At 35.6% G+C, this 57,307-nt stretch carries 57 protein-coding genes, 1 pseudogene and 1 riboswitch (2 of these 59 only partly in view); of the genes and pseudogenes, 29 read left to right on the forward strand and 29 right to left on the reverse strand.

All coding sequences use genetic code 11. The features are described from left to right. The 15 genes from ACYQ3X_RS04970 to ACYQ3X_RS05040 all read right to left on the reverse strand — a co-directional run. On the reverse strand, positions 1-990 hold the 5' portion of the coding sequence (locus ACYQ3X_RS04970; RefSeq protein WP_460180717.1) for an ATP-binding protein. 1,230 nt of this gene lie to the left of the window's left edge; 990 of the gene's 2,220 nt are visible here — the first part of the coding sequence; its start codon is at positions 988-990; its stop codon lies off the left edge, out of view. 39 nt (positions 991-1,029) lie between these two features. Beyond that, positions 1,030-1,956, reverse strand: a complete 927-nt coding sequence (locus ACYQ3X_RS04975; protein WP_460180718.1) for an AEC family transporter — start codon at positions 1,954-1,956, stop codon at positions 1,030-1,032. Positions 1,957-1,995: 39 nt separating this feature from the next. Continuing rightward, positions 1,996-3,345: a protoporphyrinogen oxidase gene (hemG, locus tag ACYQ3X_RS04980; protein ID WP_460180719.1), complete on the reverse strand. Its 1,350-nt coding sequence runs from the start codon at positions 3,343-3,345 to the stop codon at positions 1,996-1,998. Beyond that, positions 3,327-4,895 carry a uroporphyrinogen-III C-methyltransferase gene (gene cobA / locus ACYQ3X_RS04985; RefSeq protein WP_460180720.1) on the reverse strand — a complete coding sequence of 523 codons (1,569 nt, stop codon included), beginning with the start codon at positions 4,893-4,895 and terminating at the stop codon, positions 3,327-3,329. Before cobA ends, hemG begins: the two co-directional genes overlap by 19 nt. Positions 4,896-4,922: 27 nt before the next feature. Continuing rightward, entirely contained in the window at positions 4,923-5,897 is a 975-nt protein-coding gene (hemC, locus tag ACYQ3X_RS04990) for a hydroxymethylbilane synthase (protein ID WP_460181691.1), read from the reverse strand. Further along, the gene (gene hemA / locus ACYQ3X_RS04995) at positions 5,884-7,158 is read right to left on the reverse strand and encodes a glutamyl-tRNA reductase (RefSeq protein ID WP_460180721.1); all 1,275 of its coding nucleotides are present in this window, start codon (positions 7,156-7,158) and stop codon (positions 5,884-5,886) included. Before hemA ends, hemC begins: the two co-directional genes overlap by 14 nt. Beyond that, on the reverse strand, positions 7,155-7,961 hold the full coding sequence (locus ACYQ3X_RS05000; RefSeq protein WP_460180722.1) for a cytochrome C assembly family protein: 807 nt from the start codon (positions 7,959-7,961) through the stop codon (positions 7,155-7,157). The genes hemA and ACYQ3X_RS05000 overlap by 4 nt, the downstream gene beginning before the upstream one ends. Then, positions 7,961-8,701: a hypothetical protein gene (locus ACYQ3X_RS05005; RefSeq protein WP_460180723.1), complete on the reverse strand. Its 741-nt coding sequence runs from the start codon at positions 8,699-8,701 to the stop codon at positions 7,961-7,963. The genes ACYQ3X_RS05000 and ACYQ3X_RS05005 overlap by 1 nt, the downstream gene beginning before the upstream one ends. 125 nt (positions 8,702-8,826) lie before the next feature. Then, complete coding sequence (locus ACYQ3X_RS05010) at positions 8,827-9,249, reverse strand: hypothetical protein (protein WP_460180724.1); 423 nt, start codon at positions 9,247-9,249, stop codon at positions 8,827-8,829. 137 nt (positions 9,250-9,386) lie between these two features. Next, positions 9,387-10,814: a PAS domain-containing sensor histidine kinase gene (locus ACYQ3X_RS05015; protein WP_460180725.1), complete on the reverse strand. Its 1,428-nt coding sequence runs from the start codon at positions 10,812-10,814 to the stop codon at positions 9,387-9,389. A 272-nt stretch (positions 10,815-11,086) separates the two neighbouring features. Further along, the gene (locus tag ACYQ3X_RS05020) at positions 11,087-11,917 is read right to left on the reverse strand and encodes a universal stress protein (RefSeq protein ID WP_460180726.1); all 831 of its coding nucleotides are present in this window, start codon (positions 11,915-11,917) and stop codon (positions 11,087-11,089) included. A gap of 1 nt (position 11,918) precedes the next feature. After that, complete coding sequence (locus tag ACYQ3X_RS05025) at positions 11,919-12,668, reverse strand: hypothetical protein (protein WP_460180727.1); 750 nt, start codon at positions 12,666-12,668, stop codon at positions 11,919-11,921. Position 12,669: 1 nt separating this feature from the next. After that, positions 12,670-13,926, reverse strand: coding sequence for a sulfite exporter TauE/SafE family protein (locus ACYQ3X_RS05030; protein ID WP_460180728.1), 1,257 nt, complete (start codon positions 13,924-13,926; stop codon positions 12,670-12,672). 47 nt (positions 13,927-13,973) lie between these two features. Then, positions 13,974-14,117 (reverse strand): hypothetical protein, encoded by a 144-nt coding sequence (locus ACYQ3X_RS05035; protein ID WP_460180729.1) that lies wholly within the window; start codon positions 14,115-14,117, stop codon positions 13,974-13,976. A 168-nt stretch (positions 14,118-14,285) separates the two neighbouring features. Further along, complete coding sequence (locus ACYQ3X_RS05040; protein WP_460180730.1) at positions 14,286-15,578, reverse strand: sigma-54 interaction domain-containing protein; 1,293 nt, start codon at positions 15,576-15,578, stop codon at positions 14,286-14,288. Positions 15,579-15,630: 52 nt separating this feature from the next. Here ACYQ3X_RS05040 and mutS point away from each other — a divergent pair, with 52 nt between their 5' ends. Genes mutS through ACYQ3X_RS05055 form a run of 3 tightly spaced genes read left to right on the forward strand, consistent with a single transcriptional unit; the run spans position 15,631 to position 19,763 of the window. Beyond that, positions 15,631-18,222 carry a DNA mismatch repair protein MutS gene (mutS, locus tag ACYQ3X_RS05045; protein WP_460180731.1) on the forward strand — a complete coding sequence of 864 codons (2,592 nt, stop codon included), beginning with the start codon at positions 15,631-15,633 and terminating at the stop codon, positions 18,220-18,222. Beyond that, on the forward strand, positions 18,215-18,826 hold the full coding sequence (coaE, locus tag ACYQ3X_RS05050; RefSeq protein WP_460180732.1) for a dephospho-CoA kinase: 612 nt from the start codon (positions 18,215-18,217) through the stop codon (positions 18,824-18,826). The genes mutS and coaE overlap by 8 nt, the downstream gene beginning before the upstream one ends. After that, positions 18,813-19,763 carry a bifunctional riboflavin kinase/FAD synthetase gene (locus tag ACYQ3X_RS05055; RefSeq protein ID WP_460180733.1) on the forward strand — a complete coding sequence of 317 codons (951 nt, stop codon included), beginning with the start codon at positions 18,813-18,815 and terminating at the stop codon, positions 19,761-19,763. Before coaE ends, ACYQ3X_RS05055 begins: the two co-directional genes overlap by 14 nt. On the opposite strand, the gene ACYQ3X_RS05060 is transcribed toward ACYQ3X_RS05055, so the two are convergent. After that, positions 19,752-21,659 (reverse strand): primosomal protein N' family DNA-binding protein, encoded by a 1,908-nt coding sequence (locus ACYQ3X_RS05060; protein ID WP_460180734.1) that lies wholly within the window; start codon positions 21,657-21,659, stop codon positions 19,752-19,754. The genes ACYQ3X_RS05055 and ACYQ3X_RS05060 overlap by 12 nt on opposite strands. Positions 21,660-21,695: 36 nt before the next feature. On the opposite strand from ACYQ3X_RS05060, the gene ACYQ3X_RS05065 reads away from it, so the two are divergent. The 6 genes from ACYQ3X_RS05065 to recG all read left to right on the forward strand — a co-directional run bounded on the left by ACYQ3X_RS05065 (position 21,696) and on the right by recG (position 26,652). Beyond that, positions 21,696-22,145 (forward strand): tetratricopeptide repeat protein, encoded by a 450-nt coding sequence (locus tag ACYQ3X_RS05065; protein ID WP_460180735.1) that lies wholly within the window; start codon positions 21,696-21,698, stop codon positions 22,143-22,145. Positions 22,146-22,155: 10 nt separating this feature from the next. Beyond that, complete coding sequence (locus ACYQ3X_RS05070; protein WP_460180736.1) at positions 22,156-22,527, forward strand: PA2779 family protein; 372 nt, start codon at positions 22,156-22,158, stop codon at positions 22,525-22,527. A 112-nt stretch (positions 22,528-22,639) separates the two neighbouring features. Then, positions 22,640-22,900 (forward strand): hypothetical protein, encoded by a 261-nt coding sequence (locus ACYQ3X_RS05075; protein WP_460180737.1) that lies wholly within the window; start codon positions 22,640-22,642, stop codon positions 22,898-22,900. Positions 22,901-23,028: 128 nt separating this feature from the next. Next, positions 23,029-23,520 carry a ribosome maturation factor RimP gene (locus tag ACYQ3X_RS05080; RefSeq protein ID WP_460180738.1) on the forward strand — a complete coding sequence of 164 codons (492 nt, stop codon included), beginning with the start codon at positions 23,029-23,031 and terminating at the stop codon, positions 23,518-23,520. A 4-nt stretch (positions 23,521-23,524) separates the two neighbouring features. After that, positions 23,525-24,583: a transcription termination factor NusA gene (gene nusA, locus ACYQ3X_RS05085; protein ID WP_460180739.1), complete on the forward strand. Its 1,059-nt coding sequence runs from the start codon at positions 23,525-23,527 to the stop codon at positions 24,581-24,583. A gap of 5 nt (positions 24,584-24,588) precedes the next feature. Continuing rightward, complete coding sequence (recG, locus tag ACYQ3X_RS05090) at positions 24,589-26,652, forward strand: ATP-dependent DNA helicase RecG (RefSeq protein ID WP_460180740.1); 2,064 nt, start codon at positions 24,589-24,591, stop codon at positions 26,650-26,652. On the opposite strand, the gene ACYQ3X_RS05095 is transcribed toward recG, so the two are convergent. Continuing rightward, complete coding sequence (locus tag ACYQ3X_RS05095) at positions 26,639-27,406, reverse strand: GGDEF domain-containing protein (protein ID WP_460180741.1); 768 nt, start codon at positions 27,404-27,406, stop codon at positions 26,639-26,641. The two genes, recG and ACYQ3X_RS05095, sit on opposite strands and share 14 nt — an antisense overlap. Positions 27,407-27,569: 163 nt before the next feature. Between ACYQ3X_RS05095 and ACYQ3X_RS05100 the strand changes: the two genes are divergently transcribed. Together ACYQ3X_RS05100 and nth are read left to right on the forward strand one after the other, a co-directional pair. Continuing rightward, complete coding sequence (locus tag ACYQ3X_RS05100) at positions 27,570-28,598, forward strand: zinc-dependent alcohol dehydrogenase family protein (protein WP_460180742.1); 1,029 nt, start codon at positions 27,570-27,572, stop codon at positions 28,596-28,598. Between the two features lies 1 nt (position 28,599). Continuing rightward, positions 28,600-29,232, forward strand: coding sequence for an endonuclease III (gene nth, locus ACYQ3X_RS05105; protein ID WP_460180743.1), 633 nt, complete (start codon positions 28,600-28,602; stop codon positions 29,230-29,232). Here the strand turns inward: nth and fdhD are convergent. Next, positions 29,229-29,990 (reverse strand): formate dehydrogenase accessory sulfurtransferase FdhD, encoded by a 762-nt coding sequence (gene fdhD / locus ACYQ3X_RS05110; protein ID WP_460180744.1) that lies wholly within the window; start codon positions 29,988-29,990, stop codon positions 29,229-29,231. The two genes, nth and fdhD, sit on opposite strands and share 4 nt — an antisense overlap. An 88-nt stretch (positions 29,991-30,078) precedes the next feature. Between fdhD and ACYQ3X_RS05115 the strand changes: the two genes are divergently transcribed. Genes ACYQ3X_RS05115 through uvrB form a run of 3 tightly spaced genes read left to right on the forward strand, consistent with a single transcriptional unit; the run spans position 30,079 to position 33,399 of the window. Further along, positions 30,079-30,399 carry a HesB/IscA family protein gene (locus tag ACYQ3X_RS05115; RefSeq protein ID WP_460180745.1) on the forward strand — a complete coding sequence of 107 codons (321 nt, stop codon included), beginning with the start codon at positions 30,079-30,081 and terminating at the stop codon, positions 30,397-30,399. A gap of 3 nt (positions 30,400-30,402) precedes the next feature. Further along, a complete protein-coding gene (hemB, locus tag ACYQ3X_RS05120) occupies positions 30,403-31,374 on the forward strand; it encodes a porphobilinogen synthase (RefSeq protein WP_460180746.1) in 972 nt (323 codons plus the stop codon). Between the two features lie 9 nt (positions 31,375-31,383). Next, on the forward strand, positions 31,384-33,399 hold the full coding sequence (gene uvrB / locus ACYQ3X_RS05125) for an excinuclease ABC subunit UvrB (RefSeq protein ID WP_460180747.1): 2,016 nt from the start codon (positions 31,384-31,386) through the stop codon (positions 33,397-33,399). Here uvrB and ACYQ3X_RS05130 read toward each other — a convergent pair. From ACYQ3X_RS05130 to ACYQ3X_RS05170, 9 genes are read right to left on the reverse strand one after another with little or no spacing between them, the layout of a single operon-like run. Next, positions 33,389-34,171, reverse strand: a complete 783-nt coding sequence (locus ACYQ3X_RS05130) for an ABC transporter substrate-binding protein (RefSeq protein ID WP_460180748.1) — start codon at positions 34,169-34,171, stop codon at positions 33,389-33,391. The two genes, uvrB and ACYQ3X_RS05130, sit on opposite strands and share 11 nt — an antisense overlap. Then, positions 34,168-34,677, reverse strand: a complete 510-nt coding sequence (cobU, locus tag ACYQ3X_RS05135; RefSeq protein WP_460180749.1) for a bifunctional adenosylcobinamide kinase/adenosylcobinamide-phosphate guanylyltransferase — start codon at positions 34,675-34,677, stop codon at positions 34,168-34,170. Before cobU ends, ACYQ3X_RS05130 begins: the two co-directional genes overlap by 4 nt. A gap of 1 nt (position 34,678) precedes the next feature. Then, on the reverse strand, positions 34,679-35,713 hold the full coding sequence (gene cobD, locus ACYQ3X_RS05140; protein ID WP_460180750.1) for a threonine-phosphate decarboxylase CobD: 1,035 nt from the start codon (positions 35,711-35,713) through the stop codon (positions 34,679-34,681). Beyond that, positions 35,710-36,702 (reverse strand): adenosylcobinamide-phosphate synthase CbiB, encoded by a 993-nt coding sequence (gene cbiB, locus ACYQ3X_RS05145; RefSeq protein WP_460180751.1) that lies wholly within the window; start codon positions 36,700-36,702, stop codon positions 35,710-35,712. The genes cobD and cbiB overlap by 4 nt, the downstream gene beginning before the upstream one ends. Then, positions 36,681-38,159, reverse strand: coding sequence for a cobyric acid synthase (locus ACYQ3X_RS05150; protein WP_460180752.1), 1,479 nt, complete (start codon positions 38,157-38,159; stop codon positions 36,681-36,683). Before ACYQ3X_RS05150 ends, cbiB begins: the two co-directional genes overlap by 22 nt. Beyond that, positions 38,144-38,920 (reverse strand): adenosylcobinamide-GDP ribazoletransferase, encoded by a 777-nt coding sequence (gene cobS, locus ACYQ3X_RS05155; protein WP_460180753.1) that lies wholly within the window; start codon positions 38,918-38,920, stop codon positions 38,144-38,146. Before cobS ends, ACYQ3X_RS05150 begins: the two co-directional genes overlap by 16 nt. Then, positions 38,910-39,959: a nicotinate-nucleotide--dimethylbenzimidazole phosphoribosyltransferase gene (cobT, locus tag ACYQ3X_RS05160; RefSeq protein WP_460180754.1), complete on the reverse strand. Its 1,050-nt coding sequence runs from the start codon at positions 39,957-39,959 to the stop codon at positions 38,910-38,912. The genes cobS and cobT overlap by 11 nt, the downstream gene beginning before the upstream one ends. Beyond that, on the reverse strand, positions 39,947-40,606 hold the full coding sequence (locus tag ACYQ3X_RS05165) for a Dph6-related ATP pyrophosphatase (RefSeq protein ID WP_460180755.1): 660 nt from the start codon (positions 40,604-40,606) through the stop codon (positions 39,947-39,949). Before ACYQ3X_RS05165 ends, cobT begins: the two co-directional genes overlap by 13 nt. Next, positions 40,594-42,561, reverse strand: coding sequence for a TonB-dependent receptor plug domain-containing protein (locus ACYQ3X_RS05170; protein WP_460180756.1), 1,968 nt, complete (start codon positions 42,559-42,561; stop codon positions 40,594-40,596). The genes ACYQ3X_RS05165 and ACYQ3X_RS05170 overlap by 13 nt, the downstream gene beginning before the upstream one ends. A 31-nt stretch (positions 42,562-42,592) precedes the next feature. Continuing rightward, positions 42,593-42,779: riboswitch (cobalamin riboswitch) on the reverse strand. Between the two features lie 65 nt (positions 42,780-42,844). Between ACYQ3X_RS05170 and ACYQ3X_RS05175 the strand changes: the two genes are divergently transcribed. The 15 genes and pseudogenes from ACYQ3X_RS05175 to purE all read left to right on the forward strand — a co-directional run bounded on the left by ACYQ3X_RS05175 (position 42,845) and on the right by purE (position 55,763). Then, on the forward strand, positions 42,845-43,642 hold the full coding sequence (locus ACYQ3X_RS05175) for an NAD-dependent protein deacylase (protein WP_460180757.1): 798 nt from the start codon (positions 42,845-42,847) through the stop codon (positions 43,640-43,642). 225 nt (positions 43,643-43,867) lie between these two features. Beyond that, positions 43,868-44,263: pseudogene (locus ACYQ3X_RS05180) on the forward strand (hydrogenase iron-sulfur subunit); the annotation flags it as partial. 102 nt (positions 44,264-44,365) lie between these two features. Then, positions 44,366-44,692, forward strand: coding sequence for an NADH-ubiquinone oxidoreductase-F iron-sulfur binding region domain-containing protein (locus ACYQ3X_RS05185; RefSeq protein ID WP_460181692.1), 327 nt, complete (start codon positions 44,366-44,368; stop codon positions 44,690-44,692). Between the two features lie 18 nt (positions 44,693-44,710). Continuing rightward, the gene (locus tag ACYQ3X_RS05190; RefSeq protein ID WP_460180758.1) at positions 44,711-46,480 is read left to right on the forward strand and encodes an NADH-dependent [FeFe] hydrogenase, group A6; all 1,770 of its coding nucleotides are present in this window, start codon (positions 44,711-44,713) and stop codon (positions 46,478-46,480) included. Between the two features lie 19 nt (positions 46,481-46,499). Further along, positions 46,500-47,885 carry a [Fe-Fe] hydrogenase large subunit C-terminal domain-containing protein gene (locus ACYQ3X_RS05195; protein WP_460180759.1) on the forward strand — a complete coding sequence of 462 codons (1,386 nt, stop codon included), beginning with the start codon at positions 46,500-46,502 and terminating at the stop codon, positions 47,883-47,885. Between the two features lie 15 nt (positions 47,886-47,900). Next, positions 47,901-48,224: an iron hydrogenase small subunit gene (locus ACYQ3X_RS05200; RefSeq protein ID WP_460180760.1), complete on the forward strand. Its 324-nt coding sequence runs from the start codon at positions 47,901-47,903 to the stop codon at positions 48,222-48,224. Positions 48,225-48,265: 41 nt separating this feature from the next. Continuing rightward, a complete protein-coding gene (locus ACYQ3X_RS05205) occupies positions 48,266-48,547 on the forward strand; it encodes a hypothetical protein (RefSeq protein ID WP_460180761.1) in 282 nt (93 codons plus the stop codon). A gap of 86 nt (positions 48,548-48,633) precedes the next feature. Continuing rightward, positions 48,634-48,894 (forward strand): TM1266 family iron-only hydrogenase system putative regulator, encoded by a 261-nt coding sequence (locus ACYQ3X_RS05210; protein WP_460180762.1) that lies wholly within the window; start codon positions 48,634-48,636, stop codon positions 48,892-48,894. Continuing rightward, the gene (locus ACYQ3X_RS05215; protein WP_460180763.1) at positions 48,891-50,306 is read left to right on the forward strand and encodes an aspartate ammonia-lyase; all 1,416 of its coding nucleotides are present in this window, start codon (positions 48,891-48,893) and stop codon (positions 50,304-50,306) included. Before ACYQ3X_RS05210 ends, ACYQ3X_RS05215 begins: the two co-directional genes overlap by 4 nt. Then, a complete protein-coding gene (gene hydG / locus ACYQ3X_RS05220; RefSeq protein ID WP_460180764.1) occupies positions 50,303-51,808 on the forward strand; it encodes a [FeFe] hydrogenase H-cluster radical SAM maturase HydG in 1,506 nt (501 codons plus the stop codon). Before ACYQ3X_RS05215 ends, hydG begins: the two co-directional genes overlap by 4 nt. After that, positions 51,783-52,088, forward strand: coding sequence for a hypothetical protein (locus ACYQ3X_RS05225; RefSeq protein ID WP_460180765.1), 306 nt, complete (start codon positions 51,783-51,785; stop codon positions 52,086-52,088). The genes hydG and ACYQ3X_RS05225 overlap by 26 nt, the downstream gene beginning before the upstream one ends. Next, entirely contained in the window at positions 52,085-53,353 is a 1,269-nt protein-coding gene (gene hydF / locus ACYQ3X_RS05230) for a [FeFe] hydrogenase H-cluster maturation GTPase HydF (RefSeq protein WP_460180766.1), read from the forward strand. The genes ACYQ3X_RS05225 and hydF overlap by 4 nt, the downstream gene beginning before the upstream one ends. Then, a complete protein-coding gene (hydE, locus tag ACYQ3X_RS05235) occupies positions 53,346-54,302 on the forward strand; it encodes a [FeFe] hydrogenase H-cluster radical SAM maturase HydE (protein ID WP_460180767.1) in 957 nt (318 codons plus the stop codon). Before hydF ends, hydE begins: the two co-directional genes overlap by 8 nt. Positions 54,303-54,381: 79 nt before the next feature. Then, positions 54,382-55,230 carry a zinc metalloprotease HtpX gene (gene htpX / locus ACYQ3X_RS05240; RefSeq protein ID WP_460180768.1) on the forward strand — a complete coding sequence of 283 codons (849 nt, stop codon included), beginning with the start codon at positions 54,382-54,384 and terminating at the stop codon, positions 55,228-55,230. Continuing rightward, positions 55,230-55,763 carry a 5-(carboxyamino)imidazole ribonucleotide mutase gene (purE, locus tag ACYQ3X_RS05245; protein WP_460180769.1) on the forward strand — a complete coding sequence of 178 codons (534 nt, stop codon included), beginning with the start codon at positions 55,230-55,232 and terminating at the stop codon, positions 55,761-55,763. The genes htpX and purE overlap by 1 nt, the downstream gene beginning before the upstream one ends. Here purE and ACYQ3X_RS05250 read toward each other — a convergent pair whose 3' ends face one another. Beyond that, a complete protein-coding gene (locus ACYQ3X_RS05250) occupies positions 55,764-56,672 on the reverse strand; it encodes a PLP-dependent cysteine synthase family protein (RefSeq protein WP_460180770.1) in 909 nt (302 codons plus the stop codon). It lies immediately after the preceding gene. Between the two features lie 13 nt (positions 56,673-56,685). Beyond that, positions 56,686-57,307, reverse strand: partial view of an FAD-dependent thymidylate synthase gene (gene thyX / locus ACYQ3X_RS05255; protein ID WP_460180771.1) — the 3' portion only. 107 nt of this gene lie beyond the right edge of the window; the window shows 622 of its 729 coding nt (coding positions 108-729); its start codon lies beyond the right edge, outside the window; it ends in the stop codon at positions 56,686-56,688.

Consider the following 57,307-nt stretch of genomic DNA (forward strand, 5'->3'; position numbering starts at 1 on the left):
GGGAGCAACAACTGCAACGGACCACATTATAGAATTATGAGAAGTTTTTAATTTTATGGGTGCAAAGGCAATGAGTTTTTTGATCTCCCCTTCTATACCTCTATGCCATCCTGAAATGTACCAACTTGTTCCTTCTTCTCCCTTTAGCATCTTTTCTCTCTGAATTTCATTAATTCTTGCGAATGATATGGTGGGCTTTTTACCTTTTCTTGCTTCAAAGGCATTCTGTCCTATAAAACCTTGTTCTTCATGATAAAGGAATATACCTCTATTATCTATAACCCATGCATATCCTGTCTTCCCTGACCTTATTTTTTTTGTAACCTTGCTTACAAGATGGGTAACATCAACAGTAAAAACAATAGCACCTGAAAACTTATTGGTTGGAACAGGATGTGATTCATCTATTGATATCTGCCATACAGGAATAACCATTTTCATTATAAGGGTTTTTGAATTTTCCTCATCTGGACAGGCAGTTATTTCACTAAAAAATATTTCACCTTTGTTTTTTTCTTCAGATGCCCACTTTAAAAAATTTTTTTCATCCTGATTAATTGATTCTATCAAACATTTTTCTCCTTCAATAATTCTATATACCTTCTGAGTTTTAGCTTCAATTAATTTAATCTCTCTGACTCCTTCATATTTTACGCTTGCAAAGGTAATATTCATTCTGTTTATCAGTGCTGGCTTTTCTGAATACTGAATTGCTGGGGACAGACTAAGAAGAATTATTTCTCTCTTAAGTAAATCAGTTGAGTTTTCTATCTGGCTTGCTGCATGCTTTGCAAGCATGAGCTGTTGCTGATTAAAATCCTCTTTGACAATTTCTGTAATTTTTTTTGTAGATAGCACCCCAAGAAACAGAACCATTCCAAGAAGAATTATCATAACTATAGTTACGAGCAATTTGAAATATCTAAAGTTAAAGGGGTGATATTTTTCAATAAGAGATAGCAATTTATTTACAATATTCTGTAAAAACATTTTTTCCTATCTGTTAATTATAGAATAAACAGAAAAAAATTAAAACAATCCTACAAAAACACTAACCAGAAACAAACAAAGAAAGGTCGTAAGAAAAATCATCTCAATAGCGGTTCTAATGTCAACTCCGAATGCTGCAGCAAAAATCATGCTTAGCAACATTGAAGGCATGGCTGCCTCAATTATGCATACATTGAGAGGAATACCAGATAACCCTGTAAAACTACCAAAGATAAATGCTAAAACAGGAGACAATAGGATTTTTATTAGTATTGCTGGCATAATAATAAAAATTCTTTCAGGTGCCACAGCTTTTACGGAAATACCTACAATTACAAGCATAAAAGAAGTTACATAAACTGAGATTAATTTAAGAATATTTATCATTTCAAAGGGTAGAATAATGCCAGATTTTCTTAAAATAATTCCTGCTATTAATCCCCAGATAGGTGGAATCTTAAGAATTGTTAAGAAAGAGTCTTTCAGCTTAAAACTTTTTGCTTTTCCATACTTCATGCATACTGCAACAGCAACTGTCCATGTAAGTGGAGTGCTTGCTAAAAAATCATAGGTAAAGGCATAGCTCATACCTTCTGCTCCATAAAGCTTTGTCAAAATTGGCAATCCAATATAAAGAACATTTCCAAAAGAAGAACATATTATCAAAGAACCTATTACTTCAGGCTTTATATCTTTTATGGAAGCTATTTTTTTGTAAATTAGCCATGACAAAGCAACGCAACTTAATATTGTAAGATTTGCAACCAGTGAAATCTTTAAGTGACTTAGACTGAATGGCATTGTGTATGTGGTCTTAAAACAAACAAAGGGAACGATATAGTAAAAAACAAAGTAGTTGATTCTATCCCGCATAGAATCAATCTTTTCAGGAGAAATACCTGAAATTGTAAGCAAAAATCTCAGAAATAGACCTGTCAGAATAAACAAAAAAATATCAAAAAGCATAATATCCTATTAGCAAAAGCTGACTCTCATCTTTTTAAGTTATATACTGATTCTTTCAGAAAGCTTTAAAGAGTTTTCAATGCAGTCATTCACACTAACACCTCTGTAAGCATTACCTGTAAGATAAAGTCCTGGGAATTTTTGCAGCCTTTGCTCAATTTTCATAAGTTTCTCTTCATGTCCCATTTCATACTGGGGGATTGCCTTTTCCCATCGGAATATCTTTACAAAATCAGGCTCTCCTCTGATTTGCAGAATATCCCTTAATTCAGTTAAAGCTGTATCAATGAGCTTTTCATCAGGAAGCATTGCAAGCTCTGGTGCTCTTCTGCCTCCTATCATGCTTCTTAATAAAACATAACCCTCAGGTGCTCTGTTGGAGAAAATGCTTGAGTCAAAAAGTGTACCGAGAATCTTTCTTTTTTCTCTATGAGGAATTAAAAATCCATAAAGGGATGTGCCAAATCCTACTGTTTCTTTTTTAAATCCAAAGGCAACAACGCTTAAGGGTGGATAGGGAATAGTTTTTAAAATAGCTGAAACTTCCCTATCAAGCTCTTTCAATATCTCTGATGCCTCATAAGCAGGACAGGCAAGGATAACCTTTTCTGTGTCAATCTTTCCATCTTCAAAATAAACAGTGTAAAAACCGTTATTTTTAGCTATGTTTATAACCTTTTTACCCTTTATGATTCTTGATGAAAGGTAGCTTTCAAGGCTTTTTATTAAATCTGACATTCCATCTTTAAAGGACATTAAAACAGCTTCAGGCTGTGCCTTTACATCTTTCTTTTCTTTTTTTAAGGCAAGCAAGCCTTTTATGAGTCCGCCATATTTTTTTTCAAGATAGTAAACCTTTAGAAAACAGCTTTTCATGCTCATCCGTGCAGGGTCTCCAGCATATATTCCCGTTGACATAGCATCAATTAGTTTTTCGTAAAACTCTCTTCCCACCCGTCTTGATACAAAGCTTTCAACTGTTTCATCCACTTCTTCTTTAAGTGTAGGGATAAAGTATTCTCCTATCATTCTTAATTTTCCTGAAAAGGAAAGAATCGGAGACAGAAAAAACTTAACAGGATTATCAGGAACTCTCATAAGCCTGCCATTTATCAGAATGTATCTGAGTTTTGATTCCTCGCTTCCCTTTAATGGCTCAATGCCTAATTCCTTTGCAAGAGCAATTGTTGAAGGCTTGTTGCTAAGAAACCCATTAACTCCACCTTCGCACAGGAATCCTGATATATTTTCAGTAACTATTTTTCCACCTGCTCTTTTATCTGCCTCAATAAGTTTTATATCAAGTTCAGGCTTTCTCTTCAGTAAAAAGTATGCAAGGCTTAATCCTGAAATGCCACCACCAACTATAACTACTTCTGCTTTACCCATTTAATGATTGCCTCCACCATCTCTTTTATTGTTGATTTTTCAGGCATTATACTGACTCTGTAGCCAGCATCTTCAATTGCTCTGGCAGTTGTTTTTCCAATTGCTGCAATTGCTACATCTTTAAGCATATCCTTTGCATCATCTTTAAGAATATCAATCAAATTAAGAAAGCTTGAAGGAGATGTAAATGTTGCAATTGTTATTCTGCCTTCTCTTAAAAACTTTACAAGCCTTTTTCCATGTTCCGTTGGTTTTACTGTTCTGTATGTAATTGGTGAATCCACTTTTATTCCAAGAGATTGCATCTCTTCAACAAAGCCTTTAAGAGCAATATTAGAGCGGGGATAGAGAATTCGGAAGGCTGAAGAGGCACCCCAAAAACTCGTAGAGTTTTTGGGGACTCGTGAAGACCAGCTAAGGCTTAAGATTCTCTCCTTAAAAATTTTTGCCAGAGCTTCTGAATTATACTCATCAGGAACTATGTCAGCATTTATTCCATAACTTCTTAAGCTCTTTGCAGTTTCCCTGCCAATTGCACAGATTGAAACTCCCTTTAAATCTCTCATATCCCTGCCAATAGTTAAAAATCTTTCAAAGAAAAATTTAACTGCCCTTGGCGATGGAAACACTATAAAGTTGTAATTCTCTACTGCTTTTATTGCTATGTCAAGCTCTGTAAAATCCTCGGGAGGCAAAAAATCAATGGTAGGAAATACAAAAAGTTCTGCTCCTAAGTCTTCCAGTTTTAAATACTCCTCAGTCAGCTGCCTTGTAATAAGAACTCTATGCCCATGAAGGGGCTTTTTTTCATACCATTTAAGTTTTTCCCTGAGCCTTACAACATCACCAATAACAAGAATTGCAGGAGGTGAAATTTTATGCTCCTTTGCAAGTAATGCAATCTCTGATATTGTTCCAGTAATCACCTTTTGCTCAGGTCTTGTCCCCCAGCGAATAATAGCTGAAGGTGTCTGTGGAGACAATCCTTCATCAATTAATTTATTTGTAATTGTATCAAGATTCTTAACGCACATGAGAAAAATCATGGTTTCAGCTTGATTTGATGCCCTTATGTGTGTAAAAATCCTCTGCTGTTTTGAAAGATCTTCATTACCTGTGATAACTGTAAAGGCTGAAGCCACTCTGCGATGTGTAACAGGAATGCCCGCATAGGCTGGAACTGCAATAACTGAGCTTATTCCAGGGACTATCTCAAAATCAATTCCCTTCTCTACAAGAACTTCTACCTCTTCACCCCCTCTACCAAATACAAAGGGATCACCACCTTTGAGTCTACATACAGTTTTGCCTTCCTTTGCCTTTTCTACTAAAACTGTATTTATCTCATCCTGAGTCATCTCATGGTGTCCTCCTCTTTTTCCAGCATAGATGAATTCAGCATCTTTCCTTGCATAGGTTAAAAGTCTTGGATTTATATGAAAATCATAAACAATGCAATCTGCCTGCTGAATTGCCCTGATACCTTTCAGGGTAATCAATCCAGCATCTCCGGGTCCTGCTCCCACAAGATAAACTTTACCTTTATTCATTTTTTTTCTCCATATAAGTTTTTGAAATTACAACAGAGTCTTCAAAAAATCAAGCCGCTCAACTGAATAAACCTTCTCAACTATCCTGTTTCCGCCTCTTTCAAGTAACTCTCTTGCAAGCTCTGCGCCAAGCCTTTGAGCCTGAGATATGCTTCCTTCACGAAATCCTTTTATTATGGGAATTTTTCCTTCAGGATCACCTATCATGCCTGATATTTTTACCAAACTTGCTCCATTACCATATATAATCTTTGCATGACAGGCAAGAGGAACCTGACATCCTCCACCTACAACAGATAAAAAAGCTCTCTCTGCAAGAACGCAGATTGCTGTCTCTTCATGATTAAGGGGTTTTAAAAGCTCATTCACAAAATCATCATCAATTCTTGTTTCAATGCCAATTGCTCCCTGACCTATAGCAGGAATCATTAAATCCTCTGAAAGAAGTTCTGTAACCATATGCTCAAAGCCCATTCTTTTTAAACCAGCCATTGCAAGGACAATTGCATGAAACTTGCCCTCTTTAAGCTTTCTTAATCTTGTATCCACATTGCCTCTCAGGGAAACTATACTTAAATCGTCTCTCAATGCTTTAAGCTGAACAGTTCTTCTAAGGCTGCTTGTTCCAACAATAGCTCCTCTTTCAAGCTCTCTTAAAGATTTTCCATCAATGCTTATAAAAGCATCTTTTGGGTCTTCTCTTTCACATATGGCTGAAATATGCAATCCCTCAGGAATCTCAGTGGGAACATCCTTCATGCTATGCACTGCAAGATCTACTCTGCCTGAAAGCAATGCCTCCTCTATCTCCTTTACAAACAATCCCTTACCACCAATCTTTGCCAGTGGTGCATCAAGGATTTTGTCTCCTGTTGTTTTAATCTTTTCTATCTCAATCTTTAACTCTGGGTAAAGATTTTCAAGCTTTTCCTTTACCCAATTTGCCTGCCAGAGTGCAAGTTTACTACCCCGACTACCAATGATTAACTTATTCCTCTTCACTGTCAAGTCCAAATAACCTCCTTGCTGCAAAAATAAGAATCTCCTTGTTATCACAGTTGTTTTTCAATGCAACAGTTGGAGAATGCATTATCTTATTTATTATGCTTTGAGTGAGATAATCCACAGAAGCTAAAACATCTGGTGGAAGCTCTTTAAAACGAGATTTAAATTTTTCAAGCTCTTCCTGCCTTACCTGTTCAGCCTTATTTCTGATTGAAACAATAACAGGCACACTTTGAAGTGAATTAAGCCATTGAAAGAACTTCTCTGTTTCTTCCTCTACAATATTTAGAGCTTTCTCTGCTTCCTTTTTTCTTTCAAGAATGTTAGAATCCACCACATCCTGAAGGTCATCTATGTTGTAAAGATAAACATTATCAAGCTCATTGCAGGCAGGGTCAATGTTTCTTGGCACTGATATGTCAATTAAAAAAAGAGGTTTATGCTTCCTTAAATGCATAATTTCTTTAATCATCTGCTCTGTTATAACATAATTGGGAGCACCAGTGGAGCATATGACAATATCAGAGTTTGCAATCTGCCCCTTAAGGTTTTCAAATGGAACTGCGGTGCCGCTGAACTCTTTTGCAAGCTCTTCTGCGCGAGAATATGTTCTGTTTGTAACATAAACATTTTTAATCCCGCATCCAATAAGATGTCTCAATGCAAGCTCTGCCATCTCACCAGCACCAACAAGAAGAATGGATTTTTTTGAAAGATCATCAAAAACCCTTTTAATAAGTCCTACTGCTGCATAGCTTACAGATACTGGATTTTCTCCAATTCTTGTTTCATTCCTTACTCTTTTAGCAGTAAAAAGCGCTCTGTTCATTAAGTGATTGAGTACTAAAGAAGTAGCCCTTTCTGAAAGAGCTATCTCATAGGAATCCTTAACCTGTCCTGTAATCTGGGGCTCTCCAACAATCATTGAGTCAAGGCTTGATGCAACTTTGAAAAGATGACTTACTGCATCTCTCTGAGTGTAAATATAAAGATACTGTTCAAAATCTTTTATTGAAATATTGTGAAATTCTGACAGAATTTGCTTTATTTTTTCTATAATGCTCTCATTTCTTTCGTTAGAGTAAGCATAAACTTCAACTCTATTACATGTTGAAAGAATTATAGCCTCATTAATGCCCTCTGTCTGAATTAATCTCTTTAATCCTTCCCTGATAGTTTCCTCTGTATTAAAGGCAAGCTTTTCTCTTATCTGAACAGGTGCTGTTTTATGATTCAATCCTAAAACTATCAAATTCATAGCCTTCTATGAAAACTTTCTGTTAAAAGATTTATACCAAAAAAGCCGAATATAACAAGAAGAAAACCTATTATAGTAAGATATGCTGCTTTTTTCTTCCTCCAGTCACCTTTTACCCTGAGATAAAAAATTGTAAGATAAACAATCCATATTAAGAAACTCCATATTCCCTTTGGATCAAAATGAAAACCAAGCAAACTGAGATATTTAACCATGCCTAAAATAAGGGCAAAGGTATAAATAGGAAATCCCCAGAATATAAGACGATAGTTTATTCTGTCAAGAATCTCAAGGCTTGGCAAGATTCTGTCAACTCCGCCCAGTTTTTTGGATTTTATAGCCCTTTCCTGAATAAGATAAAGAAAGCTGAAAATAAATGCCATGCTGAATAAAGCTATGCCAAAAACCGCCATCAGAGCATGAATATCAATCAAAATACTTTTTAACTCAGGCTTAATAGATGGAATGTTTCTCGGGAAAAAAGCACTTACAAACATGAAGGCAAAACTCAAGATCACTCCAAAATTCAAAAACCTTGCTTTGTATGAAAATCTGATGCAAAAAGATATCAAAAGAATGCTCCACGCAAAAAATGAGGTTGCCTCATGCATTGAAAAAACAGGTGCCTGCCCTGATTTTATGTATCTAATAGCAAGATAAACTGTATGAAGTATAAAACCAGAAAGGCTTAAAAAAAATACTGCTTTTTCCAGATCATTCTTTTTTCTTATAATTCCAGTAAGACCTAAAAGAAAGCCAGCAAAATAAAGCGTAAGGGCAAGTTCAAAAAATAGTGTTCCCATCAGAAACAGCCAAGCTCACATTTACAAATTTTTATCTTGAGTTCATTTGCTACTCTTCCAACTTCAATGTAAGGCACTCCTATTTCTTCAGCAATCTTTCTTGCTTCTGCACATGTAATTTTTCCGCTATTGCTTCTTTCTTTAAGAAGCTTTTCAATGAGTTTTTTCTGTTCAAATTTTTCAATCTCTTCCATAACTTCCTCCATAGAGTATTCTCCTTCAATAACTATATCAGCTATCTCTAAAATAGCTTTACCCGAAGGCTTAATCTGCTTATCATTTTGACCTTTAAAGAATATTATAACATCAGGTTGCATAATTCTTACCAGAGAATTACCTTCAATAATGATAATATCTTTCTTCATTCTATTGCAAAAGCACGATGTAGTAGAAGCAGTCTGTGAGATTCCTTCAACCTCTGACAGAGGCTTGGAATGAAGAAATAACTCCTTCTTTAGTTTTTCAGCAATCTCTGGCAAATCATTTTCCGTAGCCTTTACCCAGTAAACATGGTCTGCTCCAGCTTTTTTTATCCTTGATGTATCTTTTCCTTCCTCTTCAATAATTGACAGCTCTGTTATGATTGATGAGTAAAGAGAAGTTTTTGTATATTTTACTGCAATGATATTTATTTGAGCGGAAGATTGTTTTTTAATGTTCTTTATAAAATTTTCTATAAAAAAAGTCTTTCCAATTCCGCTTTTACTTCCACCCACTCCTATACTTAGAGATAAAAACATTTTTACGAACTCTTTAACATAACCTCTTCTAATCTGGTTTCATGTTCTTTAAGCTTGCTTGATATAGATGTTGTAAATCGTCAATTATAAGGGAAAAACTCATTTTAATTATCAAAAAATGAGATTTACTTAAAAAACAATGCAAGAATTGCTATAAGAGCACCTATCTGACCTGCCCAGAATATGAACATCCATCTTATAAGATCTGCTCTAACTCTTTCTATTTTTACCTCTAATTCTGAACGAAGATCAGATATCTCTTGTTTTGTTTCTGAGCGAAGTTCAGATATTTCTTGCTTCATTTCCAAACGAAGCTCGGCTATATCCTGCTTCGTTGCTAATCTACTTTGCTCTATCTTTATTTCTAAATCAGAACGAAGCTCTGATATGTCCTGCTTCGTTGCAAGAACATCTTTTTTTCTTTCAAATTCTTTTTCTACTCTTAAATCAATAAATTCAAGAAGAGTTTTTGCAGAACTCTCTCCAATTTTGTCTTTCAGTGCTTCGTAAATTTCAATCTCTGTAACTGGCATAAAAAAGTGTAACATAAAATTCTAAAAAATTTCATCAACTTTTCGCCTAAAATTACCTTTAAACTTTGAATTTTTAACATGGTTACAATTCTTAACAAAGCTGTGATTTCTTTTAAAGAATATGTAAATTATGCTTAAATTATCAAATATTTTCATTGTTTTAAAGGAATGTAAATTTCAAATCTTGTTCCCATGCCTGGCTCAGATTCAACAAAGATAAATCCATTCAGCATCTGAACAATATGATATACAGTTGTCAATCCAAGTCCTGAGCCTTTCTCTCCTTTTGTTGTGAAAAAGGGTTCAAATATTTTCTCTCTTGTCTCTTCATCCATTCCTGTTCCTTGATCTTCTACAGACAAACATATGTATTCTTTTGCAAGTTTTTTTCTGCCAATCAGGCTTATAAATTTATCCGGTATCTGTTTTAATTTAGCCTGTATCCTGATTTCACCTCCTTCAGGCATTGCATCCTGTGCATTTAAAACGAGATTTGTAATTATTTTTTCTATGTCTGTTTTGTCTGCAAATACTGTGAGAGGTCTTTCTTCAAAATCTAAAATTAAATTAATGTTTTCTCTTAATGAAGCTCTGAGAAATATAGATAGATTTTTTATCACATCTTTTAATTCTATAATCTCAGGATTTTTTCCCATTTCTCTACCAAATCCAAGTATCTCTTTTATATTCATTGAAACAGAGTCAACTATTGAAAGAAGTTTTTCTATGTATGATTTTGCCTGCTCAATGTTTTCTGTTTGTAAAGCAAGCTGGGCAAAACCTCTTACTCCTGTAAGCATATTCTTTATCTCATGAGCATAAGTTGATGTAAGCCTTCTTACAGACTCCATCTTGTGTGAAATTATAATCTGTTCTTCATATTTTCTCAGTTCTGTGATATCTGTTAGAAAAATTGCATATCCATTTTCCTCCTCAATTCTTATTCCTCTTAAGCGGAAAATTTTTCCACCAGATTTTATTTCTTTTAAATAGCTGTTATGAATCTCATAAACAGAGAGCTGTGGAAATATCTCAAAGATGTTTTTCTTTACTGCTGTTTTAAGCTGAGTATATTTCAGAAATGACTCATTACAGTAAGTGATTTCCCCTGAAAATTTAAGGACAGCAACTCCTACAGGAGAACGCTCAATGATATTAAATAGTTTTCTAAGCTCTATCTCAGCAGTTTTCCTGGCTGTGATGTCTCTTACAATCTGAACAGCTCCAATTATGTCACAGGCTTCATCCAGCAAAGGATGAGCAGACATTCTTATCCATGCACCTTTACCATCATAAAGCTTTGGAACAAATGTTTCTATCTCAACAGTTTCTTCTTTTATGATTAAGTCTTCTGGATAGCTGATTTCAGGATTTAAAACATAATCAACTGGCATTGGTCTTCTGCAACCGTAAAAGGGCAATGAATACTCAAAATTGCCCTTGCCAATTATCTCATTTTCCTTAACTCCTGTAATTTCCTCCATTACTCTGTTCCACAACAAAACCCTTCCATATAAATCAATGACAAAAACTCCATCTGGCAATAGCCTTATTACCCTTTTTAATATGCTTTCTTTCACACTTTCACTCCTTTTATAAGCTCTGTAAGCTTTTTAATTATCATTTACAATATTATCCCTCCGTTAAGATTTTAATTTTGAATTTTTCCGAAACTATTGAATTTATTTGATTTTTGATGGGGGGGGGGGGGGGGTAAATGTATAATTACTGCGCTTTTCTGAAAAAAGCTGGAAAAAATTTAATTGAATATGGTAAAAGACAAACATGGTAAGAATCCTTTTAAAGAGATTCTTCGGAATCTCAATGACTCCGAAGAATCTCTCTAACCACCTTACTTCTTTCTTACAACCATTACAGGTCTTGCTGAGGTTCCAATAACTCTTTCTGTTACGCTTCCCATGAAGAACTTTTCAATTCCTGTCCTTCCATATGTACCCATTACTATCAAGCCAACAGTATTTTTATTTGCCATATCAACAATCTGCTCAAAAGGCTCTCCCTTTGCAACCAAAGTCTGAATCTTAACTCCTTCACGCTCAGCTGCTTCTTTTACCATCTTTACAGATTCCTCTGCATATGGTATGTTATCATCCTTTTTAGCAACAGAAACAGCAATCAGCTCACTGTTAAATCTCTTTGCTATTCCTATTGCTTCTGATGCTGCAATCTGACTGTATACTGAGCCATCTGTTGCTATGAGAATCTTATCAAAGTTCAAAGTAGCACCCACTGGAACAACTAAAACCTTGCATGGAGCATTACCTATTACTTTTTTACCTACTGCACCAAGCATTACTCCTTTTTTGCCAAGTATTATCAGGTCAACGCTGTTTTTTATTGCCTCATCAATTATATATTTGTAAGGCTCTGGTCCTGTATAGGTTATTGTTTCACATTTTACACCTGCTTTGTCTGCAATTGTTTTAACTTCATCAAGTGAGGCTTTTGCCCTTTTTTCAAGGGCATCTATCAGCTGAGGCAGTGTCTCTACAAACTCTGCTGCAAATATTGGAACTTCAGCAACGCATATTGCATATACTGTGCTTCCACAGGGTTTTGCAAGTTCAACTGCTGCCTGTGCTGCAAACTTTGATGCCTCTGAGCCATCTGTTGCTATAAGTATTTTATCTACTTTTGTTAATGGACATGCACCAATTGCCATCTTAGACCTCCTTCTTAACTTTTGCTTTCTTTGCTGAAAGCCCTAAGCCTTCAAACAGATAGAGAACTCCAAAACCATACCATACAGTATACAGGACATAAAAAGCTAAGAGAGCTGTTGCTAAACCTGCTTTCTCTGAAATCTTAACAGCCTGAATTCCGTAAAAGTTATAGGCAGGCTCAATTGCTGCTGTCATAACCTTTTTAACAAAATTGGCATCCTCAGCCTTTTTCTGAAGCATAAGTCTTTTTTGTATAATACTAAAAGCATTGTGCCACTGTCTGAACATCTGTTTCATTTTTTCATCATCAGTGACTTCATATTTTTTCTTGATATAATCACCATTATTATAATACATCTGGTCTGCATCTTCAATGGCTGCAGCCATGATTGCTCCAAAATCTCCTGTTATGTGAACTTTTGAGCCCTGAATCTCTGCCTTTGCTCCATTCACTGTGAAGACTTTTGCAACTCTCTCAGCTCTCTTTTCAGCATCACCTGGTTTATCATCGGGCTTTTTTACATCAATTACCACATCCAAAGGTTTTCCTCTGTATTTTTCCACATCTTTTTTCAATTTAGGAATCTGATAGCATGAACCTTTTGCAAGCTTGTTAAAAAGGTCATCAGTGTATTCAAGTCCATTCATTCCTCCAGGATATATCGGTAAAAATATCAGTATCAGTACTCCTACAAAACTCACAAGTAAGATCAATCCCCATACTAAATGTTTCTTCTGTGCATTAGCCATATTAAACCTCCTCTCTAAAGGCTTTTAAATTCTTAAAGAAACTACCTAAAACCCATATTGCAAATGCACCAATTGCTGCCCAGAATACTATATTTCCAATGAGAATAATTATCTCACATACATCTTTAGATATTGACCAGAGCTCAAGGCTTCTCAGTTTGTCAGGAACAACACTTGCTCTGTTTGCAAATCCTGCTAAGATTGTCAATACCCAGAAACCTCTTATTACCATCCCTGGAACAACCTTTGTTGTAAGTGCTCCAATCTGAATTCCAATAAGTGAACCAAGAAGAAGTCCCATTGCAAGTGTATAGAAAACATATCCATAAATAGCATACTGAGTTATTGATGAATAACCAGCTGTGAATATTATTTGGAATATATCAGTTCCAACTGTTGTTGGAGTTGATACACCAAGAACATAAACAAAAAGAGGAAATGTTATAAAACCACCACCAACTCCCATGACTGCTGCAAGAATTCCTACAAGGAAACCACACATTGTAACAAAAAGCCATGAAATTCTTCTTCCACCAAAGTCTTCGTCAAAGAAAATCATCGGAGGAATTTTAATTTTCTGAAGATTAACTGCAAGCTGTGTTGTTGTGAGAGGTCCACCATGTGCTTCACCAGAAACTGTAACACCTTTTTTTCTTGCTTTACTGAGTTTTATGTAGTCTCTAAGTCCATAAAAACCGAGGAAACCAAGTATTATGGCATAAACAATGCTTATAAAGGCTTCACTTGCTACTGGATCCCAATTGTAAATACTTCTCTGTATATAACCACCTGTAGTAGCACCAAGAACGGAACCTATAACAAAGGCAATTGCAAGACCTACACAGACATTGCCAAGCTTTTTATGAACCACTGTTCCCATAATTGCCTTTGCAAAGATGTGAAACTGGTCTGTTCCTACTGCCAGAATTCCTTTAACACCTGCTGCCATAAGTGCCGGAGCAATGATAAATCCTCCACCAGCACCTATACATCCTGTAATTAATCCTGCTGCCATTCCAACTGCAGTTGCTGCAATGAAAACGATTGTTGTGTAATGTGATGGTGCATAGGCAGACTTACCACCAAGAAAATCTGCTGCACCAAGAAAAGATACAAGAACTATCGGAGCTATAAGAGCAATCAAAATTAACAGCCTCTTTTTGTTCTTCAGAATGTTATCAGACATCTGCTTTTCCCACCGGGCTTGATATATTGCCCCGGCCATCATTAATTCATAAACTTTCCTTAACTTACTCATTCCACAGCCTCCTCCTTTTTAATTTTTTTGGTTTTTAAAATCATTTCCTACACAAGACATTTTAGAGTTTTTCTTTTTTCACCTCCCTTCTTTTTTTGTTTTTCTTTTTCACAAAGCCTGTCAAACTCTTTTGGCTTTGAAAAAGTTATTGATACAAGCAAATCCTTTACCTTTTTCCAGACCTTTTTCATTAATAGTTATTAATACAATAAATATGCCAGATAGAAAATAAAGAATAGCAACACTTTCAAATGGATAAAAAAATCATATTGCAACATATTGTTGCATTCTCTTATCTTTTGAAAATTTTTTAATTTAAGATTAAGATGTCTATTGCAACAAAATATTGCAGTGAAAAATTATGTAGCAATTTTAAATTGTTTCAACTTTCTCTGAAGCTGTTGACGGTGGATTCCAAGAAGTTCTGCTGCCTTTGAAATATTGCCTCTGCTTTTCTGTAAAGCAGACCATATGAGCTCCTTTTCAAAGTTATCAACAGCTTCTCTCAAGCTTCCAGGGGAGATTTTCTTAGAGTGGGAAGGTTTCATTAAGTAGGAAGGCAGATCCTTAACTGTTATTTCAGGTGAGTTTGTAAAAGCAATTGCTCTTTCTATAATATTTTCAAGTTCTCGGACATTTCCGGGAAAAGAATAATTTATTAATATATCAAGAGCTTCCTCTGTAATTCCTTTAATATAAATATCCTTTCTCTTTGAAGCATGTTTTTTAATTAAAAACTCTACCAGAGATGGTATATCCTCTTTTCTGCTTCTTAATGGAGGAAGTTCTATGTGAATTACATTCAGTCTGTAAAAAAGGTCTTCTCTGAAAGAGCCTTCTTTACATGCTTTTTTTAAGTCTTTGTTGGTAGCTGCAATGAATCTTACATCAACTTTTATTGGATGAGTTCCACCAATTTTTATAAATTCTCCTTCCTGAATAACCCTTAATATTTTCGTCTGAAAAAGAGGAGAAACATCACCAATTTCATCAAAAAACAATGTGCCTTCATGAGCCCATTCAATAAGTCCCTTTTTTGTATAGTTTGCTCCTGTAAAAGCACCTTTTTCAAAGCCAAAAAGTTCAGACTCAAGCAGTGTATCAGGAATTGCTGAACAGTTTATCACAATAAATGGATTGTATTTTCTTTCGCTGAGATTGTGAATTGCTCGTGCTACAAGCTCTTTACCTGTGCCAGACTCCCCAGTAATAAGGACATTGCTATCTGTAAAGGCTGCCCTTCTAATACCACAATAAATTTCTTCCATTTTTCTGCTTATTCCAATTAATCCTGGTATTTCAACCTGAGGTTTATCTTTAAATTTCTGAAATACTTCAAAAACTTCTTCATTTTTCAGAGGCTTCTGTAAAAAATCAATTGCTCCAAGCTTCATTGCTTCAACAGCTCTTTTAATATCTGGTTTACCAAAGGCAATTACAGGCATGTATTGTTTAAGTTCAATCATTCTTTTTTGCCATCCCTCTGAATCAATGTCAAGGAAGGCAATGTCATAAACGGAAAAATTGGTTGATGTAGAAGTTTTTGTTTTAATGGATTTTCTTAATGTGATCCCTATTGAATCAAAAATCCTGTAAAGTTTTTCTGCTTCTTCAGAAATAACAAGAATACTGAAGGACCTTAAAAAAACCATGAACTAAAATAGAATATTTAATGCAGGGTTGTCAATACTGTATAATAATTAAATGAACTCCTTGGAAATCTTACAGGAACATTTCACTCCTCTTATGAAACAATACTTCAGAATAAAACAGCAGTATAAAGATGCTATAGTTTTTTTCAGGCTTGGGGATTTTTATGAAATGTTTGGAGAAGATGCCAAAATTGCATCAAATATATTAGGATTAACACTTACATCAAGAGATAAATCAAAAGAAAATTCTATTCCAATGTGTGGAATTCCTTATTTTGCCGCTGATTCATACATTGAAAAACTAATTCGTGAGGGATATAAAGTAGCTATTTGCGAACAAATTGGAGATCCAAAAACAACAAAAGGCATAGTGGAAAGAGAAGTTGTAAAAGTTCTAACTCCTGGAACATATCTTCCAGAAGGAACTAAGGAGAATGTTTACATAATGGCAGTATATCCTAAAAAAATAACATTGGAAAAGAAAAAAACAGGAATTGCTGTGGCAGATACTACCACAGCTGAATTCATTGTCTATGAAACTGAAAAAAATCTTTTTGATGAAATTGAAAGATTTGAACCAAAGGAAATAATAGTTCCAAAGTCTCTTGAAGATCTTTTTAAATTTGAAAACTTAATCAATCAAAAAATGTTTACTTTTATAGAAGACTGGAAATTTGACTACATGCTCGCTTATAAAAGCCTCGTTGAACACTTCAGAATAGCCTCTCTAAAGAGTTTTGGAATAGAGGATTTTCAACCTTCAGTGCAGGCAGCAGGAGCACTTCTGAAATATCTTGAGGAAAATAAACAGCAGGTGCAGTTTAAGCAATTAAAGGTTTTGAATCTTTCAGAGTTTATGCTTCTTGATTGTTCAACTAAAAAAAATCTTGAGATTTTATCATCTCTTGATGGAAATAAAGAAGGCTCACTTTTATGGATTTTAGATGAAACAAATACTCCAATGGGAACCCGTCTATTAAGAAATGCTCTGTCCTGTCCGCTTTTAAACAAAGCCGAAATAGAAAAGAGACTTGATGGAGTAGAAATATTTTTTAAAGATTACGCTTTAAGAGAAAACATTGACAGAATCTTAAAAGAGTTTCCAGACATTGAAAGAATTGGGTTGAAGATTAAAAAGCAAAACATAAATCCAAGAGAACTTAAAGCATTGAAAGAAGCATTGCAGAGGATTCCAGAGCTTAAAAAAATACTTCAGAGAAATGATTCACCAATTATTCAGGATTTATTAAACAGTCTTTACGAACTCAGGGAGATCGCCTCATTGATAGAGAATGCTCTTGTTGATAATCCTCCAAATACAGTAAATGAAGGAGGAATTTTCAAAGATGGCTATAACTCAGTTATAGATGAGCTGAGAGCCTTAAAAAATCAAAGTAAAAACTATATTTTAAATATGGAAGCTAATGAAAGAATGAAAACTGGAATCAATTCTCTTAAAATTGGCTACAACAGAGTTTTTGGTTATTATATTGAGGTAACAAAACCGAATTTAAAGCTCGTTCCTTCACACTATATCAGAAAACAAACTCTTGCAAATGCTGAAAGATTTGAAACAAGAGAGCTTAAGGAACTTGAAGAAAAAATGCTTAGTGCAGAGGAAAGACTTAAAACTCTTGAAGAAGAATTATTTAGAGAGTTAGTTAAAAAAGTTTCTTCTTATACAGAGCAGATATTTAAAAATGCTGAAGTCATCGGATATATTGATTTTCTTTGCTGTCTGGCAAAAATTGCATCAAAATACAGATACACAAGACCTGAAATAACAGAAGAAGAAATAATAGAAATTGTTGAAGGTAGACATCCTGTAATTGAAAGGCTCATTCAGCTCGGTAAATTATCGGAGCAGAGATTTATTCCGAATGACTTATCCATTGGATCAGAAGACCAGAGAATTATCATTCTTACAGGACCAAATATGGCTGGAAAATCAACATACATGAGGCAGAATGCTTTGATTGTTCTTATGGCGCAGATTGGCTCTTTTGTTCCTGCAAAACAGGCAAAAATCGGAATTGTTGACAGAATTTTTACCCGCATAGGTGCTTCTGACTATCTTGGAAAAGGGCAAAGCACATTCATGGTTGAAATGATAGAGGTAGCTAATATTCTTAATAATGCCACAGAAAAAAGTTTTATTATACTTGATGAGGTTGGAAGAGGAACAAGCACTTTTGATGGAATAAGCATTGCCTGGGCAGTTGTTGAGTATATTGCAGAGAAAATCAAGGCAAGAACTCTTTTTGCAACTCATTATCATGAGCTAACAGACCTTGCCTTTAGCTTTGATTGCATAAAAAATTATACAGTAGTGGTTAAGGAGTGGGGTGATGAAATAATATTTTTGAGAAAAATACAGAAAGGTGGCGCTGACAAAAGCTATGGAATTCAGGTTGCCCGTCTTGCAGGACTTCCAGAGGAGATTCTGTTGAGAGCAAAGGATATATTAAAAAAACTTGAGAAAAAAGAATTCCAGACCTTTCAATCAAAGGCAAAGCAACTTGACTTATTCTTTCAGGGAGATCCTATTGTAGCAGAGATTGCAAAAATTGATATAGAAAATATCACACCGCAGAAAGCATTAAAAAAACTTAAAGAACTCAAGGAGATGCTGAAAAATGATTAAAGTAGGACTTACAGGAAACTTTGGAATGGGTAAAAGCACAGTGGCTGAAATCTTTCGTAGTCTTGGTGCTTATGTAATAAATACTGATAAAATCGTTGAGGAGCTTTTAAACGAAACTTCAGTAATAAACGAAATTAAGAGGCTTTTTGGACAAGAAATTGTTTCAGAAGGCAAACTTAACAAAAAATACATAGCTCAGATAGTTTTTGACAATCCACTTATGAGGATATATCTTGAAAATATTCTTCATCCAAAAGTATTTGAAAAGATTGATGAAATAATAAAAAACATTCCTGAAAAAGGAGAGCCAAAAATTGTAGTCATTGAAGCACCTGTTATTTTTGAAAGGGGTTATCAGAACAGATTTGATATAATTATTACTGTTTATACTCCTGAGGAAATAGCAATAAAGCGGCTTCAGAAAAAAGGAATTTTAAAAGATGAAGCAATTAAAAGACTCAGGGCACAGTTTCCCATTGAGATGAAAAAATCAAAGGCAGATTATATAATAGATAATTCAGGGAGTTTGGAAAAAACAAAGGCACAGGTGGAAGAAATATTTCAGAAATTAACAGCACTGGAGCACAGATATGCAGGTAATTAGAAACATTGAAAAAATTGATTATCCAAATCCTGTTATAACAATAGGAAATTTTGATGGAGTTCATATTGGGCATCAGAAAATTTTTGATTTTGTAAAAAGAAAGGCAACTGAGATTAAAGGCACCTCAGTGGTCATAACTTTTAGTCCCCATCCAATTAAACTGCTTTATAAAGAGCATCCTCTTAAACTGATTACAACCAATGAAGACAAAATAAAACTGATTGAAAAATGCGGAATAGATTTAACAATTTCTATACCTTTTACTCATGAGTTTGCTCAGACAGAGGCAGAAGATTTTGTAAAAGATATTCTTGTTGAAAAATTCAATGCAAAATGGATTGTTGTCGGATATGATTACAGATTTGGTAGAGGAAGAAAAGGAGATAAAGAACTTTTGAAAAAACTTGGGAAAATTTATGGATTTAAGGTTACTGTGCTTAAAGCCTATAAAAAAGGTGGGAAAATATTAAGCAGCACAGCTGTGAGAAATGCTCTTTTTGAAGGCAACATCAAAGAAGCAAATCATTTTCTTGGAAGAGCCTATCATGTAGATGGTGAAGTAATAAAAGGTATGGCAAGAGGCTCATCAATCCTTGGATATCCTACTGCAAACTTTGTTCCCAAGCAAGAGATTATTCCAAAACAGGGAGTATATGCAGTTAAGGTTACAATACCTAATTTAAACACCTATAATGGAGTGGCAAACATTGGTAAAAATCCAACTTTTGGTAATATAAATATGAGTTACGAGGTTCACATTCTTGATTTTAAAGAAAATCTGCTTGGTAAAACCATAAGAGTTCACTTTATTGAAAGAATTCGGGATGAAAAGAAATTTAATTCACCTGAAGAACTCAGGGAAAATATTGCCCAGGATATTGAAAAAGCAAAAAATATCTTCAAAAGAGACAGAACCATGTTATTTTTAGATTTTTAAATTCATAGGGTCAACTTCAACTTTAAAAGAAATGCCTTTAAAAGATTTTAATTTTTGGACAGCATTATTGAAGTCATCAATAAGCCTTTTTTTATCTTTTCCTCTCAGAATAAAAACAAATTCATTATTTTCATTTTTTAGAGGTCCTATAACTTCTCCAGTTACATGAATTTTTAGAAAATCCTTAAGGGTTCCCAAAAACTCAGTAGAGTTTTTGGAGTGCCCCTTAATTTCATCCAATACAGATTCGGAAGCTGTTTTTTTTATTTTTATAATCAACTTAATAAGCCTTGAAAATGGAGGAAAACCAGTTTCCTGCCTGTGTTTTAGCTCATAAAGATAAAAATCTTTAAAATTGTATGAGCGAATAAATTTAAAAAATTCATGTGAAGGGTTTCGTGTCTGAATGAATAAGTCTCCATCTTCTTTAACCAGCTGGCTTAAAGATAAAACTCTTGCAAAAGCTCTTTCAAGAGTTCTGTAATCAGGAATAAAAAGAAAAAAATCAAAATCCAAAACAATAACTCCCTTAAAAACAGGAAGATGTCCTTTTTTAACTTTTCCTGTTTTAGCTACCCAGATTCCATGAGATTCTTCAGCCTCAAGTTCTATTTCTTTAATCTCAATCTGTTTTTCTGAAAAAATATTTTTAAGCTCCTCTTTAATTCTTTCAATGCCAAATCCCACTGAATGTATATCAACTCCTGAACAATAAGGACATTGTTCAGCAGCTTTCATAACAATCCCACATCTAAAACATTCAACTGTTTTGGAGGATTTATGAAAAATCATGCTGAGCCCGCATTTTTCACATTTAATAACTTCTCCACATTCTGAACAACGAAGAAGACTGTAGCCACTTCTTGGAGAGCTGACAAGAATTCCTTCTTTATAATTAAGTTTCATATAAAGCATTGTTTCAGGATGAAAAATGCTTTGATATGGCTGCCTTAAAACTTTTATATCAGGATGTTTCAATCTATTGAAATCATCTATAAATTCATATTTACCTCTAAGTGCATTGTAATAAGAAGTTGTGGATGGCATAAAATCCGTAAGCACAACAGGACATCCTTCAATAAAACCTCTCATCACTGCGCAGTCTCTTGCATGATACCTTGGCGATTGTTCTTCTTTGTAAAGCCAGTGAGATTCCTGCGATACCATTATCAATGATAGTTTTCTTACAGGTGCAAATACAGCAAATCTTGTTCCAACAATAATTTTTGCTTTGTTTTCAATAATTTCTTTTATTGAAATTAAAATTTTTGTGCGAGGCATTTCACTGTGAAGAAGCACAACTCTGGAATCCAGTTCCTTTAAACTACTGTAAAGTCTCTGCGCATCTTTTTTTTCAGGTAGTATTAAAAGAATCGCTCCATCTATGTATAAAAGCTTCTTAACAGTCTCAATCATTAATTTCATCTCATAGAAAAAATCTGGGCAGTGAACAAGAAATGTTTTATAATTCCCCATATTGGTGCTATCAATGATTTTTGAAAGAGTTTCATCATTTAAAAAATAATGCTCTAAATGAAAAGGAGTTAAATCAATATTGTGCCTTGATACTCTCTTATTTTTTATTCCTTTAATCAATTTCATTATCTCTTCAAAAAAAGTAGCCCTTAAAACCGAGCCTATCTCAGAAACATAATAGGAACTCATCCACTGAAGAAAATCTATGAATTTTTCTTCATAAGCTCTGCCAATAATCTCTTGAATTTTCTTTATTTGCACTATTTCTTCAGGTTTATCAGTTCGTTTTATAACAATGCCTTCAACAGACCTATTTTTAAGAGGAACTTTAACAGCAAATCCTTTTAAATCTACATCTTCATCATATTGATAGGTAAGGGTTTTGAGTTTAAAGGGGATTGATACATCAAAATAAGGCATGAACTAATTATAACCCTTTTATGGTATAATTACACAATGCTGTTAAGATTGTTAATAGCAATCTGTCTGTTAATCGCAGGATGTAGTATCCCCCAAATTGCTGTTTTACATGATCCTTTAACTCCAGAGGAACATCTTCAACTAGGGCTTAGCTATGAAAAAAAGGGGGTTATTGATGAAGCAATAAAGCATTATCAAGATGCCTCAAAATCCGATGCAAGAGGTTTTTTATTTCTCGGAAATTTATACTTAAATCAGGGAAAATATGATGAAGCTGAAGAATACTATAAAAAAGCAATTAAAAAAGATGGCAAACTTGCTGATGCCTATAATAATCTGGCTTGGCTTTATTTTATAAAAGGCGAAAGACTTGACGAGGCTCAGGAATTAGTTAAAAAAGCTATAGAAATTGAAAAGCACAATTCTGATAAAGTTAAAATTTATCTTGATACACTTGAAAAAATTAATAATCAAAAAACAAAATAGGAGGTGCTTTATGTTTAAGAAGTTTCTTTCCATCTATCTCATTGTAGCAATACTCATTATTGGAACAGTTCAGTCATTGAGTGCTGGAGTTATTCCTTCGGAGATGACTCTTAACACAAAGAGTCAGGATATGGAAAAACTTCAGAAATTTCTTGAAATGAAAATAGTTTCACAGAGACTTAAAGATTTTGGTTATTCTGAGAAGGAAATCATTGATAAACTCTCAAACCTTGATGAACATACATTACACAAGCTTGCTTTAAAAATTGATGAAATAAAAATCGCTGGAGATGCAGGAGCTGCTCTTATTTTAGCTCTTGTAATCATTGCCTTAGTAGTGTTGATTATTAACCTTACAGGACACAGGGTGATGGTGAAATAATAAATTTTATAAAGGGGTTGACAAAAAGATTTAACCAATGGTAAAAAAATAAAGTCAAAGGGATTTCAGTTTTTAGCTCAAAATCCTATGTGAAAGGAGGTGACTGAAGAAGATGAAGAAAATATTGGCATTAGTAATTTCATTAATTCTCATGGTATCCTTTAGCTTTGCATTAGGATGCAAAAAGGCTGAAGAGCCTAAAAAACCTGAGGCTCCAGCACCTGCACCAGCTCCAGCACCTGCACCAGCTCCTGAAAAAGCTCCTGAAGCACCAAAAGCTCCTGAGGCTCCAAAGGCTCCTGAAGCTCCAAAGGCTCCTGAAGCTCCAAAGGCTCCTGAAAAAGCTCCTGGAAAGCCTGCTGAGAAAAAATAATCTTGCAGGATACAAAAAAGCAACACCGGGATTGTTTCCTGGTGTTGCTTGAAATTCTTGAAAAATGTTAAACTTTTTGAAAGAGTGGGTTTACCCACTCTTTTATTTTGATAGATTTGAGGAAGCTAATGAATATTAAAGAATTAAAAGAAAAAATAACAGAATATGCAAAAGAAGTTAGTGAACAGGAAGGAGTTGAAATTCTCAATGTAGAGATACATCCCGGAGGGAAAGGATTAATTTTAAGAATTTTTATTGACAAAGAAGAAGGAGTAACTATTAAAGATTGTGAACATTTTTCAAGAGCTATAGAGGCAATCCTTGATGTTGAAGATCCTATAAAAACTTCATACACTCTTGAAGTTTCTTCTCCTGGTATTGACAGACCGCTTAAAGACAAAAGGGATTTCTTAAGAAATATTGGAAGAAATGTAAAAATCACCACAAAAGAAAAAATAGCTGATCGCACCTTTTTTATAGGAAAAGTTATTGATGCTGGAGATGATTGGGTGAGAATAGAAATTAGGGAAACAAAAAGAAAAGGAACAAAAAAATCAGAATCAGAGCTTCTATTTATACCTTTTAATAAAATCTTAAAAGCGCAGATTTATATAGGATAGGGCTATGGGAAAAGAGTTAAAATTTTTGGTAGAACAGATAATGAGAGAAAAAGGGATTACCAAAGACGCTGTGATAGAGCTTCTTGAAGCAGCTCTTATTTCAGCTATAAGGAAAAAATATGGCAATAAATCTTCAATCAAAATAAAAATTGACCCTCAGACTTTTGATATTAATATCTTTGAAATTAAAAAAGTGGTAGAAGAAGTAAAAGATCCTGCAGGTGAAATCTCTATCCAGGAGGTAAAGCAAAAATATGTTGATAAAGGAATTGGAGATACAGTGGAAGTTCCACTCCCAATTCAGGATTTTGGAAGGATTGCTGTTCAAACTGCAAAGCATGTGCTTTTTCAAAAAATAAGAGAGATTGAAAGATCGCAGATTTTTGAAGAATTTAAAGACAAAGTTGGTAACATAGTGAGCGGCACTGTGTTAAGAAAAGAAAAGGGGAATTTCTATCTTCTCGTAGGAAAAGCAGAAGCTATTCTACCAGAAAGAGAACTGCTACCACAGGACAATCTAAAAAGAGGAGATATTGTAAAAGCATATATATTTGAAGTGAAACAAACATCAAAAGAGCCTGTAATAAAGCTTTCAAGAACTCATCCAAATTTTGTAGTTGGACTATTTACTCTTGAAGTGCCAGAAATTCAGGATGGAATAGTTCAGATAAAAAGTATTGCAAGAGACCCTGGAGAAAGAACAAAAATAGCTGTTGCATCCAAAGACCCTTCAGTAGATCCTGTTGGAGCCTGTGTGGGCATGAAAGGAACTAGAGTTCAGGCTGTTGTAAGGGAGTTAAAGGGTGAAAGAATTGATATAATTTCTTACAGTGATGACATGAGCTTTTTTATTGCAAAAGCTCTCACTCCAGCAACTGTGCTCAAGGTAGGTATAAATGAAAAGGAAAAAACAGCAGTTGTGGTTGTTGAAAATGATCAACTTTCTCTGGCAATTGGCAAAAAAGGACAGAATGTAAGACTTGCTTCAAGACTTACAGGCTGGAGCATTGATGTATTGAGTGAGTCAGAATATGCTCAGATGAAACTTAAAGAAAATGTTTAAAATAAATGAATGGATTAAACCTTCCCATTCAGTATCTAAAGGGTGTAGGTCCTAAAAAAGCCAGTCTTCTTAAGAAATTGGGCATACAAACAGTTAAGGATGCCTTATACTACCTTCCTTTTCAGTATGAAGACAGAAGAAACAAAAAAAGCATTTTTGATATAAAACCAGGAGAAATTGTTACTGTAGAGGGACATATAGTTCAGATTAATGAAATAAAAACAAAAACAAATCTATCAATAGTTGAGGCAATTATTTCTGATGCAACAGGCTATCTTAAAGCAAAATGGTTCAATCAGCTTTATTTAAAAAAAATCTTAAAGGAAAAACAAAAAATAAAAATTTTTGGCAAAGCTCAGATTGATTGGACAGGCTCATACATAGAGATTGTCAATCCAGAATATGAAATCGGAGAAAACTTAAACTCTCAAGATCAAGAAGTTCTTCCTGTATACAGACTCACTGAAGGTATATCTCAGAGACAAATGCAATCAATAATGCAGTCTGCAGTAGAATTTTCCATTCCTTTTATACAAGAGCATTTACCTGAAAAAATATTAAAAAAATTGAACTTACCCTATCTAAGCAAAGCCATAAAATATGTGCATTTTCCACCAAAAGATTCTGATTTAAAAAGTTTAAACGAAAAAAGTTCTCCGTTTCATAAAAGAATTATCTTTGATGAATTATTTTTACTTCAACTTGGAGTTCTTATGATGAAACAGAACAGACTCACTGAAAAGGGTATATCTTTCAAGCCTGAAGGAAAACTTTTAAGAAATTTTCTTGAAAATCTTCCTTTCCAGCTTACCACTGCTCAGCAAAAAGTTATAAAAGAGATTTTGCAGGATATGGAAAAACCAGTTCCAATGAACAGGCTTCTTCAGGGAGATGTAGGTTCAGGTAAAACAGTTGTTGCTGTAGCAGCAATGCTTGCTGCCATTGAGTGCGGATATCAGGCAGCTTTGATGGCACCAACAGAGATACTTGCAGAGCAACATTATATAAATATTTATTCTATGCTAAAAGGATTACCTGTTAATCTCTTAATTTTCACATCCACTTATAACAAACATGCAAATCTGATTGCTTCAGGAGATGCGAACCTTATTATTGGCACTCATGCTTTAATTCAAGAAGATATTCACTTTAAAAATCTTGGATTTGTCGTCATAGATGAGCAACATAGATTTGGAGTAATTCAGAGAGCAATGCTTAAAAAGAAAGGAATTAATCCAGATACTCTTGTAATGACAGCAACTCCTATTCCAAGAACAATGGCACTTACTGTTTATGGAGATCTTGACTACTCTGTGCTTGATGAACTTCCTAAGGGAAGAAAACCTGTTTTAACAAAGGTTATTGAACCACAGAATAAAAAGGTAGTTTATAAAATGATTGAAGAAGAGCTTAAATCTGGTGGACAGGTTTATGTTGTTTATCCTTTAATAGAAGAGTCTGAGGCAATGGATTTGAAATCAGCAACTCAGGGATATGAAGGTTTACAAAAGCTTTTTCCTCAATACAGAGTGGGACTTATTCATGGAAAAATGCCATCAAAACAGAGAGAAGAAATAATGAAAGAATTTCGGGCTGAAAGGATTCATATTCTGGTTGCTACAACAGTTATTGAAGTGGGCGTTGATGTTCCAAATGCTACTTTAATGATAATAACACATGCAGAAAGATTTGGGCTTGCTCAATTACATCAACTAAGAGGAAGAGTTGGAAGAGGAATGAGACCTTCAAAATGTATACTTCTACCTTACAGATTAACAGAAGAGGCAAAATTAAGGCTAAAAGCAATTGTAAACTACTCTGATGGATTTAAAATAGCGGAAGAGGATATGAAAATAAGAGGACCAGGAGAACTCTTTGGAGTTAAACAGTCAGGAATGCCTGATTTAAAAGTTGCTGACCTATTACGAGACCAAAGTCTCCTTGAGATAGCAAGAAAAGAAGCAGAGATAATCTTAAAGGAAGATAGGACTCTAAATTCATATCCAGAAATAAGAGTCCTGCTGGAAGAATTCTGGAGAAACAAAGTTGAGATATTTATGACAGCTTAAATCCTTCATTTACATAGTTTGAAGCCAGTTCAACTCTGTTTTTGCCTGTTCTTTTTGCCTGAAGAAGTGCCATATCAGCTCTGTGTATTGCTTCCATTAAAGTATCATTTGTTTCAATTTCTCCTATACCAATACTTACAGTTATGAAAATTTTTTCATTCCCGATTTTAACTGCTTTTTTAGCTATGTTTTCTCTTACCCTTTCCAGTGCCATAAATGCTTTTATCTCATCAGTTTCCGGCAGTATGATTAAGAACTCCTCACCTCCATATCTTGAAACAACATCAGATGTTCTTAAAAAACTTTTAATCTGCATGGCAATGTGATTTAAAACTTTATCTCCTGCAAGATGTCCATAAGTATCATTTATGGATTTAAAGTTATCTATGTCAAGCATTGCTATGGATAGATGCTGTGACTGCCTTTTTGCCCTTGCCATTTCCTCCATCAGTCTATTCATACCTGCTGTTCTATTATAAACTGAGGTTAATTCATCAAAATAAAGCTGATTTTCAAATTTTTCAAAAGAAGTATGTATTATTTTTTCCATTTTTCTTCTTACAATTTTAGCAACTAATAAATTTACTGCTAATGATGTTATTCCTGCTAAAGAAGTCAGCAATATAAACTCTTTTTTGTCATATGTTCCAAAGATAAAAATAAGAGATAAAATTATCATAAAAGCAGCAATGTTTAAACCAAGAAATTTATTTATGTCCTTTGTTATGCTCATTACCAGTACTTTTGGATTCATTCAATCCCTCCTTAATTTTTTATAAAAAAATAAAAAACAAAATCCATGCCAGCGTAAATTTTATTTTAAAAGCACAATTTAAAATAACACTACCTGTCAAAAAATAGGCATTTTTTACCCACAGTGGTCAAAATTTCCAACAAAATGTAATATAATATTTCCTATGAAAGCATGGGTCATAGCTGAAACAGCTGAAATCAAAGATAGTAATCCCTTAACTCTCATTGAAATGGAGAATCCTATACCTGAACCAAATGAAATACTTATAAAAGTTCATACCTGCGGAGTCTGCCATACTGAAATTGACGAGATAGAAGGAAGAGCAACTCCCTCATTTTTCCCGATAATTCCAGGGCATCAGATTGCAGGTGAAGTTATAGAAATTGGCAGAAAAGTGAAAAAATTCAAAATTGGTGACAGAGCTGGTGCAGGATGGATTTATTCAGCATGCGGTAAGTGCGAGTATTGTTTAAAAGGCTTGGAAAATTTATGCGAAAATTTTAAGTCAACTGGAAAGAATACTCATGGTGGTTACGCAGAGTATTTTAAAATTCATGAAGATTTCGCTTTTCATATTCCTGAAAATCTTACTTTTGAAGAAGTTGCTCCACTTTTCTGTGCAGGTGCAATTGGTTATAGGGCTTTAAAGCTTGCAAATCCTGAAAACATGCAAAATATTGGTCTTGTTGGTTTTGGAGCATCAGGACATCTTGTTTTGAAAATGATAAAATTTTTATATCCTGATACAAAAACTTTCGTATTTTCAAGAACATCTTCAGAAAGGCAACTGGCTATCAAACTTGGCGCATACTGGGCTGGAAACTTTGATGAAAATCCTCCTGAAGGACTTAACTCTGCAATAGATACAACTCCTGTATGGAAGCCTCCTTTAAGTGTGCTTAAATATCTTAAACCAGGAGGCAGGCTTGTAATAAACGCAATAAGAAAAGAGAAAACTGATATGAATGAATTTTTGAAAATTGACTATGCAAGAGATTTATGGCTTGAAAAAGAGATTAAAACTGTGGCTAATATCACGAGAAAGGACATTCAGGAGTTTCTTCGCATAGCTTCAGAAATTCCAATAAAGCCAGAAATAGAAATATATCCCTTTTCTGAAGCAAACAAGGCAATTAAAGATATAAAGCAAAGAAAAATAAGAGGTGCAAAAGTTTTAAGGATTGGAGGATAAAATGAATAATAAGGAAAAAGTTTTAGAAATAATTAAAAGGCTTGATAAAAAATATCCAAATGTAAAAACAGCACTCAACTTTAATAATGCCCTTGAATTACTTGTGGCAACAATACTTTCAGCTCAGACCACAGATGTAAATGTAAACAGAGTTACTGAAAATCTTTTTAAAAAATACAGGACAGCTCATGACTATGTAAATATTTCCCTTGAAGAGCTTGAAAATGATATAAAAAGCATTAATTTTTATAAAAATAAAGCAAAATATATAAAAAATCTCGCAAAGGAATTAGTTGAAAAATTTAACGGAGAACTGCCAAAAACAATGAATGAACTTATTAAACTTCCAGGAGTGGGCAGGAAAACAGCAAACATTGTGCTGTGGAATGCCTTTGGAATAAATGAAGGAGTTGCTGTTGACACTCACGTAAAAAGAATTTCAAAGCTTTTAGGACTTACCAAAAATACAGATCCTGAAAAAATTGAACAGGATTTAATGGAGATAACACCTCGCGAATACTGGGGCAAACTCTCTCACTTACTCATAATGCTTGGAAGAGAAATCTGCAAAGCTAAAGCCCCACAGCATAAGATATGTCCATTAAATGATATCTGCCCAAGCAGTGGGATTTAAAGAGCTATTCTTTCTGGATGGCTGTAAATGTTAAATCTATTTCCTCTTAAAAAGCCTATTACTGTTAAATTGGCTTTTTGAGCCATTTCCACTGCCAGAGAAGTTGGTGCTGTTCTGCTTACAATTATAGGAATTTTCCATTTTGCAGTTTTCAGTGCCATCTCTGAGGAAATCCGTCCACTTACGAGCATAATTTTACCTTTAAAGTTCACTCTATTGAGTAATGCCCATCCAATTACTTTGTCCACTGCATTATGTCTACCTACATCTTCTGCAATAAATAAAATCTCTCTGTCATCCGCCAGTGCTGCAGCATGAATGCATCCTGTTGTTCTATAAAGATTTGATCTTTCCTGAAACTCTTTAAAAAGACGAAATAAAGTATTCTGCCTGATTTTTAAATTATCATCAATGCTTCCTTTTACATCACTTAAAAAACTTACAGAGCTCATACATCCTGAGGTAATTGTTTTACCATTAAGTGAGACATGTCCTTCAAGTTCAACCCTTGCAATAAACTCTTTCCCATCTTCTTCAATAATTATTTTCTCAGGACACCAGTCCCCTTTTAAAATATCCTCTGTCATAAGAAAGCCTATTACAAGTTCTTTAATCTGAACAGGAGAAGCAGATAGAGAAACAATTTCCTCATCGTTTACATAAACTTTTATTTTTTTCTCCACAGCTACAGCATCATCAATCTCTAAAGCTTCATCCTGTTTAACTCTCACTATTTTTTTATTTTCAAGTGGTTGCATGATTATATTTTAGCTGATTAATTTTTTTCTTGCAAAATATTAAAAAAAACTGCTATTCTGAAGTTAGAAAAAATTTTAGGAGGTAGCTGTGTTTAGTATCAGTGAGAAGGCAGCCGAAAAGGCAAAAGCAATCCTCAAACAGGAGGGCAAAGAAGGTTGGGGTTTGAGAATATTCTCAGCAGAAGGATACTGCAGCCCCTCATTCGGTCTTGATATTGATGAAAATCCTCAGGAAGGTGATGAAGTAGTGGAAAAAGATGGATTAAGGGTCTTTATGGATAAACAGACCTTTGATCTACTCAGTGAACTTGAGCTTGACTACTATGAGGATGAAGAGCAGGAAGGATTTATTCTTAAAGGACCTATGCCTTCCTGTGGACCAGGTTGTGGAGGTAGTTGCGGCGTATAAGCGATGTTTCCAGTTCATCGCCCAAGAAGACTGAGAAAAACTGAGGTTCTGAGGAAGATGGTGAGGGAAACAATCCTCACCCCTCAGAATTTTATTTATCCTATGTTTGTTGTTCCAGGGAAAGGAGTTAAAAATCCTATTTCCTCAATGCCTGATTGTTTTCAGGAAAGTGTTGATGAAGCAGTAAAAACAGCTAAAGAAGTATTCTCCTTAGGAATACCTGCAATAATTCTCTTTGGAATTCCAGAACATAAAGATGAGAAAGCATCATCAGCCTATGATGAAAATGGTATTGTTCAGATTGCTGTAAAGGCAATAAAAGATGCTCTGCCAGAGTTAATTGTCATTACTGATGTATGCCTTTGTGAATACACCTCACATGGACACTGTGGAATTATAAAAAATGGAAAAATAGACAATGACTCAACTCTTGAAGTTTTAGCACTTGAAGCACTCTCTCATGCACGAGCAGGTGCAGATATTGTTGCTCCTTCAGATATGATGGATGGAAGAGTGGGGATAATACGAAAAGTGCTTGATGATGAAGGATTTAGTGATGTTGTTATTTTGTCTTATGCAGCAAAATATGCCTCTGCTTTTTATGGACCTTTCAGAGAGGCTGCACAGAGTGCTCCAGCCTTTGGTGACAGACGCTCATATCAGATGGATCCAGCAAATCGGAGAGAAGCTCTCAGAGAAGTTGCTCTTGACATTGAAGAAGGTGCTGATATTGTAATGGTTAAGCCAGCAGTTGCATATCTTGATATTATCTCAGATGTAAAAAATAACTTTTCTGTTCCTGTGGCTGCATACAATGTAAGTGGAGAATACTCAATGATTAAAGCTGCAGCTCAGCTTGGCTGGTTGAATGAAGAAGCTGTAATGATGGAAGTTCTTACTGCCATAAAAAGAGCTGGTGCAGACCTTATTCTTACCTATTTTGCAAAAAAAGCAGCGAAAATACTTAAAAGTTAAAATCCATTTATGGAAAAATTCATCCTTCAGAGTTCCTTTAAACTAAGGGGAGATCAGCCAAAAGCAGTAAAACAGCTTGTTGAGGGTATAAAAAAGGGATACAGGCATCAGGTTTTGCTTGGCGTTACAGGTTCAGGAAAAACCTTTACAATTGCCAATGTTATTGCCAGGGTAAACAAACCAACCCTTGTTATTGCCCACAATAAAACTCTTGCAGCACAGCTTTATGGAGAGCTAAAGGAACTTTTCCCATACAATGCTGTAGAATACTACGTGAGCTACTATGACTACTATCAACCAGAAGCATACATTCCAGAAACAGACACATATATTGAAAAGGATGCTCTGATAAATGATGACATTGATAGAATGAGACACTCTGCAACCCTATCTGTTCTTACTCGCAGAGATGTTATAGTGGTAGCTTCTGTATCCTGCATATACGGAATTGGCTCTCCTGATGACTATATGGCAATGCATATAAACATTGAAGAAGGAATGATTACTGAAAGAGATGCAGTTTTAAGAAAACTCGTTGAAATTCTTTATACAAGAGCAGAGGATGAGTTTAGAAGAGGAACTTTTCGTGTAAGAGGTGATGTGGTGGATATTTATGCCTCCCACTGTCTTGATAAAGCTTACAGAGTTGAGTTTTTTGACAATGAAATAGATGCCATATATGAGATAGACCCACTTACAGGAAGAAGGCTTAAAAGGATGCAAAGAATATTTATTCCTCCAAACAGCCACTGGGTAACACCAGAGCCAAGACTGAAAAAAGCAGTTGAAACCATAGAGGAAGAAATGCAGGAGAGAATTAAATATTTCAAAGAAAGAGGTGAGAATCTTTTTGCTGAAAGAATTGAAAGAAGAACCCGCTTTGACCTTGAGATGTTAAGCCAGTTTGGGCATTGTCATGGAATTGAAAACTACTCAAGACATCTGAGTGGAAGGCTTCCTGGCGAGCCACCATTTACATTAATAGATTACATTTACGCAGGTCCTTCAAAGGGAGATTTTTTAACAGTGATTGATGAAAGTCATGTTACAGTTCCTCAAATTGGAGGAATGTATGAGGGTGATCGCTCTCGTAAACAAACTCTCGTTGATTACGGATTTAGACTTCCCAGTGCCCTTGATAATCGTCCTCTTACCTTTAAAGAGTTTGAACACAGAATGAATTATGTAATCTATGTTTCAGCAACGCCAGGTGATTATGAGATTGAAAAATCTGGTGGCAGAATTGTTGAACAAATCATAAGACCAACAGGACTTATTGACCCAAAGATTGAGGTGCGTCCAGCTGCAAATCAGGTTGAGGATTTACTTGATGAGATTCAAAAAAGAGTTGAAAGAGGCGAAAGAATTCTTGTTACCACTCTCACAAAAAAGATGGCTGAGGATTTGACTGACTACTACACAACTCTTGGCATAAAAGCAAAGTATCTTCATTCAGACATTGATACCCTTGAAAGAGTTGAAATTCTGAGGGATTTGAGACTTGGCAAATTTGATGTTTTAATTGGAGTGAATCTTCTCAGAGAGGGACTTGATCTTCCTGAAGTATCATTGGTTGCCATATTTGATGCAGACAAAGAGGGATTTCTTCGTTCTGCAAGATCCTTGATCCAGACAGCAGGTAGAGCTTCAAGAAATGTAAATGGCACTGTAATTCTTTATGCAGACACAATTACTGAATCAATGAAAAAGGCAATTGAAGAGACTGAGAGGCGAAGAAAAATTCAGCTTGAATATAACAAAAAAATGGGAATTGTGCCAGAAACAGTTAAAACTAAAATCAAGGATATACTTTCATCAATCTATGAAAGAGATTACTTTACTCCCGAGGTTGTTAAAGAAGAGGTGGAAGAATATGAAATGAGTGAAGATACCTTGAAAAGGCTTGAAGCAGAAATGAAGCACGCAGCAGAAAATCTTGAATTTGAAAGAGCTGCGGAGATAAGAGATAAGATATTTAAAATAAGGGAAAAGATGATTAAGTTAGGATTAAAGCTTACTTCCTGATTTTTAAACCTGCCATCTCTCTTATTCCTTCAATTATTCTTGGGCTTAGATGGTATATTTTATCGCTCACAAAGTAAATGTTTCCTTTTTTAACTGCATCTGTATCTTTCAGCTTTGAAATAAGTCTATCATAAACTGTCTTATGCCCTGCACCGAAAAAAACTATTTCTGGATTTAATTTTATTATTTTCTCTATGTTGATTGATGAAGACTCTGCAATATTTTTTAGACCAAGCAGATTCATAACTTCATTTATATGAGATGATTTCCCAGCAACTATGATGGGCTCAGCCCAAATTACAAATAATGCTCTCTGTCCATTGAAAGGTTTCTTTATTTTTTTTATATTTTCTCTAAATTCACGTGCAACAATTCTTGCTTGTCTTTCCTTGCCAATTGCAATTCCAAGTTTTATTAATTCATCAGGCATTTCTTTCAGACTCTCTGGAGAATAAACATAAACTTTTATCCCAAGATCTATCAATCTTTTGTAGACTTCTTTAGGAGTAACATCTTTTGAAATTATTACAAGGTCTGGTTTTAAAGCCAGTATTTTCTCATAGGATGGATTCATCATACCTCCAGTTTTTGGTTTGTTTATCACTTCTTCAGGCCATCTACAGTAGTTTGACACAGCAACAAGCCTGTCAATTGCACCAAGATAATAAATCGCCTCTGTAACTGATGGTGCAAGGGAAATAATTCTTTGAGGTTGAGCAAAAACGAATACTGGAAAGATTAAAAATACTATAAAAAATGCAAGAGCTCTCATTTTACTCTTAGAGCTCTTCCAGCAATCATTAAAAAGGCTTTATCGCAAATATCCATTATCTTCTGATTTAAAGTTCCTGCAATATCAATGAATTTTCTTCCAAGCTCATTTTCAGGAATTATTCCAAACCCAATCTCATTTGACACGATAAATATCTGAATGTTTTTATTAATTTTTTTCAATAAATCAATGAATGAGCTAATGAAATCCTGATAATTATATCCCTCAACAATAAGATTTGTAAGCCATGTGGTAAGACAATCAATTATCACAGAAGAATTTTCAGGAATTTTCAGAATTGCATCTACTAAATTTACAGGCTCCTCTATGGTAATCCAATGACTACCTCTTTCTTTTTTATGTCTTTCAATGCGTTCTTTCATCTCTTTGTCAATAGCCCTTGCTGTTGCAATATAGTAAAAATTCTTACTTTCTGTATTTTCTCCCTCTTTAAGGGCAAATCTTGTTTTTCCGCTTTTTATTCCGCCGACAATAAAGGTAATCATATTAACTCCTTAAAAACTCCCTCAGTTCTTTAAAAAATTTCTCATTCTCAGCTCTGCTTTTTACAGAAACTCTTATAAAATTTTCATTAAGTCCATAAAAGCTTGAACAATCCCTGATAAGGATCCCTCTTTCAAGCATGTAATGAAAAATGCCTTTTTTCGGAACTTCAATGAGATAAAAATTTGCTACCGATGGAAAGTATTTAAGTTTAAGTTCATTTAGTGAGTATTCAAAAAACTCCTTCTCTATTTTAAAAAATTCATGAGTTTCTTTTTTAAATTCTTCATCCCTGACTATTTCTTCTGCTATCCATTGAGCAAAGCTGTTTATGTTCCATGGATGCCTATATCTTTTTATTTTTTCAATAATCTGAGAGGAAGCTACAGCATAACCAAATCTCAATCCAGCAAGTCCATAAAACTTTGTAAGGGAGCGTAAAACAATAATGTTTGACAACACTTCTCTAAGCAAACTTTCTTGAGGAACAAAATCTATAAAAGCTTCATCAACTAAAAAAATGGTATCTTTATAAAGAAAGGCAATCTTTAGAATTTCTGCTTTATCAATTAACCATCCAGTTGGATTATTGGGATTGCAAATAAAAACCATTCCATATTTTCTTTTTTTCATTGCTTTCCAGAGCATTTTTAGAATTTTTTCCTTATTCAAGGCAAAAACTCTCTCAATAATTATTTCATTCAATTGGCAGGCTCTTTCATACTCTGTGAATGAGGGTTCTAAGATCATGACAGATTCAGGGTTTAATGCTTGAGCTGTAAGATAAATCAGCTCTGTTGAACCATTTCCGCATATAATATTTTGAGGTGGAACATCATAAAGCTCAGAAATAGTTTTTATAAAACCCCTTGCTTCAGTGTCAGGGTATTTATGAAGAAGTGGAATTTTTTCAATAATCTTTTCCTTTATTCTTTCAGGTAAAGCAAGAGGATTAACAGATGAGCTCATGTCTACGATTTCATAAGGAGATTTTCCTGTAAGCTCTGAAACAGTGTAAATATCGCCTCCGTGTGTCATAAAATGATCCTTAGAATAATTGATGCTGAAATAAATATAAAGCTGCTCATAATAACAATTTTAACGCTTAAATTAACAAGCTCTGAACTAACAGTTTTCAAACTGTCTCCTATAAAGGGTTTTTCAACAAGAATGCCTTCATAGTAATTAGGACCTCCGAGTCTTACTCCTAAAGCACCTGCTATTGCTGCTTCAGGTACTCCACTGTTTGGACTGCTATGTTTTCCTCCATCCCTGAGCATAATCTTTAATGAATTTTTCCCGGCAGAAAAACCGAGCAAAATAAAGGAGCTTAAAACTATAAGCGCTCCTGTTATTCTCGCAGGAACATAGTTAAAAATATCATCCATCTTTGCTGAAAACCATCCAAAATCTATATATTTTTCATTTTTATATCCAACCATTGAATCAAGGGTGTTTACAGTCTTATAGAAGACTAAAAATGGAAAGCCAGCAATAAAAAAATAAAACAATGGCGCAATAACTCCATCAGAGAGATTTTCTGAAAGACTTTCAATAACTGCTATTCTTATTTTTTCAGAAGAGAGATTTTCCGTATCCCTTCCAACAAGAGCTTTCAATGAATCCCTTGCCTGAACCAAATTTCCTTCATCTAAAAATCTGTTTACCTTCTTTGCCTCACTAACAAGACCTCTTAACGCAATGAAGAGACTGCTTAATATGGCAAGAAAAATACATGAAAAAAGCCATGTAATCCATGATAAACTGCTTAAATTATTCAAGAAATACACAAAAATAGTTGAAAATAAAAAAACAGTGGTTGTTGCTGATAAAAAGAGCAAAAAGCCTCCAAATCTGCCTGATAGCTTTATACTTCTTAAAAATTTTTCAATTTTTTCAATGAGCTTGCCAATTGCTATAACAGGATGGTATTTTTTCGGATCTCCCATTAAAAAATCAATTAAGAAGGCTAAAGCTATTATCCAGCTATCCACGTGAAACATCTTCATAACCCAGCTATTTTCCATAATTTATCCATATCAAGATGTTCTTCAACGGTCTCTGCAAGGCTATCTAAAAAGGATTCTTTAAGCTTTCTCCATGAAAAGGTGTAATCAATGGGGTTTAATCCCTTTTTAATTCTTTGTCTGTTTATAAGCCATCTTCTTAAGCCGTCACTTTCAAATAATCCATGAATATATGTTCCCCAGATATTCTCAGATGAAACACCATCAAACAGGGTCTCATTTGTTACTCTTCTTTTTATTTTAAAAAGATTCATATCTCCGTAACTTACTCCTTTATGAATTTCATAACCTGTAATCTTTACTGAAGGTTGAGAACATAAATAGCCTTCTACCTGAGTGGTTATTTTTTCAGGATAAAATACTGTTTTAACAGGAAGCATACCCAGACCATCAAACTCTCTCATAGAGCTTTCAACCATATGAGGGTCTATCAATTTTTCACCCAACATCTGAAATCCACCGCATATTCCAATTATTTCCACATCTCTTGAAAGCCTTCTAAGGGTTTTATCAATTTTTAGCTCTTTAAGAAGCTTTAGATCATCAAATGTTTTTTTTGAGCCTGGAATGATTATAATATCAGCATTAAGAAGATCTTCTTTTCTCAATGAATAAACTATCTCTACATCTGGCTCAAATCTTAATGGCTCAAAATCACTGAAATTTGATATGTATCTAAGCCTTAAAATAACTAACTTTACTGCCGCATCTGATTTAAAAGAGAAAGAGTTTTGTAGCCTCGTTGAAACTCCATCTTCCTCTGAGATTCCAGTTTCATTTATATATGGAAGCACACCAAGACAGGGCTTTTTTATTATCTCTTCAAACTTTTTTATCCCTGGGGAAAGAATATCCATGTAGCCTCTGAATTTGTTAATTATAAAACCTTTGATCAGGCTTTCGTATTCTTCAAGAAGCTTTACAGTTCCATAAACTGAGGCAAAAACTCCACCCCTGTCAATATCTCCAACAATTATAACAGGTGCTTTAAGATAATCAGCCACAGCCATATTAACAATATCATTTTCAAGAAGATTTATCTCAGCAGGGCTTCCAGCACCTTCAATCACTAAAAGTTCATACTCCCTGCATAAATAATCCAGTGATTCCTTTACAGCTTCCCAAAGCTTTTTCTTTTCAGAGTAAAAATCATGTGATTTTAATGTTTTATAAAGCTTTCCGTGAACAACTGCTTGGATACCCTGTCCACCGGCTGGTTTAAGTAAAACAGGATTCATATGAAAAGATGGAATAACGCCAGCAGCCTCTGCCTGAATTGCCTGTGCAAGTCCTATCTCTCCTCCTTCTTCTGTAACAAAACTCTGTAAACTCATATTCTGGGCTTTAAAGGGCGCAACCTTAATACCCTTTTGTTTTGCAATTCTACATAAAGCTGTAACAATCAGGCTTTTTCCGCAATTTGAAGATGTCCCCTGTATCATCAATAACTTAGCCATCTTACACACAGTAAAAAACAAAAAATAAAAACATTTTCTGTTATTTCAACAGTAGCTCCAAGATGATCTCCTGTGATTCCACTGAATTTAGTTTCAAAGGAGTTTTTTAAAATCATAACAATAATGCAGAGGAAAATTGTAATCAAAGGTAGAAAAATAAAACTTTTTAATGTAAAATAAGTCAGCAAAAACAAAGGTAAAGCTGTAGATAGAATAAACTGCCTTTTACTGATTCTCCCAACAAACAATGCTCCAAGTCCTTTATTTCTTGCAGGTTTTCCATAATACATTAATGGAATTATGGACCATCTTGAAAATGTAAAGATAAAAATATATATCATGAATTGATCTATATCAATGAGTTCCTTGAAAAAAACAAATCTACAGAGAATATCAAACACTGAAGCCACAACTCCTCCAACACCAACTCTGCTGTCCTTCATTATTTCAAGTCTTCTCTGGATATCCCTTTCCCTCTGCCCTGTTTCCTTGTAAAAGAGAGCATCAAAGGTGTCTGAAAGTCCATCAATGTGAAATATTCCTCTCAATGAAAACAGAAATACCAGTAAAATAATTGAGATAACTGAAGATGAGAGTATAGAATTTAATCCCATAATCAGAAAAACAAAAAATGCTCCCTCTAAAACTCCTACAAAAGGGAAAAAAATAACAGAGCCTACAATCTCTTTTTCATTAATTTTATTTGCTTTTAAAGGTAAAACAGTTAAAAATGAAAGAGCTATCAGAAATCTATTTATCACTTTTACTTACGCCTGCCTCATCAAAAGTTGCCATCTCTCTGTAAATCTTTAATCCTGCTTCAATAATTGTCATAGCAACTGCTGCACCAGTTCCCTCACCAAGCCTTAGATTTAAATCAAGTAAAGGCTTAAGTCCCATAAACTCAAGTGCTTTTTTATGTCCCCTTTCAACAGAGTTGTGGGAAGCAAAAATATAATCTTTTACATATGGATTTATACAGTAAGCAATCAAAGCTCCTGCAGTGGAGATAAATCCGTCAATTATAACAGGAAGCCTTAAATGAGCACAGCAAAGAACAACCCCTGCTATTGCTCCTATTTCAGGTCCTCCAACTTTTGATAAAACATCAACAGGATCCGAAGCATCTGGCTTGTTTATCTCAATAGCTCTTTTAATTACTTCCACTTTTCTTTTAAAGGTTTCCTCATCTATGCCTGTTCCTCTTCCAGTAACTTCTTTAACAGGAGAATTTGTAAGAACGCTTATAACTGCAGAAGAAGGAGTTGTATTACCAATTCCCATCTCTCCTACAGCAAAGAGATTGTAACCTTTTTGGTGATATTCTTTTACAACTTCAATACCGATTTCTATGCATTTTATTGCATCACTGCGAGTAAGTGCCATTCCTTTTGCAATATTTCCTGTTCCTCTTACAACCTTTTTTGATATTAATCCTTCAATTTCTCCAAAATCGTAATCCACACCCACATCAACAACCACTACATCTGCTCCTGCATGTTTTGCCAAAACATTGATCCCTGCTCCACCTCTTAAAAAATTAAAAACCATCTGGGCAGTAACCTCCTTTGGATAGGCAGAAACACCTTCCTCTGTAACTCCGTGATCAGATGCAAAGACAAGCACAGCCTTTTTCTTTATCTCAGGCATGGAGTCTTCATAAATAGCAACAAGCCTTGCTGCAATCTCCTCAAGCCTTCCAAGACTTCCCCTTGGCTTTGTAAGACTGTTAAGCCTTTTCCATGCAATATCAATAAACTCTCTTTTTAAAGGTTCAATTTTAAGATTTAAGATTTCCATATCTCAAGAAACAGATTTTTATCTCTTTGAATCCACTTTCCTGAAGAAAATCTTACAGGTTTTTTAAAGATAGGTCCATCATAAACAAATGTGTGATACTCACCTTTTTCACCGCATAGGTCAATATTTTCTAAGGCTTTTAAATCTTTAATAAAATCAAGATTTATTTCTTTCCCAAGCCATTCACTTCCAAGAAAAGAAGAGTTTATTGAGCATATGATAGCTTTGAAACCATGGCTTATAAACTCTCTTAAAAGCCTCTCCCTTTCTTCATTCCATAAAGGCAGAATTGCTTTTATTCCAGTCTCTTTGCATACTCTTTCAACCCAGTCTCTGTGCTCCTGAAGGTCAATATCTCCAAACACTCCTGCCTCAATACCTTCTTTTTTTAACTGCATTAGCGTTTTTTTAAACTCCTCCTCATAGCTTTCCCATGTTGTTTTTCTTTGAATAACTGGAATTCCAATTGCTTCTGCCTGAGCTTTGATCAATTCAGAGCTTATTCCATGAGAGCGGGAATAAATTCCATTTTCTGAAAGCATATTAATGAGATAGACGATTTGAATACCATTTTTCATTGCTCTATAGCAGGACAGTGAACTATCTTTACCTCCGCTCCATGAAACAAAAGCTTTTAAAATAGCCATTTAACTCCTCCAGTAATTGTTCTTCTCGGCATTGGATAATACTGAACATACTCATAGGCTCTGTCAAAGAGGTTTTCCACAGACAGTGTAAGCTCAAGATTTTTTACAGGTCTGTATGAACCTTTAAGATTTACCACGGTAAAATCACTTTTATCAACAACTTTTCCATAGTTTTTAGATGAAGGATTCCAGTCAACAACCTTCTCATCTCCTGTATAGTTCGCTACCAATCTTAAATCCCATTTATCCCTTGCTGCCATTATTCCAAATGAAGCAGTGCATTTTGGTGTGTATTGAAGGGTTTTTCCATATTTTTGTATCTCTACTTCATCTTTAGTTGAGTATCTCGTATTATATGTAAAGTTTACAAAAGGCTTTAGTGAAAAACTTAGTCCACTAACTATGCCAATATCATATGAGATACTTCCCTCTATACCCTGAATTGTTGCTCCTTCAACATTTTTAAAGGTTTGAGCTTTAAGAATGCTGTCATAGTAGCTTATGATTTTATCCTTGAATTCTGAATGAAAAAATGTAAGCTCTGCATTGAAGAAATCCTTTGTGTAAGATAATCCCGTATCATAGGACTTGCTTTTTTCCGGTTTTAAATCTGGATTTCCTATGTAATGAGTTCCCCATGAAGCAATATAATCAGCTGCAAGCTCATCAGGTGCAGGTGCTCTGAAAGCAGTTCCAGCATTAGCTTTTATTGAAAAATTATCCGTAATTTTATATAAGATGCCTCCTCTAATGGTTATATGATCAAGATTTTCTTTTCTTGGTTTTAAACTGTTAATGCCTTCAGTTGGCAGTATCTCATTTTCAAAATAGTCATAACGGATTCCTGCATTTAATAAAAGTTTTTTATCAAAAAGACTTAATCTTCCCTCACTAAATAAACCGTAGCTGTCATACTCTGAATTAGGATTATAAGGAGCACCTGTGTTTCTTGAGCTTTTAATCTCTATTCTGTCCCACTGTCCTCCAATAATAATTCTGTGGTCATCTATTGAAAATATCTTCTGAATAGTTGCTCCCTGGGTAGTTGTGTTTTTTAAAGTAACCTCCCATTTCCCTGCTACAGAGCCTTCGTAATATTCAGTTCTTTCTTTTGTAAAATAATATTCAGCTTTAAAGGTTTCTGTTTTATACCCTAAATCAAATCTGTTTCTTTCAATGTCCTTGTGATCATCAGGGTCTGGTGAGTATCTTGCTCCAGGTAAGCCAATATTCCATCCTTTCCAGTGCTGAAATCCAAAAGATATGTGTTGTTTATCAAAAAAGCTATACCCTGAACGGATTGACACAGATTCATCATTGTAACCTGTGTTTTCTATTTTCCCATAATTTTTTGCAGAATAATCATCAATTGCAGAACGGCTGGCTGAAACATAGAAATCAAAATCTCCTTTTTTGCCATTTAATTCAGCTCTTGTTTTCCAGAACTGCCATGAACCTGTTTCTACACCAGCCAAACCATGTATACCTTCTTCTTTACCCTGCTTTGTAATTATGTTGATTACACCACCCATTGCTGATGAACCATAAAGAACTGATGCAGGTCCTTTAACTATCTCAACTCTTTCTATATCATCAACAGGTATTGTTGCAAGATTTACTGTTCCTGCACGATTTCCATTTATAAGAACAAGAACTCTGCTTTTAAGATCATCAAAAATGTCTGTCCTGAATCCTCTTAATCCGATAATGCTCGTTAATAATCCTGGGTATTTGTGAACATGACCGATTGATGCTTCTGCAATTAAGTCTCCAGCATTCTTTGCAACAGAATTTTTAATATCTTCCTGAGTTATAACCTGAACAGAATAAGGAAGATCCTTTTTTGGTTCTTCAACTCTTGTTGCTGTTACAACAATCTCTTCAAGCTGAGTCTCCGTTGCTAAGATAGGATGAGAAAATAGAAAGACAGAACAAAGGATAAAAAGGAAAATCATGGCAAATCCCTCCCTCGGGGAATGGGAAGCTCAGAGAGCCTCCAGCTGGACAGGTCTTCCGGCTTAGGGCTCACTGCCTACTTACCCGCCTTCCCGGAGACTCTCTCCAGTGGCTTAAGGCAGCATGGCTGCCTTATCGGGCTTTCGTTCCCAACACGGCTGCGGGGCAGCGGGGGATTCTCACCCCTCTTCCCTTAGTCCAGCCAGAAAAGTATACAAAATTTATTAAAACATGGTCAAATCCCTTGACATAACACAATCTTTTTGATATGTTTTAAAAAGTATGAATTCCTCTTATCAGGAAAAAATTAAAAAAGCTTCACAACTTATTAAAAACTCCACCTATGCTGTAGCATTCACTGGAGCAGGAATTTCTACAGAATCTGGAATACCTGATTTCCGCAGTCCTGGTGGATTGTGGCAGAGATTTAGAATTGTTACATATCAGGAATTTATTTATGACAGGCAGGCAAGAGAAGAATTCTGGAGAATGAAAAAAGAACTAATTCACCAACTCATTAATGCAAAGCCCAATAATGCACATATTGTCCTTGCAGAGCTTGAAAAAATGGGAATTATTAAACATGTAATAACGCAGAACATTGATGGACTTCACCAGATGGCTGGCAGCAAAAGCGTTATAGAACTTCATGGGAATCAAAGAGGTGCAATCTGTCTTGACTGTGAAAAACTTTATAAAATGGATGAAATATTGAAAATGTTTGCTGAACAGAAGCTTGATTTAAGATGTTATAACTGTGGCGGTGTAATAAAACCAACAGTTGTATTTTTCGGAGAGCCCTTGCCTGAAAAAGAACTGATTATGGCGCAACAGATCGCAAATCAATGTGATCTCATGCTTGTAGTTGGAACATCTCTTCAGGTTGAACCTGCAGCCTCAATACCGAGAATTGCCTATCAAAGGGGTTCAAAGCTCATCTTTATAAATAAGGCAGAAACAGACTGGGACTGGATAGCAGAGATAGTATTTTATGGTAGTGCTGGTCAGGTTTTAAAAGACATTGCAATAGAGTTGTCATCCCATAGCCTGGATGAACAATCTTATCTTTTTAAGGATTAAAATCTCTGCATATGAAAGTGAGAAAATCTTTACAAATTGAAATATTAAAAAAGTTTAAGATTGGGTTGACAAAATTTTTAGGTTAAGGTATAATTAGTCAAAATCTTACCAGGAAGGTCTAAAAAAGGCAGAAGCCTTTCTAAAAAACTCACTGAACCTGCCTGCCCGAAGGCTGGCTAAAAGCTAAGAAAGCAAATAACCAAAAAATTTTGAGGAGGTTTTGCTATGGAGCAGGGCTTCGAGCCTAAGATTATTGCCTTTTTGTGCAATTGGTGTAGTTATGCAGGTGCAGATCTGGCAGGTTCATTAAGGTATAGTTACCCACCCAATTTATATCCAATTCGTGTTCCCTGTTCAGGAAGAGTTGAACCAGAGTTTATCATTAAAGCTTTTTTATCAGGTGCTGATGGTGTTCTGGTTGCAGGCTGTCATCCCGGAGACTGTCATTACAAAACTGGAAACTACTATGCAAACCGAAGATTTAATTTATTAACAAGATTTCTTGAAATTATAGGAATTCCAAAGGAAAGGGTAAGACTTGAATGGATTTCAGGAGCAGAAGGACTTAAATTTGCTCAGGTTGCAAGAGATTTTATTGGAAAGATAAAAACTCTCGGTCCTCTTTCAATTAAAACTCCTGTTGATGTTGACTGGCTAACCCTTTCAAGAACTGTTGCTACAGTTGGTTCAGCAGGAAAGCTTTTCTGGGAAGAAGATAAATGCATGGCAGAGATAATTGAGTTTTTTCTTGATTACGCTCAACAAAACTCCTGTGCTGAATGTGTTCCATGTAGAATCGGTACAAAGAGAATGCAAGAAATTGTTAGAAAAATTTTTAATGGCTCTATTTCAGAGAGAGAAATTTCTCTTCTCAATGATTTTGCAGAAGATATTGGTGCATCAAGCAAGTGTGATCTCGGAAAAATGGCAGGTAAGGCTGTAAAGTTTGCTCTTCAGTACTGCATAGATGATATTAATGCGCACATAAAAGGAAGTTGTGGACATTCAATCCCAGCCAATTCTGGCTGGCAATCAATAATGATGAAATAATTTTATAGGAGGAGAAACATGGCTAATATAACACTTACAATTGATGGGCAAAAAGTTACAGTGCCTGAAGGAACAACTATACTTAAGGCTGCAGAAAAAGCGGGAGTTAAAATTCCTACGCTCTGTTTTCTTGAGAATGTTGGACTGAGGCATATAAAGCATGATGTTGGAGCATGCAGAGTCTGTGTTGTAGAAGTTGAAGGGAAAAAAGATTTTGTATCTTCCTGCAACACACCTGTTGAAGAAGGCATGATAGTTCATACACATACTCCAAAAGTTATTGCAGCAAGAAAGCTCAATCTTGAAATGATGCTAAGTGATCATCATCTTGACTGTCCAACATGTCCTAAAAATGGAATATGTGAGCTGCAGGCAATCTGTGCAGAGCTCAATGTTAGACAGATAAGACCTCAGGGAGAGAAAAAAGATTTCCCAATAGATGATTCATCTCCTTCAATTGTAAGAAATCCGAATAAATGCATTATCTGTCAGCGATGTATAACTGCCTGCAAGGTTCTTCAAACAGTTGATGCCCTTGAACTTTATGGAAACGGTTTTAATGCCATTGTAAGACCAAAAGGCGGAGTGCCTCTTATAGAGACTCAATGCGTTGCCTGTGGGCAGTGTGCTTTGGTATGTCCAACTGCTGCAATTGTTGAAAAGGATGATACATGGAAAGTATGGGAAGCAATTGCTGATCCTAAAAAACATGTGGTTGTTCAGACTGCACCTGCAACACATGTAACAATAGGTGAAGCCTTTGGACTTCCTGTTGGGACTGATATTACAGGGAAAATGGTTGCAGCACTCAAAAGACTTGGATTTGACGCTGTTTTTGATACAAACTGGTCTGCAGACTTAACAATAATGGAAGAAGGATATGAGCTCATTCACAGAATTAAAAACAATGGTGTTTTGCCACAGTTTACATCCTGCTCTCCTGGATGGGTAAAGTTTATTGAAGAGTTCTATCCTGATTTAATTCCCCATGTTTCCACATGCAAATCACCCCAGCAAATGCTTGGACCTATTGCAAAAACCTATTATGCAGAAAAAAAGAAAATAAATCCTGAAGATATCTTTGTTGTCTCTGTCATGCCATGCACAGCAAAGAAATATGAAGCAGCCCGTCCTGAGATGAATGCAGCTTCTAAATACTGGAACAATCCAAATATTAAAAGAGATGTGGATGTAGTGCTTACATCAAGAGAACTTATAAGAATGATTCGTGAGGCAGGAATTGATTTTGCTAGTTTGCCTGATGAACCCTATGACCCAATAATGGGTGAAGGAACAGGTGCTGCCCAGATATTTGGTGCAACAGGTGGAGTTATGGAAGCAGCCTTAAGAACAGCCTATGAAGTTGTTACAGGAAAAACTCTTCCAAAACTTGATTTTGAAGATGTAAGAGGAATGAAGGACATTAAAGAGGCATCAGTAAATATGAATGGAATAACAGTAAAGGTTCTTGTTGCTCACTCACTTGGTGCTGCAAGGCAGCTTATGGATAAGGTAAGAGCAGGTGAGCTTAAGGATTATCACTTTATAGAAATAATGGCATGTCCTGGTGGATGTATTGGTGGAGGTGGGCAACCAATTCCAACAACAGTTGAGGAAAGGGAAAATCGTATTAAAGGAATATATGAAAGAGATAAAAAGCTTAAAATCAGGAAAAGTCATGAAAATCCAGAAATTCAGGCAATTTATAAAGAATTCCTTAAGGAGCCTCTTGGACATAAGTCTCATCAGCTGCTTCATACCCATTACACTCCAAGAGGTAAAAAATAACTAAAACAAGGGGGGTTGTATGGTAAGAAAAGTTAAGACTTTCAAAGGTGATGGTGGCGTAAGCTCAGACACAGGAACCTATCGTAAAGGTGAGTTAAGAGGAATTATCAAAATTGACCAGGAAACATGTGTTGGATGTGATACCTGTAAAACAGTATGTCCTGCTGGAGCTGTTAAAGGCTCTGTAGGAGAAAAACACTCAATTGATGTTGAACGATGTATCAACTGTGGTCAGTGTTTGCTTAACTGTCCTTTTGGTGCAATTGAGCAGATGAGTTTTGTTGATGCTGTGCTGGAAAAACTTAAGGACAAGAAAACAAAGGTTGTTGCAATTGTTGCACCTGCTGTAAGGGTTGCGATAGCAGAAGAATTTGGAGCAGAACCCGGCACACTTACAGTTGGAAGACTCTGGGCAGCTTTGAAAAAAGCTGGATTTGAGATTTATGAAAACAACTTTGCTGCTGACCAGACAATTCTTGAAGAAGGAACAGAGTTGCTTGCAAGAGTTTCAGCACATGCAGGACTTAAAGAACTTCCTGTTGAACTGTGGGGTAAGAAAATAACTCTTGATGTTTCAGAATTCAAACATAAACCTCTTCCTCAGTTTACATCATGCTGTCCTGCATGGGTAAGATATGCGGAAATTTATTATCCAAAAGTATTGCCAAATCTTTCTTCATGTAAATCCCCACAACAGATGGCAGGAGCCACAGCAAAAACATACGGTGCAAAAGAAATTTGGAAGGTAAAGCCAGAAAATATTTACACCGTTGGAGTTATGCCATGTACCGCAAAAATATTTGAGGCATCTCGTCCTGAGTTTGATTCTGCAGGAAAATTTTTAAAAGTAGGTGAAATGAGAGATGTTGATGCAGTGCTTACAACAAGGGACCTTGCAGAAGTTTTCAGAAAACTCAATATTGATCCGATGAAACTTTCTGAGGAAAGGCAACCAAAAGATTTTATGTATTATACAGGTGGTGCTACTATTTTCGGAACAAGTGGTGGAGTTATGGAAGCAGCATTGAGATTTGCCTTCCATGTTCTTTCAGGACTTGAGCCTCAGGCAATGAGCCCTGAATGGGATTTTGAAGATGTAAGGGGATACAGACATCCTGTTGTTTCTGCCACAATACCTGTACCTTTGAGACCAGAATATGAAAAAGTTTTCAAAACAAAGCAAATTGATATAAAAGTTTGCGTTGTCAATGGAATAGGACCAGAAGGTGCACATCTTAGACCTGTGATTGAAGATGTGGTAGCAGGTAAAAGTCCCTATCATTTTATTGAAGTAATGACATGTCCTGGAGGATGTATAAATGGTGGTGGACAACCATGTCATCCAGTTGAGCTTGGTTTATGGGAGAAATTTCTTTACGCTTTTGCCGGTTCAATAAAGAAATAATCAGGAGGTGAATAAATGGGTAATATAACAAGAAGAGCATTTATAAAGTTTGCAGGTTTAACATCAGCAGTTTTGCTGGTAGGCTTTCCAAAACTCGGCTCTGCAGAGATAATCAGTAACAACTTTTTTGATACTCCTGTTGGAAGACAGAGACTTAATCTCATAAAAGCAAGGCAGGCAGGACAATACAGAGATGATGTGATATCAAGAGAAAAATTCAAGATGGCTGCCTCTCATGAAAATCCGATGATTAAGAGATTTTACTCAGAGTTTGCCCATCATCCTCTAAGTGAAGTCAGCGAAGCACTGCTTCATACGCATTATAAGGCAAGAGTATAAAAATTAGCCCGGGCATATCCCGGGCTAAAAAAGGATTAAAGATGGTGGTTTACTATAGTCTCGGAAATAGAAAATACTGGTTTACAACAATTGAAAGACTGCTACAGATTGCTGAGATTCTGTCAAAGAAAAGCTATCTTCTTTATGATATTGATGCAATAAATGAAACTTACAATGACTGGTTTATTCTTAATGAGAATTATGTGAGAAAACTAAGCGAGGTCATTGAAGAGGTCTCCGAAGAAATAGAAGATGAAGCTATTTTAAATGACCTTTTAGCTATGAAACAGGTTTTTGATGGTGGAAGTGTACTATTTGGATAATTGCCTTAACTGAGGGATTTTATCCTGAGGTAAAGGCTTAATAATTAATTTTCCCTGAGACAGAGGGAAAAACCTGAGGTCAAGGGATGAATAAAAAGATTGGAATTGTTGGAATAATAGTCAGTGACAGAAAAAAGAATGCTTCCTTAGTAAATAAAATCCTCTCAGAGCATTCAGAGATAATCATCGGAAGAATGGGAATCCCTCAAAGAGATACAGATACAGGACTCATATCCCTTTTTGTAGAAGGCGATACAGACAAAATAGGCTCACTTACAGGAAAACTTGGGATGATAAAAGGCGTCACAGTAAAGAGTCTTTTAATACCATTAAAGGAGAATCCATGAGATTAGAAAAAGACTCACTTGGTGAAATAGTTGTTCATAGGGATGCTTATTATGGAATTCATGCTTTAAGGGCAAGGGAGAATTTCTCTGTTACAGGACAGACTGCTCACAGAGAACTTATATGGGCAATGGCTATGGTTAAGAAAGCCTGTGCATGGGCAAACAGGGAAACAGGATTGCTTGATGAGACTAAGGCTAAAGCTATATTTAAAGCCTGTGATGAAGTTGCTCAAGGCGCTCTTGATAATGAAATTATTGTTGATGCTCTTTCAGGTGGTGCAGGAACATCAATTAACATGAATATTAACGAAGTAATTGCAAACAGAGCCCTTGAGCACATGGGATTTGAAAAAGGAAGATATGACATCATTAGCCCTCTTGAAGATGTAAACATGAATCAATCAACAAATGATGTCTTCCCAACAGCAGTCAAGGCTGCCATTGTAAAACTTATAAGAGAGCTTGCTCAGGAAGTTGCTCTTCTTCAGGGAGAGTTCCAGAAAAAGGAAAAAGAGTATGCAAAGATTTTAAAAGTAGGTAGAACAGAGATGCAGGATGCGGTTCCTGTTACAGTTGGACAGGAGTTTTCAGCATGGGCAGAAGCATTAAACAGAGACTGGTGGAGGCTTAATAAAGCAGTTGAAAGACTCCGTCAGGTAAATCTCGGTGGAACAGCAGCAGGAACAGGACTTAACTGTCCAAAGGCATACATTGAGATTGCCATAGAGAAATTAAGAGAGTTCACAGGACTGCCTCTTGCAAAGGCAGATAATCTCTTTGAAGCAACTCAGAATGCAGACACCTTTTCAGAGGTATCAGGATATTTAAAAACAGTTGCAGTGGACCTTATAAAGATTGCCTCTGATTTAAGATTTTTAAGCTCAGGTCCACGGGCAGGAATTTGTGAACTGAGACTTCCAGCAGTTCAGGTTGGATCTTCAATAATGCCAGGAAAGGTAAATCCTGTTATTCCTGAGATGGTAACTCAGGTTGGGATAAAAGTGATTGCATCGGATCATGCAATAAGCTTTGCCTGTAGTCTTGGAAATCTTGAACTCAATCCCTTTTTGCCCCTTATATCCCATGAAATTATTGGGTCTTTGAAAATGCTTAAAAACTGTTGCAGAATTTTCAGAGAAAAGTGTGTATCTGGAATAACTGTTGATGAATCACGATGCAGGGAACTATTTGATAAAAGCTCCTGCATTATAACAGCCTTTTCACCCTATCTCGGATATGAGACCTGCGCAGAGATTTACAAAGAGGCACTGGCTACGGGAAAAAAAGTTGAAGAGATTCTCATTGAAAAGGGCTTTTTTACAGAAGAAGAAATAAAAAGTATAACTCAGCCACAGGAATTAACAACACCCGGCTTTGCCGGAATTAAGTATTTAAGGAGGTTTTTAAAATGATAGCCACTTTAACAAAAAAAGAAAAAGCATGGATGGACATGGTTATAAGGGAGGATGAGGTAACAAGGTATATGAAAAATGGAAGGGACTTTATCAATGATGAGGAAATTTGGGAAAAGCTCAGAGAAAATCAAAATCCAGAACCATCAAGAATAAGGGAGATACTTGAAAAATCTCTTTCAATTCAGACACTTGAGCCTGATGAAACAGCATCACTTCTCAATGTAAAAGACCCTGAACTCTGGCAGGAAATTTTTGATACAGCAGCAAAGATAAAGAAAAAAGTCTATGACAACAGAATTGTTACATTTGCACCCCTATATTGTGGCAACTTATGCGTGAACAACTGCCTTTACTGTGGATTCAGGCGAGACAACCATGTGATAAAAAGAAGGGTTCTTACACTTGAGGAAATAAAGAGAGAAACAGAGGTTTTAGCAGGAGAGATTGGACATAAGCGTCTAATTGTTGTTTATGGTGAGCATCCTGCAACAGGACCTGAATACATAAGGGATACGATTGAGACAATTTACTCAGTGAAGGTAAAAACAAGAAACGGATATGGTCAGATAAGGAGGGTTAATGTAAATGCTGCTCCAATGAGCATTGATGATTTAAAGATGCTCAAGGAAGTTGGAATTGGCACCTATCAGGTATTTCAGGAAACCTATCATCATGAAACCTATGCAAAGGTTCATCCTAAAGGAACTATAAAATCTCATTATCAATGGAGGCTTTACTGTCATCACAGAGCTCTTGAAGCAGGAGTTGATGATGTGGCACTGGGAGTGCTTTTTGGACTCTATGATTGGAGATTTGAAGTTATGGGACTTCTTTATCATGCAAGAGACCTTGAAAAACAGTTTGGAATTGGTCCTCATACGATCTCTTTTCCGAGACTTGAACCAGCTGCAAATACTCCATTTATTCAGGAAACAAAATATAAAGTTTCCGATGAAGATTTTAAAAAGCTTATTGCTGTAATAAGGCTTTCAGTTCCCTATACAGGAATGATTCTCACTGCCCGTGAGCCAGCTCATATCAGAAGAGAGATTATTGCTTCAGGCATGATTACCCAGACAGATGCCTCAACAAAGATTGGCATTGGAGCATACTCTGATAGACTAACAGAGCAGGAACTTGAGCGTCAGCAGTTTGAGATTGGAGATCCCCGCAGTCTTGATGAAGTAATACGTGAGCTTGCAGAGATGGGCTACATAACAAGCTTCTGCACAGCAGGATATCGTTGTGGAAGAACAGGTGATCGTATTATGACTTTGCTAAGAACTGGTAAAGAAGCTACATTCTGTAAACTCAATGCAGTGCTTACATTCAGAGAATGGCTTGATGACTTTGCCTCTGCTGAGACTAAGGCTATAGGAGAAAAGATTATTGAGAGAGAGCTTGAAGAGCTAAAAGAGCGTGTTACAGATAAAGTTTATAACAAACTTATGGAATACTACGGGAGGATTAAGAATGGAGAAAGAGACCTTTATTTCTAAGGCTGAAGAAGAAAAGAGTCTTGAAAAGAACTCACTTCAAGAAAAATTTTCTAAAATAGCTGAGTTTGTTAAAGAAAAATACGGTGCCAATATCTGGTTTGTTGAGATTATGGGAAAGAGACACTCATACATAGCTGGTCATAAAGAGGATTCCTTTCTTCCTCCAGAAGTGATTTATTTGAGTGAAAAATACGCAGTTGTATCTAATGAGTGGGAAAAGATAAAGGAAAAAGAAGAGATATTGAAAACTTTAAAAGGCTTCTTAAGGAGTAAGATATGAGCGTGCCAAAAAGTCAAAGACTTCACATAGCATTATTTGGAAGAAGAAATGCAGGGAAGTCATCACTAATTAATGCTCTTACAGGACAGGCTCTTGCCATAGTCTCAGATGTCCCAGGAACAACAACAGATCCTGTGGTAAAGGCAATGGAGATACTTCCACTGGGTCCTGTTGTCCTGATTGACACAGCAGGAATTGATGATGTTGGTGAACTTGGTGAGCTGAGGAAGAAAAAATCCTATGAAGTGCTTGAGAAAACAGACCTTGTCCTGCTTGTGATTGACCCTGAAAAGGGATTTGGCGAGTTTGAAAAGGATGTGGTAGAAAGAGCTAAGGAAACTCAAACTCCTGTTATTTATGTAATAAACAAGATTGATCTTTATCCAGAGGCTAAAAATTTTGAATATCCTGAGCCAAAAGTTTTTGTAAGTGCTTTAACAGGTAAGGGAATTGACGAACTAAAACAAGCAATAATAAATCATGCACCAAAGGACTGGACATTGCCTACAGTTGTTGGAGACCTCATAAATCCTGGAGATGTAGTTATCTGCGTAATTCCTGTTGACAAGGCTGCACCTAAAGGAAGGCTTATACTTCCCCAGCAGATTGTAATCAGGGATATAATTGATAATGAGGCAATAGCAATGGTTGTAAAAGAAAGAGAACTAATTCATGCTTTCAATTATCTTAATAAAAAGCCTTCTGTTGTAGTAACCGATGCTTCAGTTTATAATAAAGTTGCTGCTGATACACCTCCAGATATTAGGCTTACATCCTTTTCAATTCTTTTTGCCCGATACAAGGGAGACCTTCAAACACTTGTTGAAGGTGTTAAAGCAGTAAAGAATCTCAAGCCAGGGGATAAAGTTTTAATCTCTGAAGCATGCACCCATCATCCTGTTGAAGATGATATTGGAAGAGTTAAAATTCCAAGATGGTTGAGGGCTCAGGTTGGTGGAGAGCTTGAGATAGATGTAAAAGCAGGAGGAGGACCACTTCCAGAGCCTCTCAGTGAATATAAACTGATTGTTCACTGCGGTGCCTGTATGCTTAATCGCAAGGAGATGCTAAACAGGATCATGCAGGCAAAAAAGGCAGGAGTTCCAATTGTAAACTATGGTGTGATAATGGCTCACATTCATGGAGTTCTTCACAGATCCCTTTCTCCATTTCCTCATCTTCAGGCAATTGTTGATGAAACAAGAAAAGATATGAAAGAAGAGATAGAAATATTGAGCAGACTAAAAAAGAGGATTTATGATTGAGAAAAGCCAGATTCTATATCTTCTTACAGAAGTTCCTTTTGAAACCCTGGCTAAAGTTGCTGATGATGTAAAAAAAAGAATTCATGGAAATGCAGTGCATCTAAGGGCAATCATTGAGTTTTCAAACTACTGTAGATGTAACTGTCTTTTCTGCGGAATAAGAAGGGAAAACCGAAAACTTACACGCTATCGCATGACTGAAAAAGAAATAATTGAAATGGCTCAAGATGCAGTAAAAGTAGGCTTTAAAACTGTAGTTTTACAGTCAGGTGAAGACCCTTTCTGGAATGCTAAAAAACTCAGCAAAGTTGTAAAGGAGATTAAAAAGTTTAATGTGGCTGTGACTCTTTCAGTTGGAGAATTAAGTTACAAAGACTATGAAATGCTCAGAGAAGCCGGAGCTGATAGATATTTACTTAAGTTTGAAACATCAGATAAAAAGCTTTTTAAGGCATTAAAACCTGATACAACCTTAGAAAAAAGAATTCAATGCCTTAAGTGGCTCAGAGAGCTTGGATATGAGACAGGCTCTGGAGTGATTGTAGGATTACCAGGACAGACTCTTGAATCTATTGCAGAGGACATCATTCTTATGAAAGAGCTTGAACTTGATATGCTGGGAATAGGACCATTTATTCCACATCCTGAAACTCCACTTAAAGATGCACCGATTGGAAATCCTCTGATAACTCTGAAAACGCTTGCAATTATGAGAATACTGCTTCCTGAGGCAAACATTCCAGCAACAACAGCCCTTAGAACCATTTCTCCTGAATTGGGAACAAAAGCTCTGAAGGCAGGTGCAAATGTTGTCATGCCTGATATAACCCCTGAAAAATACAGAACCTTTTATGAGATTTACCCAGGGAAAGGACATTCAAAGGGTTCATATGAGTTCTGGAAAAATTTTTTAAGCAGCATCGGAATGAGTGTGGCAACAACCTTTTAAACTTTGACTTCTTTTTATTTTTTATGTTAGTTTTTAATTAAAGGTTGAAAATTTATAAGAAATAAAGGAGGTGCAAAATATGCATACATTGAAAACTCTTGTTTTAATGGTTTTTCTTACTGTATTTTTTATATTTGTTGGCTCATTGATTGGTGGTAAGCAAGGAGCTACATTTGCTTTGATTATGGCTCTTGGAATGAATCTTTTTGCTTACTTTTTCAGTCATAAAATTGTTCTTTCCATGTATGGAGCTAAAGAGGTCACAGAGGCAGAAGCTCCAGAGCTTTATAGCATTGTAAGAAGACTTTCACAAAGAGCAGGACTTCCAATGCCAAAGGTTTATATTATTGAATCTGAGCAGCCAAATGCCTTTGCCACAGGAAGATCACCAAAACATGGGGTTGTTGCTGTAACAACTGGAATTATGAGAATTCTTTCCAGTGAAGAGCTTGAAGGAGTTATAGGTCATGAACTTGCCCATATCAAACACAGAGACATTCTTATAAGCACCATTGCAGCAACTATTGCAGGAGCAATATCATATCTTGCTCAGATGGCTCAATGGGCAATGATTTTTGGTGGTGGACGACATGAGGATGATGAAGGAGGTAATCCAGTAGTTGCTCTTCTTATGATGATTATTGCTCCAATTATAGCAATGATTATTCAGCTTGCTATAAGCAGAGCCCGTGAGTATGCAGCAGATGAAGGAGGTGCAAAAATTGCTGGCAATCCTCTTTATCTTGCAAATGCTTTAAGGAAACTTCATTATGCAAGTCAAGCTATACCAATGGATGCAAATCCTGGAACAGCTCACATGTTCATTGTAAATCCTCTATCAGGTCGTAGCCTTATGAAACTTCTAAGCACACATCCTCCAATTGAAGAAAGAATTGCTCGGCTTGAAGCAATGGAAAGGAGATACTAATGCCATCTGTTATGAATAATTCAAGCTTCAAAGTTCAAGGACCGAAGATATTGATTTTGATGGGAAGTGACAGTGATTTTGATATAATGAAAAAAGCAGCTAAGATTCTCTCTGATATGGAGGTATCTTTTGAACTTGATGTTTGCTCAGCTCACAGAACCCCTGACAGAGCAAAAAAATATGCTGAAGAGGCTGAACAAAGAGGAATTGAAGTAATAATAGCTGCTGCTGGAATGGCTGCCCATCTTGCAGGATTTATTGCAGCCCATACAACCCTTCCAGTTATAGGTGTTCCAGTTGCATCTGGTGCTTTAAATGGATTTGATGCATTACTTTCCACTGTTCAGATGCCACCTGGAGTTCCTGTTGCAACAGTAGGAATAAATGGAGCTGAAAACGCAGCTTACCTTGCCTGCGAGATTCTCTCATTAAAATATCCTGAAATAAGAGACAGGCTCAAACAGAAAAGAAAAGAGATGCACAGCAAAGTTCTTGAGAAATCAGAAAAAATTAAAAAAGAATTTAATTTGTAGTTATGGTGGGCATTTGCTGCAGATTGATGCAAAAAGGGATGTGGAAAGGTATCTGTCTCCCCTGTCAGGTAAGATTACAACAATAACTCCACTGCGAAGTTCACTGGCTTTTTTAAGTGCAACATACACTGCAGCACCTGATGACATTCCAACGAATACTCCTTCTCTTATTGCTAATTTTCTTGTAGTATCAAATGCTTCTTCATCATTTACATAAATTTTTTCATCAAGTCTTGAGGGATCAAAAATTTTAGGCACAATTGACTCAGACATATTTTTCAATCCCTGAATTCTATGCCCCGGGACAGGTTCAACTCCAATAATCTGAATATTCCTATTAAACTCTTTAAGGCGTTTGCTTACTCCCATAACTGTTCCTGTTGTCCCCATTCCTGCCACAAAGTGAGTAATTTCACCATTTGTTTGCTCTATAATTTCTTTTCCAGTTGTTTCATAATGCGCCCTTATGTTGGCTTCATTGTCAAACTGATTGGGCATGAAATAAAGTTCAGGTGCTTCCTCGTATATCTGATAGGCAAGCCTTATTGCTCCATCTGTGCTTTCTTCACTAGGAGAGAGAATTAGTTCTGCACCAAGTGCTTCAAGAATTCTTCTTCTTTCTACGCTCACACACGCAGGCATTACAAGTTTTATCCTGTATCCCTTTGCTGCAGCAATCATTGCAAGTCCTATACCTGTATTCCCTGAAGTTGGTTCAAGTATTATTTTATCCTTTGTAATTAAACCCTTTTCTTCAGCTTCTTTTATCATATAAAGAGCAGTCCTGTCTTTAACTGAACCTCCAGGATTTGCTCCTTCAAATTTTCCGTAGAGCTTTACTCTCGGATTTGGATTAATCCTGTCAAACCTTATAAGTGGTGTATTTCCTATAATGTCTAAAACGCTCATAAAACTTATTATATCACAGATTTTTAAACTTTTTCCTTACTTTTTCCATTTCTCCACAGCTAAATTTACCTTCAGGACAAGCTCCTTTAAGACAGGCAGGTCCTGCATCTTTAAAGAGTCTTGGCGCAATTTTTTTAACAAGTTTCAGCATCTCTGTTGCAAGCTCTCTTATCTCCCATTGAGCACGATTACAGCAGCGAACCCTGAAAAAATGGAGTAATTCTCTTGCATTCATTGTAATAACTATCTTAGTTTCTGCAGCATTTGGAAGGACAAATCTTGCATCCTGTCTTGCTAATTCTCCTTTTAAACCCTGTTTTTCCAGCGCCTGAAGAATTCTACAGTAGTATTCATGAGCTTTTTGCATTGCTTCAAGAAAAAGTTCCTTTATCTCTTCATTCTCATTTATTGAATGAGGAATTATGAAGTCAAAGCCTTTTTCTTCACTTACATATCTCTGCGATTGCTGACTGTAAGAGGCAATCCTATGTCTTACAAGCTGATGCGAACATGCCCTTGAAATTCCTTCAACAGCAAAGGTGAAACTGACATGTTCAAAAGGGCTTAGATGTCCACTTTCTCTTAAAAGATTGATTAATCTTTCTTTTTCATCCTCAGTTAACCTCTCCTTTAGT

Source organism: Thermodesulfovibrio sp. TK110 (assembly GCF_054658355.1).

What these genes read in the sequence shown, in the direction of transcription:
- ACYQ3X_RS05210 (WP_460180762.1), top strand. Translation starts at nt 48,634, where the DNA reads ATGAATAAAAAGATTGGAATTGTTGGAATAATAGTCAGTGACAGAAAA.
- ACYQ3X_RS05175 (WP_460180757.1), top strand. Translation starts at nt 42,845, where the DNA reads ATGAATTCCTCTTATCAGGAAAAAATTAAAAAAGCTTCACAACTTATT.
- ACYQ3X_RS05000 (WP_460180722.1), bottom strand. Translation starts at nt 7,961, where the DNA reads ATGGGAACACTATTTTTTGAACTTGCCCTTACGCTTTATTTTGCTGGC.
- mutS (WP_460180731.1), top strand. Translation starts at nt 15,631, where the DNA reads ATGAACTCCTTGGAAATCTTACAGGAACATTTCACTCCTCTTATGAAA.
- cobD (WP_460180750.1), bottom strand. Translation starts at nt 35,713, where the DNA reads ATGACACACGGAGGCGATATTTACACTGTTTCAGAGCTTACAGGAAAA.
- ACYQ3X_RS05010 (WP_460180724.1), bottom strand. Translation starts at nt 9,249, where the DNA reads ATGTTACACTTTTTTATGCCAGTTACAGAGATTGAAATTTACGAAGCA.
- ACYQ3X_RS05035 (WP_460180729.1), bottom strand. Translation starts at nt 14,117, where the DNA reads ATGAAAAAGGTCTGGAAAAAGGTAAAGGATTTGCTTGTATCAATAACT.
- hydF (WP_460180766.1), top strand. Translation starts at nt 52,085, where the DNA reads ATGAGCGTGCCAAAAAGTCAAAGACTTCACATAGCATTATTTGGAAGA.
- ACYQ3X_RS05190 (WP_460180758.1), top strand. Translation starts at nt 44,711, where the DNA reads ATGGCTAATATAACACTTACAATTGATGGGCAAAAAGTTACAGTGCCT.
- ACYQ3X_RS05205 (WP_460180761.1), top strand. Translation starts at nt 48,266, where the DNA reads ATGGTGGTTTACTATAGTCTCGGAAATAGAAAATACTGGTTTACAACA.
- cobT (WP_460180754.1), bottom strand. Translation starts at nt 39,959, where the DNA reads ATGGAAATCTTAAATCTTAAAATTGAACCTTTAAAAAGAGAGTTTATT.
- hydG (WP_460180764.1), top strand. Translation starts at nt 50,303, where the DNA reads ATGATAGCCACTTTAACAAAAAAAGAAAAAGCATGGATGGACATGGTT.
- ACYQ3X_RS05195 (WP_460180759.1), top strand. Translation starts at nt 46,500, where the DNA reads ATGGTAAGAAAAGTTAAGACTTTCAAAGGTGATGGTGGCGTAAGCTCA.
- ACYQ3X_RS05070 (WP_460180736.1), top strand. Translation starts at nt 22,156, where the DNA reads ATGTTTAAGAAGTTTCTTTCCATCTATCTCATTGTAGCAATACTCATT.
- ACYQ3X_RS05225 (WP_460180765.1), top strand. Translation starts at nt 51,783, where the DNA reads ATGGAGAAAGAGACCTTTATTTCTAAGGCTGAAGAAGAAAAGAGTCTT.
- uvrB (WP_460180747.1), top strand. Translation starts at nt 31,384, where the DNA reads ATGGAAAAATTCATCCTTCAGAGTTCCTTTAAACTAAGGGGAGATCAG.
- nusA (WP_460180739.1), top strand. Translation starts at nt 23,525, where the DNA reads ATGGGAAAAGAGTTAAAATTTTTGGTAGAACAGATAATGAGAGAAAAA.
- ACYQ3X_RS05100 (WP_460180742.1), top strand. Translation starts at nt 27,570, where the DNA reads ATGAAAGCATGGGTCATAGCTGAAACAGCTGAAATCAAAGATAGTAAT.
- ACYQ3X_RS05025 (WP_460180727.1), bottom strand. Translation starts at nt 12,668, where the DNA reads ATGGCTAATGCACAGAAGAAACATTTAGTATGGGGATTGATCTTACTT.
- ACYQ3X_RS05130 (WP_460180748.1), bottom strand. Translation starts at nt 34,171, where the DNA reads ATGAGAGCTCTTGCATTTTTTATAGTATTTTTAATCTTTCCAGTATTC.
- hemB (WP_460180746.1), top strand. Translation starts at nt 30,403, where the DNA reads ATGTTTCCAGTTCATCGCCCAAGAAGACTGAGAAAAACTGAGGTTCTG.
- ACYQ3X_RS05020 (WP_460180726.1), bottom strand. Translation starts at nt 11,917, where the DNA reads ATGGCAATTGGTGCATGTCCATTAACAAAAGTAGATAAAATACTTATA.
- ACYQ3X_RS05060 (WP_460180734.1), bottom strand. Translation starts at nt 21,659, where the DNA reads ATGCCTTATTTTGATGTATCAATCCCCTTTAAACTCAAAACCCTTACC.
- purE (WP_460180769.1), top strand. Translation starts at nt 55,230, where the DNA reads ATGCCATCTGTTATGAATAATTCAAGCTTCAAAGTTCAAGGACCGAAG.
- ACYQ3X_RS05165 (WP_460180755.1), bottom strand. Translation starts at nt 40,606, where the DNA reads ATGGCTATTTTAAAAGCTTTTGTTTCATGGAGCGGAGGTAAAGATAGT.
- recG (WP_460180740.1), top strand. Translation starts at nt 24,589, where the DNA reads ATGAATGGATTAAACCTTCCCATTCAGTATCTAAAGGGTGTAGGTCCT.
- cobU (WP_460180749.1), bottom strand. Translation starts at nt 34,677, where the DNA reads ATGATTACCTTTATTGTCGGCGGAATAAAAAGCGGAAAAACAAGATTT.
- hydE (WP_460180767.1), top strand. Translation starts at nt 53,346, where the DNA reads ATGATTGAGAAAAGCCAGATTCTATATCTTCTTACAGAAGTTCCTTTT.
- ACYQ3X_RS05215 (WP_460180763.1), top strand. Translation starts at nt 48,891, where the DNA reads ATGAGATTAGAAAAAGACTCACTTGGTGAAATAGTTGTTCATAGGGAT.
- hemA (WP_460180721.1), bottom strand. Translation starts at nt 7,158, where the DNA reads ATGAATTTGATAGTTTTAGGATTGAATCATAAAACAGCACCTGTTCAG.
- cbiB (WP_460180751.1), bottom strand. Translation starts at nt 36,702, where the DNA reads ATGGAAAATAGCTGGGTTATGAAGATGTTTCACGTGGATAGCTGGATA.
- ACYQ3X_RS05150 (WP_460180752.1), bottom strand. Translation starts at nt 38,159, where the DNA reads ATGGCTAAGTTATTGATGATACAGGGGACATCTTCAAATTGCGGAAAA.
- ACYQ3X_RS05080 (WP_460180738.1), top strand. Translation starts at nt 23,029, where the DNA reads ATGAATATTAAAGAATTAAAAGAAAAAATAACAGAATATGCAAAAGAA.
- ACYQ3X_RS05005 (WP_460180723.1), bottom strand. Translation starts at nt 8,701, where the DNA reads ATGTTTTTATCTCTAAGTATAGGAGTGGGTGGAAGTAAAAGCGGAATT.
- coaE (WP_460180732.1), top strand. Translation starts at nt 18,215, where the DNA reads ATGATTAAAGTAGGACTTACAGGAAACTTTGGAATGGGTAAAAGCACA.
- ACYQ3X_RS05055 (WP_460180733.1), top strand. Translation starts at nt 18,813, where the DNA reads ATGCAGGTAATTAGAAACATTGAAAAAATTGATTATCCAAATCCTGTT.
- ACYQ3X_RS04975 (WP_460180718.1), bottom strand. Translation starts at nt 1,956, where the DNA reads ATGCTTTTTGATATTTTTTTGTTTATTCTGACAGGTCTATTTCTGAGA.
- ACYQ3X_RS05185 (WP_460181692.1), top strand. Translation starts at nt 44,366, where the DNA reads ATGGCAGAGATAATTGAGTTTTTTCTTGATTACGCTCAACAAAACTCC.
- ACYQ3X_RS05200 (WP_460180760.1), top strand. Translation starts at nt 47,901, where the DNA reads ATGGGTAATATAACAAGAAGAGCATTTATAAAGTTTGCAGGTTTAACA.
- ACYQ3X_RS05040 (WP_460180730.1), bottom strand. Translation starts at nt 15,578, where the DNA reads ATGGTTTTTTTAAGGTCCTTCAGTATTCTTGTTATTTCTGAAGAAGCA.
- ACYQ3X_RS05250 (WP_460180770.1), bottom strand. Translation starts at nt 56,672, where the DNA reads ATGAGCGTTTTAGACATTATAGGAAATACACCACTTATAAGGTTTGAC.
- ACYQ3X_RS05075 (WP_460180737.1), top strand. Translation starts at nt 22,640, where the DNA reads ATGAAGAAAATATTGGCATTAGTAATTTCATTAATTCTCATGGTATCC.
- ACYQ3X_RS05030 (WP_460180728.1), bottom strand. Translation starts at nt 13,926, where the DNA reads ATGAGTAAGTTAAGGAAAGTTTATGAATTAATGATGGCCGGGGCAATA.
- nth (WP_460180743.1), top strand. Translation starts at nt 28,600, where the DNA reads ATGAATAATAAGGAAAAAGTTTTAGAAATAATTAAAAGGCTTGATAAA.
- ACYQ3X_RS05095 (WP_460180741.1), bottom strand. Translation starts at nt 27,406, where the DNA reads ATGAATCCAAAAGTACTGGTAATGAGCATAACAAAGGACATAAATAAA.
- ACYQ3X_RS05065 (WP_460180735.1), top strand. Translation starts at nt 21,696, where the DNA reads ATGCTGTTAAGATTGTTAATAGCAATCTGTCTGTTAATCGCAGGATGT.
- fdhD (WP_460180744.1), bottom strand. Translation starts at nt 29,990, where the DNA reads ATGCAACCACTTGAAAATAAAAAAATAGTGAGAGTTAAACAGGATGAA.
- htpX (WP_460180768.1), top strand. Translation starts at nt 54,382, where the DNA reads ATGCATACATTGAAAACTCTTGTTTTAATGGTTTTTCTTACTGTATTT.
- hemG (WP_460180719.1), bottom strand. Translation starts at nt 3,345, where the DNA reads ATGGGTAAAGCAGAAGTAGTTATAGTTGGTGGTGGCATTTCAGGATTA.
- ACYQ3X_RS05170 (WP_460180756.1), bottom strand. Translation starts at nt 42,561, where the DNA reads ATGATTTTCCTTTTTATCCTTTGTTCTGTCTTTCTATTTTCTCATCCT.
- cobA (WP_460180720.1), bottom strand. Translation starts at nt 4,895, where the DNA reads ATGAATAAAGGTAAAGTTTATCTTGTGGGAGCAGGACCCGGAGATGCT.